36 protein-coding genes (1 of these 36 only partly in view) are annotated in these 40,607 nt (G+C 66.6%); 27 read left to right on the forward strand and 9 right to left on the reverse strand.

Translation table 11 applies throughout. The features are described from left to right. The 7 genes from TSB10GB4_RS07230 to TSB10GB4_RS07260 form a co-directional block, all read left to right on the forward strand. Positions 1-704: the 3' portion of a pyruvate dehydrogenase complex dihydrolipoamide acetyltransferase gene (locus TSB10GB4_RS07230; protein WP_186395174.1), read on the forward strand. Its footprint begins 670 nt before the window's first position; only the last 704 of its 1,374 coding nucleotides appear in the window; its start codon lies off the left edge, out of view; it ends in the stop codon at positions 702-704. A gap of 106 nt (positions 705-810) precedes the next feature. Further along, on the forward strand, positions 811-2,259 hold the full coding sequence (gene lpdA / locus TSB10GB4_RS07235; protein WP_186395175.1) for a dihydrolipoyl dehydrogenase: 1,449 nt from the start codon (positions 811-813) through the stop codon (positions 2,257-2,259). A gap of 94 nt (positions 2,260-2,353) precedes the next feature. Then, positions 2,354-2,602: a GlsB/YeaQ/YmgE family stress response membrane protein gene (locus TSB10GB4_RS07240; protein WP_186388006.1), complete on the forward strand. Its 249-nt coding sequence runs from the start codon at positions 2,354-2,356 to the stop codon at positions 2,600-2,602. 58 nt (positions 2,603-2,660) lie between these two features. Then, positions 2,661-2,900: a GlsB/YeaQ/YmgE family stress response membrane protein gene (locus TSB10GB4_RS07245; RefSeq protein WP_186395176.1), complete on the forward strand. Its 240-nt coding sequence runs from the start codon at positions 2,661-2,663 to the stop codon at positions 2,898-2,900. Then, on the forward strand, positions 2,893-3,363 hold the full coding sequence (locus TSB10GB4_RS07250; RefSeq protein WP_186395177.1) for a thioesterase family protein: 471 nt from the start codon (positions 2,893-2,895) through the stop codon (positions 3,361-3,363). The genes TSB10GB4_RS07245 and TSB10GB4_RS07250 overlap by 8 nt, the downstream gene beginning before the upstream one ends. A 54-nt stretch (positions 3,364-3,417) precedes the next feature. After that, on the forward strand, positions 3,418-4,401 hold the full coding sequence (lipA, locus tag TSB10GB4_RS07255; protein WP_186388009.1) for a lipoyl synthase: 984 nt from the start codon (positions 3,418-3,420) through the stop codon (positions 4,399-4,401). Between the two features lie 24 nt (positions 4,402-4,425). After that, a complete protein-coding gene (locus TSB10GB4_RS07260; protein WP_186388010.1) occupies positions 4,426-4,881 on the forward strand; it encodes a type II toxin-antitoxin system RatA family toxin in 456 nt (151 codons plus the stop codon). A 142-nt stretch (positions 4,882-5,023) separates the two neighbouring features. On the opposite strand, the gene TSB10GB4_RS07265 is transcribed toward TSB10GB4_RS07260, so the two are convergent. From TSB10GB4_RS07265 to TSB10GB4_RS07275, 3 genes are all read right to left on the reverse strand, one after another. After that, a complete protein-coding gene (locus TSB10GB4_RS07265; protein WP_186388011.1) occupies positions 5,024-5,476 on the reverse strand; it encodes a hypothetical protein in 453 nt (150 codons plus the stop codon). A gap of 82 nt (positions 5,477-5,558) precedes the next feature. After that, positions 5,559-6,083, reverse strand: coding sequence for a CinA family protein (locus TSB10GB4_RS07270; protein WP_186395178.1), 525 nt, complete (start codon positions 6,081-6,083; stop codon positions 5,559-5,561). Next, positions 6,080-7,342, reverse strand: coding sequence for a bifunctional 2-C-methyl-D-erythritol 4-phosphate cytidylyltransferase/2-C-methyl-D-erythritol 2,4-cyclodiphosphate synthase (locus TSB10GB4_RS07275; RefSeq protein ID WP_244570842.1), 1,263 nt, complete (start codon positions 7,340-7,342; stop codon positions 6,080-6,082). The genes TSB10GB4_RS07270 and TSB10GB4_RS07275 overlap by 4 nt, the downstream gene beginning before the upstream one ends. Before the next feature lie 156 nt (positions 7,343-7,498). Between TSB10GB4_RS07275 and dusB the strand changes: the two genes are divergently transcribed. The 9 genes from dusB (at position 7,499) to hflX (ending at position 19,152) form a co-directional block, all read left to right on the forward strand. Further along, positions 7,499-8,533, forward strand: a complete 1,035-nt coding sequence (gene dusB, locus TSB10GB4_RS07280) for a tRNA dihydrouridine synthase DusB (protein ID WP_186395179.1) — start codon at positions 7,499-7,501, stop codon at positions 8,531-8,533. Next, positions 8,530-9,645 (forward strand): nitrogen regulation protein NR(II), encoded by a 1,116-nt coding sequence (locus TSB10GB4_RS07285; RefSeq protein ID WP_186395180.1) that lies wholly within the window; start codon positions 8,530-8,532, stop codon positions 9,643-9,645. The genes dusB and TSB10GB4_RS07285 overlap by 4 nt, the downstream gene beginning before the upstream one ends. Before the next feature lie 17 nt (positions 9,646-9,662). Beyond that, the gene (ntrC, locus tag TSB10GB4_RS07290) at positions 9,663-11,099 is read left to right on the forward strand and encodes a nitrogen regulation protein NR(I) (protein ID WP_186395181.1); all 1,437 of its coding nucleotides are present in this window, start codon (positions 9,663-9,665) and stop codon (positions 11,097-11,099) included. Between the two features lie 193 nt (positions 11,100-11,292). Beyond that, positions 11,293-13,512, forward strand: coding sequence for a PAS domain-containing sensor histidine kinase (locus TSB10GB4_RS07295; RefSeq protein WP_244293080.1), 2,220 nt, complete (start codon positions 11,293-11,295; stop codon positions 13,510-13,512). Continuing rightward, entirely contained in the window at positions 13,502-14,869 is a 1,368-nt protein-coding gene (locus tag TSB10GB4_RS07300; protein WP_186395182.1) for a sigma-54 dependent transcriptional regulator, read from the forward strand. The genes TSB10GB4_RS07295 and TSB10GB4_RS07300 overlap by 11 nt, the downstream gene beginning before the upstream one ends. A gap of 130 nt (positions 14,870-14,999) precedes the next feature. Beyond that, complete coding sequence (trkA, locus tag TSB10GB4_RS07305; protein ID WP_186388017.1) at positions 15,000-16,376, forward strand: Trk system potassium transporter TrkA; 1,377 nt, start codon at positions 15,000-15,002, stop codon at positions 16,374-16,376. A 43-nt stretch (positions 16,377-16,419) separates the two neighbouring features. After that, entirely contained in the window at positions 16,420-17,283 is an 864-nt protein-coding gene (locus tag TSB10GB4_RS07310) for a D-amino-acid transaminase (RefSeq protein WP_186395183.1), read from the forward strand. Between the two features lie 207 nt (positions 17,284-17,490). After that, positions 17,491-17,748, forward strand: a complete 258-nt coding sequence (gene hfq / locus TSB10GB4_RS07315; RefSeq protein WP_186388019.1) for an RNA chaperone Hfq — start codon at positions 17,491-17,493, stop codon at positions 17,746-17,748. Next, positions 17,749-19,152 carry a GTPase HflX gene (gene hflX, locus TSB10GB4_RS07320; protein ID WP_186395184.1) on the forward strand — a complete coding sequence of 468 codons (1,404 nt, stop codon included), beginning with the start codon at positions 17,749-17,751 and terminating at the stop codon, positions 19,150-19,152. Between the two features lie 18 nt (positions 19,153-19,170). On the opposite strand, the gene mazG is transcribed toward hflX, so the two are convergent. Beyond that, positions 19,171-20,004, reverse strand: coding sequence for a nucleoside triphosphate pyrophosphohydrolase (gene mazG, locus TSB10GB4_RS07325; RefSeq protein WP_186395185.1), 834 nt, complete (start codon positions 20,002-20,004; stop codon positions 19,171-19,173). 118 nt (positions 20,005-20,122) lie between these two features. Here mazG and arfB point away from each other — a divergent pair, with 118 nt between their 5' ends. Further along, positions 20,123-20,542, forward strand: a complete 420-nt coding sequence (gene arfB / locus TSB10GB4_RS07330; protein WP_186395199.1) for an alternative ribosome rescue aminoacyl-tRNA hydrolase ArfB — start codon at positions 20,123-20,125, stop codon at positions 20,540-20,542. On the opposite strand, the gene TSB10GB4_RS07335 is transcribed toward arfB, so the two are convergent. After that, positions 20,543-21,502, reverse strand: coding sequence for a helix-turn-helix domain-containing protein (locus TSB10GB4_RS07335; RefSeq protein ID WP_371328871.1), 960 nt, complete (start codon positions 21,500-21,502; stop codon positions 20,543-20,545). Between TSB10GB4_RS07335 and TSB10GB4_RS07340 the strand changes: the two genes are divergently transcribed. The 3 genes from TSB10GB4_RS07340 (at position 21,501) to xylA (ending at position 24,820) form a co-directional block, all read left to right on the forward strand. Beyond that, positions 21,501-21,905 (forward strand): hypothetical protein, encoded by a 405-nt coding sequence (locus TSB10GB4_RS07340; RefSeq protein ID WP_186395186.1) that lies wholly within the window; start codon positions 21,501-21,503, stop codon positions 21,903-21,905. The genes TSB10GB4_RS07335 and TSB10GB4_RS07340 overlap by 2 nt on opposite strands. A gap of 147 nt (positions 21,906-22,052) precedes the next feature. Continuing rightward, a complete protein-coding gene (xylB, locus tag TSB10GB4_RS07345; protein WP_186395187.1) occupies positions 22,053-23,516 on the forward strand; it encodes a xylulokinase in 1,464 nt (487 codons plus the stop codon). Then, complete coding sequence (gene xylA, locus TSB10GB4_RS07350; RefSeq protein ID WP_186395188.1) at positions 23,513-24,820, forward strand: xylose isomerase; 1,308 nt, start codon at positions 23,513-23,515, stop codon at positions 24,818-24,820. Before xylB ends, xylA begins: the two co-directional genes overlap by 4 nt. 106 nt (positions 24,821-24,926) lie before the next feature. Here the strand turns inward: xylA and TSB10GB4_RS07355 are convergent, their stop codons facing one another. Next, complete coding sequence (locus TSB10GB4_RS07355; RefSeq protein WP_186395189.1) at positions 24,927-25,130, reverse strand: hypothetical protein; 204 nt, start codon at positions 25,128-25,130, stop codon at positions 24,927-24,929. Positions 25,131-25,303: 173 nt separating this feature from the next. On the opposite strand from TSB10GB4_RS07355, the gene TSB10GB4_RS07360 reads away from it, so the two are divergent. Then, positions 25,304-26,200 carry a LysR substrate-binding domain-containing protein gene (locus TSB10GB4_RS07360; protein WP_186388026.1) on the forward strand — a complete coding sequence of 299 codons (897 nt, stop codon included), beginning with the start codon at positions 25,304-25,306 and terminating at the stop codon, positions 26,198-26,200. 12 nt (positions 26,201-26,212) lie between these two features. Here TSB10GB4_RS07360 and TSB10GB4_RS07365 read toward each other — a convergent pair whose 3' ends face one another. Together TSB10GB4_RS07365 and TSB10GB4_RS07370 are read right to left on the reverse strand one after the other, a co-directional pair. Next, the gene (locus TSB10GB4_RS07365; protein ID WP_186395190.1) at positions 26,213-28,648 is read right to left on the reverse strand and encodes an FAD-dependent oxidoreductase; all 2,436 of its coding nucleotides are present in this window, start codon (positions 28,646-28,648) and stop codon (positions 26,213-26,215) included. A 62-nt stretch (positions 28,649-28,710) separates the two neighbouring features. Further along, positions 28,711-30,291, reverse strand: coding sequence for a trimethylamine methyltransferase family protein (locus tag TSB10GB4_RS07370; protein WP_186395201.1), 1,581 nt, complete (start codon positions 30,289-30,291; stop codon positions 28,711-28,713). Positions 30,292-30,832: 541 nt separating this feature from the next. Here TSB10GB4_RS07370 and TSB10GB4_RS07375 point away from each other — a divergent pair. The 5 genes from TSB10GB4_RS07375 to TSB10GB4_RS07395 all read left to right on the forward strand — a co-directional run bounded on the left by TSB10GB4_RS07375 (position 30,833) and on the right by TSB10GB4_RS07395 (position 37,636). Further along, entirely contained in the window at positions 30,833-32,524 is a 1,692-nt protein-coding gene (locus tag TSB10GB4_RS07375) for an ABC transporter substrate-binding protein (RefSeq protein WP_186395191.1), read from the forward strand. A gap of 122 nt (positions 32,525-32,646) precedes the next feature. Continuing rightward, positions 32,647-33,597, forward strand: coding sequence for an ABC transporter permease (locus TSB10GB4_RS07380; protein WP_186388029.1), 951 nt, complete (start codon positions 32,647-32,649; stop codon positions 33,595-33,597). 18 nt (positions 33,598-33,615) lie between these two features. Beyond that, positions 33,616-34,635 carry an ABC transporter permease gene (locus TSB10GB4_RS07385; RefSeq protein WP_208984540.1) on the forward strand — a complete coding sequence of 340 codons (1,020 nt, stop codon included), beginning with the start codon at positions 33,616-33,618 and terminating at the stop codon, positions 34,633-34,635. 13 nt (positions 34,636-34,648) lie between these two features. Further along, complete coding sequence (locus tag TSB10GB4_RS07390) at positions 34,649-36,745, forward strand: dipeptide ABC transporter ATP-binding protein (protein ID WP_186395192.1); 2,097 nt, start codon at positions 34,649-34,651, stop codon at positions 36,743-36,745. Between the two features lie 279 nt (positions 36,746-37,024). Continuing rightward, positions 37,025-37,636 carry a pyridoxamine 5'-phosphate oxidase family protein gene (locus tag TSB10GB4_RS07395; protein ID WP_186395193.1) on the forward strand — a complete coding sequence of 204 codons (612 nt, stop codon included), beginning with the start codon at positions 37,025-37,027 and terminating at the stop codon, positions 37,634-37,636. Between the two features lie 24 nt (positions 37,637-37,660). Here TSB10GB4_RS07395 and TSB10GB4_RS07400 read toward each other — a convergent pair whose 3' ends face one another. After that, on the reverse strand, positions 37,661-38,656 hold the full coding sequence (locus TSB10GB4_RS07400; protein WP_244570843.1) for an SLAC1 anion channel family protein: 996 nt from the start codon (positions 38,654-38,656) through the stop codon (positions 37,661-37,663). 191 nt (positions 38,657-38,847) lie between these two features. On the opposite strand from TSB10GB4_RS07400, the gene glmU reads away from it, so the two are divergent. Further along, on the forward strand, positions 38,848-40,206 hold the full coding sequence (gene glmU, locus TSB10GB4_RS07405; RefSeq protein WP_186395194.1) for a bifunctional UDP-N-acetylglucosamine diphosphorylase/glucosamine-1-phosphate N-acetyltransferase GlmU: 1,359 nt from the start codon (positions 38,848-38,850) through the stop codon (positions 40,204-40,206). Positions 40,207-40,607 lie beyond the last annotated feature (401 nt).

A 40,607-nucleotide genomic window follows, 5' to 3' on the forward strand; every position in this document is an offset into this window, starting at 1 on the left:
GCAGCTACGAGGTCGTGCCGCATGACAACATGCGCAAGACCATCGCCAAGCGGCTGACGGAGTCCAAGCAGACCGTGCCGCATTTCTACCTGACGGTGGATTGCGAACTCGACGCGCTGCTGGCCCTTCGCGCCCAGCTCAACAGTGCTGCGCCGAAGGACAAGGACGGCAAGCCGGCTTACAAGCTCTCGGTCAACGACATGGTCATCAAGGCCCATGCGCTGGCGCTGAAGGCGGTGCCGGCAGCCAATGCGAGCTGGACCGACGGCGGCATGCTGGTCCACAAGCACGCCGATGTCGGCGTTGCGGTGGCCATCGAGGGCGGCCTGATCACGCCGATCATCCGGCGGGCCGAGGAGAAGACCCTGTCCGCGATCTCCAACGAGATGAAGGACCTGGCCGCCCGCGCCCGCAGCCGCAAGCTGCAGCCGCAGGAATACCAGGGCGGCACCACCTCTGTCTCCAATCTCGGCATGTTCGGGATCAAGGACTTCGCCGCCGTGATCAACCCGCCGCATGCGACCATTCTCGCGGTCGGCGCGGGCGAACAGCGCGCGGTGGTCAAGAACGGCGCGCTGGCGATCGCCACCGTCATGTCGGTGACCCTGTCGACCGACCACCGTGCGGTCGACGGCGCCCTCGGCGCGGAACTGATGGCTGCGTTCCGGCAGTTCATCGAAAACCCGATGAGCATGCTGGTGTGATCCGACGGCCGGCGCCGCATTGCGGCGCCGGCCGTCTCGCCATCAATTCCGTTTCCGCCGGGTGCAGCCTTGCGGCGCGCCCGCCGTCCGATCTGGAGGACATTTCATGAGTGGCACGTCCTACGACGTCATCATCATCGGTTCGGGTCCGGGAGGCTATGTCACGGCCATCCGCGCGGCGCAGCTCGGGTTCAAGACCGCGATCGTCGAGCGCGAGCATCTTGGCGGCATCTGCCTCAACTGGGGCTGCATTCCGACCAAGGCGCTGCTCCGGTCGGCGGAGATCCTCGATCACGCCAACCACGCCAAGAGCTACGGCCTCACGCTCGAGGGCAAGATGACCGCCGACGTCAAGGACGTGGTCGCCCGCTCGCGCGGCGTCTCGGCCCGTCTCAACGGCGGCGTCGCCTTCCTGATGAAGAAGAACAAGATCGACGTGATCTGGGGCGAGGCGAAGCTGACCAAGCCCGGCGAGATCAGCGTCGGCAAGTCGACGAAGCCGGTGGTCGAGCCGCAGAACCCGGTGCCGAAGGGCGTCAAGGGCGAGGGCACCTACACCGCCAAGCACATCATCGTCGCGACCGGCGCGCGTCCCCGCGCGCTGCCGGGCATCGAGCCGGACGGCAAGCTGATCTGGACCTATTTCGAGGCGATGAAGCCGGACGTCATGCCGAAGTCGCTGGTGGTGATGGGATCGGGCGCCATCGGCATCGAGTTCGCGTCCTTCTATCGCTCGATGGGCGCCGAGGTGACTGTCGTCGAGGTGATGCCGCAGGTGATGCCGGTGGAAGACGCCGAGATCTCCGCCTTCGCCCGCAAGCAGCTTGAAAAGCGAGGGTTGAAGATCCTCACCGAGGCCAAGGTGGCGAAGGTCGAGAAGGGGGCGAACTCGGTCACCGCGCATGTGGAGACCAAGGACGGCAAGGTGGAGAAGATCACCGCCGACCGTCTGATCTCCGCCGTCGGCGTCCAGGGCAATATCGAGGGCCTCGGCCTTGAGGCGCTCGGCGTCAAGACCGAGCGCGGCTGCATCGTCATCGACGGCTACGGCCGGACCAACGTGCCGGGCGTCTATGCCATCGGCGATGTCGCCGGCCCGCCGATGCTGGCGCACAAGGCCGAGCATGAGGGCGTCATCTGCATCGAGAAGATCGCCGGCGTGCCGGGCGTCCATCCGATGGAGAAGGGCCGCATTCCGGGCTGCACCTATTGCAACCCACAGGTCGCCTCCGTCGGTCTGACCGAGGCCAAGGCCAAGGAGCAGGGCCGGGATATCCGCGTCGGACGCTACAGCTTCGCGGCCAACGGCAAGGCGATCGCGCTCGGCGAGGACCAGGGCATGATCAAGACGATCTTCGACAAGAAGACCGGCGAGCTGATCGGTGCGCATATGGTCGGAGCGGAAGTGACCGAACTGATCCAGGGCTTCGTGGTCGCCATGAACCTGGAGACCACCGAGGAAGAGCTGATGCACACGATCTTCCCGCATCCGACCCTGTCGGAAATGATGAAGGAAAGCGTGCTCGACGCCTACGGCCGGGTGCTGAACGCCTGAGGCAGGTCGACGAGCGGGGCTTTGAGTTGTCCTGCGAAACGTCTACCCTTGAACGGGGCTCTCGGGCACCTTTACGCAAACGGGGACTTTCGGCATGGACGTCAAGAACATCCTCATCTGGTGCGCCATCGGTCTCATCGCCGGCTGGCTCGCCAGCCTGGTGATCGGCGGCGGCGGGCTTGTCCGCTATCTCATCACGGGCCTGGTCGGCGCCTTTGTCGGCGGCTTCCTGTTCAATCTTGCCGGCATCAACATCAATGTCGGCAACGCCTTCGTGAACCAGGTCATCGTCGCGGCGATCGGCGCGATTGTCGTGGTGCTGATCGCGCGGGTGATCGCCTGATCCTTCACAACGGTTCCGGCGGCCGGGGCGACCCGGCCGCTCAGCCGGCGGAGACATCATGGGTATCTTCCTCTGGATCGTTATCGGTCTGATCGCGGGCGCGGTCGCGCACCGGGTGCTCAACAGCCGCGGCGGCTTCTTCGGCAGCCTCGTCGTCGGCCTGATCGGGGCGCTGGTCGGCGGCAAGCTCGCGGAAATCCTGAATCTCAACGTGACGGGCGGGTTCATCGACCAGCTCCTGCTTGCGACGGTCGGCGCGATCCTGCTGCTCTTCATCTGGCGGAAGATCCGTGGCTGACGACCTCCGCGGGCAAGGACAGCGGCGGGGGAGCGACCTTCCTGCTCTCGCGGCGTTCCCGCTGCGGGCGACCGACAAGCTGCGATACGGCGACACGGACCGGCAGGGGCATGTCAACAACGCCGTCTATTCGACGTTTCTCGAGACCGGCCGGGTCGAGCTTCTGAGCAGCGTCGCCGGCGGCCTTGCCGAGCCGGGAGCTGCCTTCGTGATCGCCCGGCTCGAGCTCGATTTTCTTGCCGAGGGCCTGTGGCCCGGCGTGGTCGAGATCGGAACGGCGGTCGAGACGGTCGGGCGCAGTTCCTTCACGCTGGAGCAGGTGATCTGTCAGGACGGGCGGGTGCTGGCGCGGGCGCGCAGCGTCGTCGTGCAGATGAACGAGCAGACCCGGCGATCCCAGCCGCTTGGCGAGGATGCCGTGGCGCGGCTGAAGAGCTATATCAGACCTGCTGCGACGGAATAGCAGACCGGCGCGGAACCGCTTGACCTTTCACACCAACAGCGACACTTAGGGGCCATGGTTACACTCCTCGACACGGTCACCAAGGGCAATGCGCAGGCCGAGCGGCCCCGCCACCCGGAAAAGGCCCACCGGCCGGACAATCCGATCCAGCGCAAGCCCGCCTGGATCCGGGTGAAGGCGCCGACGTCCCCGGTCTACCGGGAGACGCAGCAGGTGGTGCGCTCCAACAATCTGGTGACCGTCTGCGAGGAAGCAGGCTGCCCGAACATCGGCGAATGCTGGTCGAAGAAGCATGCCAGCTTCATGATCCTCGGCGACACCTGCACCCGCGCCTGTGCCTTCTGCAATGTGCGCACCGGCATGCCGGGGCCGGTCGACCCGAACGAGCCGACCGGCGTTGCCGAGGCCGTGGCGACCATGGGCCTTGAGCATGTCGTCATCACGTCGGTCGACCGCGACGACCTCGCCGATGGCGGCGCCGGTCACTTCGCCGAGGTGATCCAGGCGATCCGGGAGCGGGCACCCGCGACCACCATCGAGGTGCTGACGCCGGATTTCCTGCGCAAGCCCGGCGCCCTGGAGACGGTGGTTCGCGCGCGGCCCGACGTCTTCAACCACAATCTGGAGACGGTGCCGTCGAAGTATCTGACCGTGCGCCCCGGCGCCCGCTATTTCCACTCCATCCGTCTGCTGCAGCAGGTCAAGGAGATCGACCCCGGCATGTTCACCAAGTCGGGCATCATGGTCGGCCTCGGCGAGGAGCGGAACGAGGTCCTGCAGCTCATGGACGACCTGCGCACCGCCGATGTCGACTTCCTGACCATCGGCCAGTACCTGCAGCCGAGTTCCAAGCATCATGCGGTTGCCCGTTTCGTGACGCCGGACGAGTTCAAGGCCTTCGAGAAGATCGCCTATGCCAAGGGCTTCCTGAAGGTTTCCGCCAGCCCGCTGACCCGTTCGTCGCATCATGCGGGCGAGGATTTCGCCGACCTGAAGCGCGCCCGCGCCGCCAGGCTGGGCCAGATCGCTTCCGCCTGATCGCCAGGTTCAGGACAGCCCGAGATGCCGTCATTTCAGACCGTCCACAAGGTGGGGCACAGCAGCAGCGACATGTTCGCGCTGGTCGCCGACGTGGAGAAATATCCCGAGTTCGTGCCGCTTTGCGAGAAGCTGAAGGTGAGGGGGCGCAAGGACCTCGGTGACGGCCGCGAGGTGCTGGTTGCCGACATGACGGTCGCCTACAAGCTGTTTCGCGAGACCTTCACCAGCCGTGTGACGCTCAATCCGGGCGAGCAGCGCATCCTGGTCGAATATCTCGATGGCCCGTTCCGGCATCTGGAGAACGAGTGGACCTTCAAGCCGCTCAGTGAGGGCCAGTGCGAGGTGGGGTTCTTCATCACTTACGAGTTCAAGAGCCGCACGCTGAGCGCGCTGATGTCGGCGATGTTCGACCGGGCCTTCCGCAAGTTTTCCGATGCCTTCGAAGCGCGAGCCGACGTCGTCTATGGCGCCGGCTAGAGCATATTCTCGTCGTTCAGATCGAACCGATCTGAACGACGAGAATATGCTCCAGGTATTGAATCTGGAGCGATTTCTTATCGATCAGGTGAGTCCACCTGATCGGAAATCGCTCTAGCGAGGCGTGCTTCCCGGCCCCGCGTCAGCGCGCGTGATAGGAAGAGGTCGGCGTTCCGGAATTGCCGTAGCCCGAGAACATCTGGCGAATGAAGATGAAGCGCATGCGGCGGTTCACGGCTTCCTCACTGGCACGCATCACCTCGACATTCGAACCGGTCACGCCGATGTCGGCAAGCTTGACCTGCTGGTCCGGGTTCTCGCAGATCCGATACCAGCCCTTGCCCTGGTTGAATTCCAGACCAACGTCGCGACCTTCCTCGGCCTCGTAATTCATCCAGGCAACCGTGGCGGCGCGGGCAAAATACGGACGCCCGCACAGCGAGATCGGATAGAGATTCTCGGCGGTGCGGGTGAAGACCTTGTGGCTGGCGCGGAAGGAGCCGTCGTGGTGCCGCGAGATCATGTGATAGTCGCCGGCTAGCGCCCCGCATGGCAGGGCAACGAGGATCGCGACGGCGAGGCAGGTCTTACGCATGTACCATGTCCCTGTTTGCACGGGACTTTGGGCGTTTTCCCTAGAAAAAACAATTAACCGGGGAAAGACTCTGGTCGACTGGTCATCGGCCGGTTGCCCGTTTCGATAAAACTCTATCGATTGTCTCGGCCAGGGCCGCCAGCGCCCGCTCGACGGTGGCGAGCCGGATCTGGCTGCGGCCGGCCTCGCCGAGGCGCAGTTCCTCATGGTGGGTCGGCAGTCCCCTGGCGGCCAGCGCCATGTGCACGAGACCGACCGGCTTGTCCGCCGAGCCGCCGCCCGGACCGGCAATGCCGGTGACCGCGACGGCCACGTCGGCACGCGAGGCGGCGAGGGCGCCTTCCGCCATGGCAACGGCGACGTCGCGGCTGACCGCGCCGACGCGGGTGATCAGTTCTGCCGGCACACCCAGCATGTCGGTTTTCGCCTCGTTGGAATAGGTGACGAAGCCCCGGTCGACCGCCGCCGACGAACCGGCGATCTCGGTTAGGGCGCCGGCGATCAGACCGCCGGTGCAGGATTCCGCCGTGGCCAGCAACAGGCCGGCGTCGCTCGCCTTGCGGATTACCTGAGCCGCGGCAGCTTCGAGGCTGGCGAGATCGGTCATGGGCAGCCTCCTTCCGCATCCAGGTCATCGCCGACGGCCGGCAGAAGGACCGTCGCTGTCGCCAGGGCGGCAATGCCTTCCTCGCGACCGGTAAAGCCGAGCCGCTCCGAGGTGGTGGCCTTCACCGATATCCGGTGCAGCGGCGTGCCGCAAATGCCGGCGATGCGCGCGCGCATCGCCTCGCGATGCGGCCCGATCTTCGGCCGTTCGCAGACGATGGTTACGTCGAGATGCGAGATCCGGCCGCCGCGCTGCCGCAACCGCGCCACCGCATAGGCCAGGAACTGATCGGATGCCGCGCCGCGCCACTGCGGATCGCTCGGCGGAAAGTGATGGCCGATATCGCCGTCGCAGATGGTTGCCAGCACCGCGTCGGTGAGGGCGTGCAGGACCACGTCGGCGTCGGAATGGCCCTTGAGCGCGCGGTCGTGCGGGAGGGTGATGCCGCCGAGGATGACGCCGCTGCCTGCCTCGAACGCATGCACGTCATAGGCGGTGGCGACCCGTGTTTCCATCTCCATGCGCTGCTCCCTGACGGCGTGTTCCGAGGTGAAGCGGCGGAAATCCTCCGCCGTCGTGATCTTGATGTTGCCCGTCTCGCCTGGCGTCAGGACGACGGCGAGGCCCGCCCATTCGGCGACGGCCGCGTCATCGGTAAAGGACGCAAGACCCTCGGCCGCTGCGCGTTCGTGGGCCGCCAGGATGTCGCTATAGCGGAAGGCCTGCGGCGTCTGCGCGGCAAAAAGTCCGTTGCGGTCGACGGTTTCCATAATGGCGCCAGTCGCAGGATCTGCCCGCTTGAGCGTGTCGGAAACCGGGATGGCGGCGACGGCCGCCCGGTTGCCGGTCGCGATCGCGTCGATGGAAGCACTGATAACCCCGCGCGAGACGAAGGGGCGGGCGCCGTCATGGACGAGAACAATATCCGGCGCCAGATCTGCCAGGGCGCGCAGACCGTTCAGCACCGTCGCCTGCCGCGTGTCGCCCCCCCGTGCCGGCGCGGTCAGCCGGGGGTCGTCGAGGCCCTTGAGGCTGTCGGCATAAAGGGCGTCGTCACCCTCGCCGATCACGACGGTGATATTGGACAGGCGGTCGCAAGCAAGGGCGGCCTCGATGGTGCGGCGCAGCACGGACGTGCCGCCGATCCGCCGGTATTGCTTCGGGATGCCTCCGCCCGCCCGGATCCCGCGGCCGGCGGCGACGATCAGCATCGCTGCCTGGCCGGCGGAACAAGGCGAGGAAGGAGCGGTCGGGGTCATCGTCATGTCCGGGGCATGTCAGGTGGTCAATGCAGATGCGGCGGTTTTGACCGTTTCGCCGCGTGTCCACAAGGCTTATGTCGGGCGGGCGAATTTCGCACTTGCGGTGAAACTGACAATGTCTATTCTGTAGGCAAAACAGAAAGTGCACATCATATGAGCATGAGCGAAGGCGGCACTGGCCGCCGCGGCATCAGGATCGGGACGGTGGACAGCGCGAACCGCGTTTTTCTGGCTCCCATGTCCGGCGTGACCGATGTGGCTTTCCGGCGCCTGGCGCATCGCTTCGGCGCAGGCCTCGTCGTCTCCGAGATGGTGGCGTGCGAGCAGCTTGCCGAAGGGCATCCCGAAACCCGTCTGCGCAGCGAGGGAATCGCCGGCGCGTCGCATGTGGTGCAACTGGCCGGTCGGGAAGCCCGCTGGATGGCGGAGGGTGCGCGTATCGCAGAGGCCGCGGGCGCCGATGTCATCGATATCAACATGGGATGCCCGGCCAAAAAGGTCACCTCCGGCTATTCCGGCTCAGCCCTGATGCGAGATCTGGATCATGCGTTGACGCTGGTCGAGGCGACCGTCGGTGCCGTCAGCGTGCCGGTGACGTTGAAGATGCGCCTTGGCTGGGACCACGAGTCGATGAACGCGCCGGAGCTTGCCGCCCGCGCCGAGGCCGCGGGCGTCGCCATGATCACCGTGCACGGCCGCACCCGCTGCCAGTTCTACAAGGGCGAGGCGGATTGGGATGCGATCCGCGCGGTGCGCGAGCGCGTCACCGTGCCTCTGGTCGCCAATGGCGACTGCGCCTCGGCGCAGGATGCCCGCGACATGATGCGTCGTTCCGGCGCCGACGCGGTCATGGTCGGACGCGCAGCCTATGGCCGGCCATGGCTGCCGGGATCGATCGCTGCCGAGCTCGACGGCCTACCGCAGCCGGCGGTGCCGAGCGGTGCCGAACTCGGCGAGCTGGTCTGCGAGCATATCGAGATGATGCGCGAGCTTTACGGCCCGCTGAAGGGGCTGCGGCTCGCCCGCAAGCATATCGCCTGGTATCTGGATGCCGGAGCGCCGCAAGTGCCGGGTGCCCTGCGCCAGAAGATCCTGACGTCGGAGGATACCGGATTCGTGACCGCCAGCCTGAGGGCCTGCTTCGCGGATGCTTCGCAGACCGGCTCGAGCCTGGAGGCCGCCGCATGAGAGGTGCACGCGACGCTGCAGCCGGTTCCGTCCCCGGCACCAACGGTCAGATCCTTGATGCCCTGCCGCATCCGCTGATCCTGGTCGATCCGCAAGGGCGCATCATCGAGGCGAACATGGCGGCGGAGAGCTTCTTCCGCGCCAGCGCGCAGGTGCTGCGCCGCCATCCGGTCTCCCACTTCGTGCCGTTCGGCAGCCCGCTGCTGATGCTGATCTCGCAGGTGAGGGAGCGCGGCGCGCCGGTCAACGAATACAAGGTCGACATCGGGTCCCCCCGGATCGGGGCCGAAAAGATCGTCGACATCATCGCCGCTCCCGTCGCCGACCGCCCCGGCGCCGTCGTCCTGATGCTGCAGGAGCGCGGCATGGCGGAGAAGATCGACCGCCAGCTTACCTCGCGCGGGGCCGCGCGCACCGTCTCCGGCCTTGCCACGATGCTGGCCCACGAGATCAAGAACCCGCTGTCCGGCATTCGCGGCGCGGCGCAACTGCTGGAAGCCTCCGCCGCCGAGGACGACCGGCCGCTGACCCGTCTGATCATGGACGAGACCGACCGGATCGTGAAGCTGGTCGACCGCATGGAGGTCTTCTCCGACGAGCGGCCGGTCGAGCGCGAGCCGGTCAACATTCATGTGGTTCTCGACCATGTGCAGCGCCTCGCCAATTCCGGCTTTGCCCGCAACATTCCGATCAACGTCGAATACGACCCGTCGCTGCCGCTGGTTCTGGCCAATCGCGACCAGCTTGTGCAGGTGTTCCTCAACCTGGTGAAGAATGCCAGCGAGGCGCTCGCGGGCGAGCCGACCGGGGAGATCACCCTGACCACCGCCTACCGGCCCGGCATTCGCCTGTCGGTGCCCGGCTCGCGGGAGCGGGTGAGCCTGCCGCTCGAATTCTGCGTGCGCGACAATGGTCCCGGGGTGCCCGAGGATCTGCTGCCGCATCTCTTCGACCCGTTCGTGACGACCAAGGCCAACGGCTCCGGCCTGGGGCTGGCCCTGGTCGCCAAGATCATCGGCGACCATGGCGGTGTCATCGAGTGTGACAGCCAGCCGGGCCGTACCGTTTTCCGCATCCTGATGCCCGCCTATGCGACGCAGGATGAGACCTGATATCTGGGACACTGACCATGCCGACCGGGACAATCCTTGTTGCCGACGACGATGCCGCAATCCGTACGGTGCTGAACCAGGCGCTGTCGAGGGCCGGCTACACCGTGCGGCTGACCTCCAATGCGACGACCCTGTGGCGCTGGGTCAGTTCCGGCGACGGCGATCTCGTCGTCACCGACGTGATGATGCCGGACGAGAACGCCTTCGACGTTCTGCCGCGCATTAAGAAGCTGCGCCCCGACCTGCCGGTCATCGTGATGAGCGCGCAGAACACGTTCATGACGGCGATCCGGGCCTCCGAAAAGGGCGCCTACGAATATCTGCCGAAGCCCTTCGACCTGAAGGAGCTGACCAGCATCGTCGGGCGCGCCTTGTCGGAGCCGCGCCGCGTCAAGGTCGAGCCGCCGGAGGAGGCGGGTGAGAACATCCCGCTCGTCGGCCGCTCGCCGGCGATGCAGGAGATCTACCGGGTGCTTGCCAGGCTGATGCAGACCGACCTGTCGGTGATGATCAACGGCGAGTCCGGAACGGGCAAGGAACTGGTCGCTCGCGCGCTGCACGACTATGGCAAGCGCCGCAACGGTCCTTTCGTCGCGATCAACATGGCGGCGATCCCGCGGGACCTGATCGAGGCGGAACTGTTCGGCCATGAGAAGGGCGCGTTCACCGGGGCGCAGCAGCGCTCGGCCGGTCGCTTCGAGCAGGCGGACGGCGGCACGCTGTTCCTCGATGAGATCGGCGACATGCCGATGGAGGCGCAGACGCGGCTGCTGCGTGTGCTGCAGCAGGGCGAATACACCACCGTGGGCGGGCGCGTGCCGATCCGCACCGACGTGCGCATCGTTGCGGCCACCAACAAGGATCTGCGCCAGCTCATCAATCAGGGGCTTTTTCGCGAGGACCTGTACTATCGGCTGAACGTCGTGCCGATCCGGCTGCCGCCGCTGCGCGAGCGCATCGAGGACATTCCCGACCTGGTGCGGCATTTCTTCATGCTGGCGGAAAAGGAAGGGCTGCCGGCCAAGCAGATCGAGGCGGCGGCGATCGACCGGCTGCGCCGCTATCGCTGGCCGGGCAACGTGCGCGAGCTCGAAAATCTCGTTCGCCGCCTGTCGGCGCTCTATCCGCAGGATGTGATCTCCGCCGCGCTGATCGACCAGGAACTGAGCCAGCCCGTGCCCAGCGTCGAGGAGGAGGAGAACAGCCAGGTCGATCTTTCGGGGTCGGTCGAGCGCTACCTCAACACCTATTTCCAGGCCTTCGGCGACGCGCTGCCGCCCCCCGGGCTCTATCACCGGATCCTGCGCGAGGTGGAGTATCCGTTGATCGGCGCTGCCCTGGCCGCGACCCGTGGCAACCAGATCAAGGCGGCGGAACTGCTCGGCGTCAATCGCAACACCCTGCGCAAGAAGATCCGGGACCTCGACGTGCAGGTGATCCGCTCCAACCGCTGAGGCGATCAGGGCGATCGCTGGGCGGGTCCGGCGGGTCATCTCTGTCGTAATTTAGCAACATTGTGTGATAAGGGTGCCGCATTCCCTGCAACGGTCCCGATTGGGCCGATTCTAGCGACGGTTGCCACGAGTGCTTGCCGAGAGATCCAGCGGAGCAGGTTCCCCCTCCGACCAGAGCCGGAGCGGATTGCGCGTGCGCCGGATCGGCCTCGTGCTGGTCATCGTTTCGCTGATCTCCATCACGCTGACCTTCTTCGTGCTGATGGGCGTGACGCCGATTGCGCCGGACGGTCCCGTCGCCCAGGCGGCAATGGTGATCAACGGCGTGCTGGTTGCGGTCCTGCTGCTGTTGATCGGCCTGGAATTCGCGGCCCTGCTGCAGGCACGCAGGCGAGGGCGGGCGGCCGCGCGCCTGCATGGGCGCATCGTCACCCTGTTCAGCGTCGTTGCGGCGGTTCCGGCGGTTCTGGTTGCGATTCTCGCGACGATCACGCTGGATCGCGGGCTCGACCGCTGGTTCGAGGACCGCACGCGGCTGATCATCGACAACGCCCTGACGGTGGCGCAGGCCTATCTGCAGGAGCATGCCCGGGTGCTGCGCGGCGATCTCATCGCCATGGCCAGCGATATCGACCGGGCCAAGGCGGTCTACGACTTCGAGCCGACGCGGTTCGACAGCTTCTTCCAGACGCAGACGACGCTGCGCGCGCTTGGCGGCGCCTTCCTGATGAAGCCGGACGGCACCGTGATCACCCGCGTCGTGATCAGTCCGGACGTCGAGGTGCTGCTGCCGCCGGTGGAGGCGTTCGAGCAGGCCAAGGGCGGCGAGCCGGTTCTGATCGCGCCGGGTGTTTCCAATCTCGTCGGCGGCGTCATGAGGCTCTCCGCCTATGAGGACATGTATCTCTATGTCACCCGCCCGATGGACAAGCGCGTGGTCGACTACATGCGGCTCGCCGAGGACGGCGCCAGCCAGTACACGCGCATGGAGCAGAGCCGCTTCGGCGTCCAGGTTGCCTTCGCGCTGGTCTATACCGGCGTCACCCTGGTGCTGCTGCTGTCCTCGATCTGGATCGGCTTCGGCTTCGCCAACATGCTGGTGGCACCGATCCGCCGGCTCATCGGCGCCGCCGATCAGGTCTCGAAGGGCAATCTCTACGTCCAGGTGGAAACCGACAAGTCGGCGGGCGACCTTGCCAATCTCGGCGCCACCTTCAACAACATGACGGCGCAGCTTCGCGGCCAGCGCGACGCGCTGCTGGCGGCGAACGACCAGATCGACCGCCGCCGCCGGTTCACCGAGGCGGTGTTGTCCGGCGTTACCGCCGGCGTCATCGGCATCGACGACACCGGCCGGATCACGCTGGTCAACCGCTCGGCGCTGTCCTTGCTGGATGTCAGCGAGAGCGCGCTGCTCGACGAACCGCTCGGCCGTGCCGTGCCGGAACTCGCCTCCATCGTCGAGGATGTGCTGGGCCGTGCCGACGACCGGATGACCGAGACCCAGGTGTCGCTGCACCGGCACGGGCGCGAACGCACCGTCAATGTGCGCGCGACCAGCGAGCAGTCGACGCGCCGCGAACACGGCTTCGTGGTGACGCTGGACGACATCACCGATCTGGTGACGGCCCAGCGCACCTCCGCCTGGGCCGACGTCGCCCGCCGCATCGCTCACGAGATCAAGAACCCGCTGACGCCGATCCAGCTCTCGGCGGAGCGCATCCGTCGGCGCTACGGCAAGACGATCACCGATGACGACCGCACGGTCTTCGACCAGTGCATCGACACGATCATCCGCCAGGTCGGGGACATCGGCCGCATGGTCGACGAGTTCTCGTCCTTTGCGCGCATGCCGAAGCCGACCATGAGCACGAGCGATTTGCGCACGACCGTGCGCGAGGCCGCATTCCTGCAGAGCGTGGCGAATCCCGACATTTCGATCCGGACCAACCTGCCGGAAGTGGCGGTGAAGGCGCGGTTCGACCAGCGGCTCGTCGGCCAGGCGCTGACCAACGTCATCAAGAATGCGACGGAATCGGTGACGGCCTTGCCGGCCGGAACCGCCGGCAAGGGCCGCATCGACGTGACGATCACCCAGAGCGACGATCGCATCACCGTCGAGGTGGTGGACAACGGCATCGGCCTGCCGGTGGAGAACCGGCAGCGGCTGCTGGAGCCTTACATGACGACCCGCGAGAAGGGGACCGGTCTCGGCCTCGCGATCGTCAAGAAGATCATGGAAGAGCATGGCGGCGGCATCGAGCTTCTCGATGCGCCGGAGCGAGAGGATTCCATCGGAGGCGGGCGAGGGGCCATGGTCCGCCTGACGATGGCCCGAAACACGGCGGATCTTCCGTCAGACACAGGCGAGGCGTCCGTGACCCCGGAGACGGTTGCTACAGATGGCGTATGATATCCTGATCGTCGACGATGAGGCCGATATTCGCGACCTCATCGCCGGCATCCTCGATGACGAGGGCTACAAGACACGCACGGCCGGCGACAGCGACAGTGCGCTTGCTGCGATCAAGGAGCGGCGGCCCTCCATGGTCGTGCTGGACATCTGGCTCCAGGGCAGCCGCCTTGACGGGCTGGAACTGCTGGACGCGATCAAGGCCCAGGACCCGGACCTGCCGGTGGTGATCATCTCCGGCCATGGCAACATCGAGACGGCGGTGTCGGCGATCAAACGCGGCGCCTACGACTATATCGAGAAGCCGTTCAAGGCCGACCGGCTGGTGCTGATCACCGAGCGGGCGCTGGAGGCTTCCTCGCTGAAGCGCGAGATCAAGCAGTTGCGCCAGCGCAGCGGCGACGCGCCGGAACTGCTCGGCGCCAGCAGCGCTATGAACAACCTGCGTCACACGATCGAGCGCGTCGCGCCGACCAACAGCCGTGTGCTGATCATCGGCCCGTCGGGTGCGGGCAAGGAACTGGCCGCGCGAACCATCCACGCCATGTCGCAGCGCGCGCGCAATCCCTTCGTGGTGATCAACGCGGCGACGATCACCCCCGAGCGGATGGAGGAGGAGCTGTTCGGCATTGAGGATGCCGACGGTCGCATCCGCAAGGTCGGCGCGATGGAGGAGGCCCACGGCGGCACGCTCTATATCGACGAAGTCGCCGACATGCCCTACGAGACCCAGGGCAAGATCCTGCGGGTGCTGGTCGACCAGACCTTCACCCGCGTCGGCGGCGTCGGCAAGGTGAGCGTCGACATCCGCATCCTGTCCTCGAGCGCGCGCAACCTGGAGAGCGAGATCTCCGAGGCGCGGTTCCGCGAGGACCTGTTTCACCGGCTCGGCGTGGTGCCGCTTCAGGTGCCGCCGCTGGCGGATAGGCGCGACGACATTCCCGACCTGGTCCGCTTCTTCATGGAGCAGATCTCGGTGGCGTCCGGCCTGCCGATCCGCAAGATCGGCGAGGATGCGATGGCGGTGCTGCAGGCGCATGACTGGCCCGGCAACGTGCGGCAGTTGCGCAACAATGTCGAGCGGCTGATGATCCTCACCCGCGGCGATCCGGAGGCGGTGATCACCGCCGACCTGCTGCCCGGTGAGATCGGCGCGGATGTGCCGAGCCTGCCGACCAATGGCGGCGGCGAGCACCTGATGGCCCTGCCGCTGCGGGATGCGCGCGAGATGTTCGAGCGGGACTATCTTCAGGCCCAGATCAAGCGGTTCGGCGGCAACGTGTCGCGGACGGCCGAGTTTGTGGGCATGGAACGGTCCGCCCTGCATCGGAAACTGAAGTCGCTCGGCTTGTCCTAGCGGAGCGGATTTGACATGTGAGTCTCGCTGGCAGGCCGGACGCGCGCTCAAATGCCAGACGCGAACTGCCGGGTTCGACGACGTGACGGGTCGCCGGCTGGCCAGACTTCCTTGAAGGGACCTGGATCCGATGAGAGTGGTGATTTGCGGGGCCGGCCAGGTTGGGTACGGCATTGCCGAAAAGCTCGCGGCCGAGCAGAACGACGTCTCGGTCATCGATTCCTCGCCGCGCCTGATCAACGCGATCCGCGACACGCTCGACGTGCGCGGCTTCGTCGGCCATGGCGCGCATCCGGACGTGCTGGCGCAGGCTGGCGCCGACCAGGCCGACATGCTGATCGCCGTCACGCTTTATGACGAAGTCAACATGGTCGCCTGCCAGGTCGCCCATTCCCTGTTCAAGGTGCCGACCAAGGTGGCGCGGGTGCGCGCGCAGAGCTATCTGAAGCCGCATTGGAGCGACCTGTTCTCCCGCGACAACATGCCCATCGATGTGATCATCTCGCCGGAAATCGAGGTCGGCGAGATGGTGTTGCGGCGCCTCGCGCTGCCCGGCGCCGTGGAGACCGTACGCTTCGCCGACGATCAGGTCGTGGTGGTCGGCGTGATCTGCCGGGAGGACTGTCCGGTGGTGAACACGCCGCTGCGGCAGCTCACCGAGCTTTTTCCCGATCTCGGGGCCGTGGTCAGCGGCGTCTTTCGCGGCAACCATCTGTTCGTTCCGAAGAGCTCCGATTCCCTGCTGGTTGACGATCTCGTCTATGTGGTCGCGCGCCGCGACCAGGTGCGCCGGACGCTGGCGATCTTCGGCCACGAGGAGCCCGAGGCAAGCCGCGTCGTCATCGCCGGCGGCGGCAATATCGGCCATTACGTGGCGCGCATGCTGGAGCAGCGCCAGTCGGCGGCCAAGGTCAAGATCATCGAGAACTCGCGCGAGCGCGCCCTCAGCATCGCCGATACGTTGAAGCGCGCGGTGATCCTGCATGGCAGCGCGCTCGACCAGTCGATCCTCAAGGAAGCCGATATCCAGGACGCGGACACCTTGATCGCGCTGACCAATGAGGACGAGGTCAATATCCTCTCCTGCGTCATGGCCAAGAAGCTCGGCTGCAAGCGCAACCTGTCGCTGCTCAACAATCCGAGCTATCCGACCTTTGCCCATGCGCTCGGCATTGACGCCTTCGTCAATCCGAGGCAAGTGACGATCTCCAAGATCCTGCAGCATGTGCGGCGCGGTCGTATCCGCGGCGTGCATGCCCTGCAGAACGGGGCGGCCGAGGTGATCGAGGCCGAGGCCCTGGAAACCTCGCCGCTCGTCGGCAAGCCCTTGCGGGAGGTCGAACTGCCCGACGGCATTCGAGTCGGCGCGATCTTCCGGGACGGCACCGTCATCACGCCGGACGGCTCGACCATCATCCGCGCCCATGACCGCTGTGTGCTGTTCGCCATCGCGGAGCGGGTGCGGCAGGTCGAGCAGATGTTCCGCGTCAGCCTGGAATTCTTCTGACACGCGGCAGGGCCGCCGCGTTCCGCAATCGACTGGAGGAAGCATGAGCCGTATCGCATATGTGAACGGGCGTTACGTTCGCCACGCGGAGGCTGCCGTTCACATCGAGGACCGGGGCTACCAGTTCGCCGATGGCGTCTATGAGGTCTGCGAGATCTGGCAGGGCCATCTCGTCGACGAGCGGCGCCATCTCGACCGGCTGGAGCGGTCCCTCGGCGAATTGTCTATCCGCATGCCGATGGGCCGCGCCGCGCTGTCGCAGGTGCTGCACGAGGTGGTCCGTCGCAACAAGGTGCGTGACGGGCTCGTCTACATGCAGGTGACGCGCGGTGTCTCGCGACGCGACCATGTCTTCCCGCCGGCGTCCGTCGCGCCCGCGCTGGTGGTGACGGCGCGGTCGTCGCAGCCGGCGGCGGCCGCTGCCCTGGCGGAAAAGGGCGTTTCGGTGATCTCCGTGCCGGAGAACCGCTGGGAGCGCGTCGACATCAAGACCGTCGGCCTGCTGCCCAACGTGCTGGCCAAGCAGAAGGCGAAGGAGGCGGGCGCCCGCGAGGCCTGGTTCGTCGACCGCGACGGCATGGTCACCGAAGGTGGTTCGACCAATGCCTGGATCGTCACCAAGGACAACTGCCTGGTGACGCGGCCGGCCACGAGCGGCATTCTCAAGGGGATCACCCGGCAGGTGGTGCTCGACATGATCGAGCGCAACGGCCTCACCTTCGAGGAACGCGCCTTCAGCCTCGACGAGGCGAAAGGCGCCAAGGAAGCCTTCATGACGGCCGCAACGACGGTGGTCATGCCGGTGGTGCGGATCGACGACCAGTCGATCGGCAATGGTCATCCGGGCGAGATCACCCGGGAGCTGCGCCGGATGTTCCACGAAACCGCCGAAACGAGTGCGGTGTGACTTGAGGCAGTCCGTGACATATAAACGAGCAGAAATGGCACTCAGGATACGTTAGAGTGCCAGGGTGCGCCCAAGGGCCTTCCTCCGGGCTCTTGACGCTGGGGCTGCCGGGCGCAATGCTGCGGGCAGCATGGCTGCATGGCGGCAGTTTTTGTTTCGGCTGGGCGCACCAATAAACGACAAGACGAATGCAGGAAAAAATAAAACATGGCTGACCGCGCTCAAAACCTTCAGGACACTTTCCTCAACCATGTACGCAAACAGAAGACACCGCTGACGATCTTCCTGATCAACGGCGTTAAGTTGCAAGGTGTCGTGACCTGGTTCGACAACTTCTGCGTTCTTCTGCGCCGCGACGGACACTCGCAACTTGTTTACAAGCACGCGATCTCGACCGTAATGCCGAATGCTCCGGTGCAACTGTTCGAACCGGCCGACGAGGCTGGCGACAAGGCGGCGGGCTGATTGAAGAACCAAGCCCGCTCGAATCGCAAGGACAAGCCCGCGCAGGAACCGGACAACCCGTTCGAGGGCCCGCGCGGGGCAGCCGGTGCGCGTGCTGCCGTCATCGTCCCCGTACTGACCGGGCGGCTGCGCGGGGAGAGCGCCCCGCAACTGCGGCGCACGCCGGAGGCGCGGCTGGAGGAGGCGATCGGCCTTGCCGCCGCCATCGACCTTGAGATCGTCTCCAGCGGCATCGTCACCGTTGCCACTCCCAAGCCCGGCACGCTGTTCGGCAGCGGCAAGGTCGAGGAGCTCGCCGCCATCGTCAAGGCGGAGGAGATCGAACTCGTCGTCGTCGATCATCCGCTGACGCCGATCCAGCAGCGCAACCTGGAAAAGGCGCTCTACTGCAAGGTGCTCGACCGCACCGGCCTGATCCTCGAGATCTTCGGCGATCGCGCCAGCACGGCGGAGGGCACGCTGCAGGTGGAACTCGCCCACCTCAAGTGGCAGAAGAGCCGGCTGGTGCGCTCCTGGACCCATCTGGAGCGGCAGCGCGGCGGCCTCGGCTTCGTCGGCGGACCCGGCGAAACCCAGATCGAGGCCGACCGGCGGCTGATCCAGGAGCGGATCAACCGGCTGGAAAAGGATCTCGAGCAGGTCACCCGCACCCGCGAGTTGCACCGGGCCAAGCGCAAGAAGGTGCCGCAGCCGGTGGTGGCGCTGGTCGGCTACACCAATGCCGGCAAGTCGACGCTGTTCAACCGGCTGACCCGGGCCGATGTCTTCGCCAAGGACCTCCTGTTCGCGACGCTCGATCCGACGCTGCGGCGCGTGACGCTGCCGCATGGGCGCGAGGTGATCTTGTCCGACACGGTGGGCTTCATCTCCGACCTGCCGACCCATCTCATCGCCGCCTTCCGCGCGACGCTGGAGGAGGTGACCGAGGCGGACCTGATCCTGCACGTGCGCGACATCTCGCATGAGGACACCGAGGCGCAGGCCGCCGACGTTGCCACGACGCTCGACGCGCTGGGGCTGGAACAGGCGCAAAACAGTCGCCTGATCGAGGTGTGGAACAAGGTCGACAAGCTCTCCGACGAGCACCGGCAGACCTTGCTCGCCGCCAACCGCATCGATGAGGGGCCCGTTGCCGTCTCTGCCGTGACCGGCGAGGGGGTCGAGGATCTTTTGGCGCGGGTGGAACTGCGGCTTGCCGAAGACAGTCTCGTCTATGACATGCGGCTGGCGCCGGAGGACGGCGAGGGGCTCGCCTGGCTTTATCGCAACACCGACGTGCTGCGGCGGATCGAGGGCGAGAACGGCATCGCGCTTCGCGTACGTGTCGGAGAGCGGCGCAAGGGCGAGTTCACCACCCGCTATCGCGGTGCCTTCACCGAGATCGACGAGGACGGGGCGGACTGAGGGGCGCTTGGACGGGCGTCACGCGTCTTGCGACTTCGCTGCCTGCCAGACCGCTTCCATCTCGTCGAGGCTCATGTCGGCCAAGGTGCGGCCGTCTGCTTCCGCGGCGTCCTCGATGGCCGCAAAGCGGCGGCGGAACTTGCGGTTGGTGCGCTTCAAGGCCTCTTCCGGATCGATGTCGAGATGCCGGGCGAGGTTCGTCACGGCGAAGATCAGGTCGCCGATCTCGCCGGCGATGCGCTCGCGGTCGGGCATTTCGCCATCGGCCGTAATTTCGCTCGCCAGTTCCTCGGTCTCCTCGCGGATCTTGTCGAGAACGGGTCCCGCGCTGCCCCAATCGAAGCCGACGCGCGCCGCGCGCCGCTGCAGCTTCTCGGCCTCGGTCAGGGCAGGGAAGATCGCCGGAACGTCGTCGAGGAAGCGTCGGCGCTCCTCGCCCAGCCCGGCGGCGGCGCGGGCGCTGGCCCGCTCCAGCTTTTCCTGCTGCTTGATCTTCTCCCACATGCCCTTGGCGATGCCGGCGGAGCGGGCATTGTCGTCGCCGAAGACATGCGGATGTCGGCGGATCATCTTGGTGGTGATCGCCTCGACGACATCGGGAAAGGCGAAAGCCCCCTGTTCCTCGGAAAGGCGGGCGTGATAGACCACCTGCAGGAGCAGGTCGCCAAGTTCCTCGCGCAGGTCGACCATGTCGCCGCGCTGGATCGCGTCGGCGACCTCGTAGGCTTCCTCGATCGTGTAAGGCGCGATCGTGGCGAAGTCCTGCTCCAGATCCCAGGGGCAGCCGGTTCCGGGCGTGCGCAGGGCGGCCATGATCTCGATCAGTCGCTTGATGTCGCGGTCCGGTGTCACGGTGGCGCCCCTCATATCTGGTCGTGGCGACCGACATAGCATTGCACCGGAGGCGTTCCAAGCGGCCCTCCGAAAGCGTGAACAACGGAACAGGACGGCGATGGCGTCGGTGGCGGACATGGATCTGGAGGTGGCGCCGGGGGTAAGCATCCCGGCCGGCGACCTGTCGGAGAGCTTCATTCGCGCTTCGGGACCTGGCGGGCAGAACGTCAACAAGGTCGCGACCGCCGTGCAACTCCGGTTCGACCTTTCGGGCAACCGGACGCTCGCGGAGGACGTCAAGGAGCGGCTCGGTCGCCTTGCCGGCAACCGGCTGACGCTGGCGGGCGAGATTCTCATCCAGGCCGACCGGTTCCGCACCCAGGAGCGCAACCGCCAGGATGCGCTGGAGCGTCTCGCCGCGCTGGTGCGCAAGGCGCTGGAGCGGCCCAAGCCGCGCAAGGCGACGCGGCCGACAAAGGCCTCCAAGGAGCGGAGGCTCGCTGCCAAGAAGCAGCGCTCGGCGATCAAGCGGATGCGCTCGGGCCCCGACGACTGATCACCCGGCCGGGGCCTCGTCGGCAAGGCTGGCGCTGAGCGCCGTCATCGCCGCTGCCGTCGCCGCGTCGGCGGGGAAGAAGCTCTCGATCACCAGTTCCGACAGGAAAATATCGAGCGCGGTGCCGAACACCGTCGTCGTGCTGAGAAAGGACAGGACCGTCTCGCCGGCGAGCAATTCCAGCGGCACGGCAATGCCGGCATGCCGGTGGCGGGCCGCGACCGGCTGTGCCTTCGCGCCCGTCGGCACCGGATAGGCCCCCAGTTCCTCGACCAGCGCGGCAATCTCGGCATCGCCGGACATGTCGGCCTGTTGCCCCAGTCGCTCCAGCAGATGGGCGCGCCATTCGCGGTAGTTGCGGATGCGCGGGGCAAGGCCGTCCGGGTGGAGACTGACCCTCAAGACGTTGACCGGGGGCACGAGCAGGTGCGGCGCGATGCCTTCGAGCAGGGCCAGCGCCGGCGCATTGGCGCGTATCAGGTTCCAGTTGCGGTCGACGGCAAGAGCCGGGTGAGGGGCGTGGCCATCGAGGATGCGTCCGACCACCTCCATCGCGGCGGCAAGGTCCGGATGGTCCGCCGCGCGCTCCTGCGTCTGCGGCGAAAACCCCGCGGCTGCCAGCAGCGCGTTGTGTTCGCGCGGCGGCAGGGCGAGTTGGTCGGCCAGCCGCAGGGCCATCTCGCGGCTTGGCTGGGCCTTGCCGCATTCGAGGAAACTGAGGTGGCGTTGCGACAGGCCGGCCTCCGCGGCAAGCGCAAGCTGGCTGAGGCGGCGGCGACTGCGCCATTGGCGCAGCAGATCGGGAAAGGTCGAGCGGATGGTCATCATGCCGGCATGGTGCCCGGCATTTTTTCTGGCTTCAATGACCTGTGAGGTAATCGCCTTGATGACCTGGCGATGGTTCTCTCTCGGCATCCAGCCCGGCATGAGGCCGGCCTGCCAGCCAAGGAGAGTCCCCATGTTGCAGATCTTCGACCGCCTGTCCCTGCGCGGCCTTCTCGGTCTCGACGCCGTCACCTGCTTCGTCATGGGCGGCCTGCTGCTTGCCGCGGGCAGCCTGCTCGCCGCGCCGCTCGGCCTTCCCGAGGGCCTGCTGTTCTATGCCGGGCTGGTGCTGCTGCCGGTCGCGGTCTTCATGCTGGCGGTCGCGGCGCCGTCGTCTCCCCCGGCGGCGGGCGTTTTCGTGGTCGTCGCCGGCAACTGGCTTTGGGTGGCGGCGAGCGTCGCCCTGCCGCTCCTCGGTCTCGTCTCGCCGACGGGGCTCGGCTACGCCTTTCTCGGCGTGCAGGCGGTCGCGGTGGCGGTTCTGGCCTTCGCGGAGCAGCGGGCTCTGGCGCGTGCCGCAGCGCCGGTTCTTGCCTGATCGTTGGCCTTGCAGGACCCGATATCGTGGCGGCGCGAGCAATCGCGCCGCCTGTTTTCATCGAGCCTCTTTATTTCCCCGCGTCATGGTATATTTTGGTATCGAAAATAATATGAACAGCCGCCACGACGCGGCGCGGGAGGAAACGTGTATCTGGGAATCGACATCGGCACGTCCGGGGTCAAGGCGGTGCTCATGGACGAGGCGGACGCGATCCTTGCCTCCGCGTCCAGTTCTCTGACCGTCTCACGGCCACATCCCGGCTGGTCGGAGCAGGACCCGCATGCCTGGTGGGATGCGGTGGTCGCAGCGCTCGACGAACTCGCCCGCAGCCATCCGTCCGAAATGGCGGCCGTCACCGGCCTCGGCCTGTCCGGTCAGATGCATGGCGCGACCTTGCTGGATGCCGCGCATCAGGTGCTGCGTCCTGCGATTCTGTGGAACGACGGGCGCTCGGAAGCCGAGTGCGGGGCGCTGGACGCGCGGGCCGATTTTCGCGGCATCGGCGGCAATCTTGTCATGCCCGGCTTCACCGCGCCGAAGCTCGAATGGGTCGCGCGTCACGAACCCGACATCTTTGCGAAAACCGCCTTGGTGCTGCTGCCGAAGGACTATGTCCGGCTGCGCCTGACCGGGGCGGCCGTCTCCGACATGTCGGACGCCGCCGGCACCCTCTGGCTTGATGTCGCCCGCCGCGACTGGTCGGACGAGCTGCTTGCCGCAACCGGCCTTTCGCGCGCCAACATGCCGACCCTCGCCGAGGGCACCGATGCGACCGGCACGATCCTGCCGGAACTGGCCGCGCGCTGGGGTTTTGCCCGGCCGCCGGTGGTGGCGGGCGGGGCCGGCGACAATGCCGCCAGTGCCTGCGGCATCGGCGCCGTGCGTCCGGGCGAGGCCTTTCTGTCGCTCGGCACGTCCGGCGTTCTGTTCGTTGCGACCGACCGCTTCCGGCCCAACACCGCCGGCGCGGTTCATGCGTTCTGCCATGCGCTGCCGGACACCTGGCACCAGATGGGGGTGATCCTGTCGGCGACCGACAGCCTCAACTGGCTGGCACGGATTTCGGGCTGCGATGTCGCGACGCTCGAGCGCGAGGCAGCCACCCGCCGGCAACAGCCTCGGGACGGGCAGCCGGTGCTGTTCCTGCCTTATCTGTCCGGCGAGCGCACGCCGCACAACGACGCCTCGGCGCGCGGCAGCTTCGTCGGCCTGTCGCAGGCGCACGACCGGGCCGATCTCGCGCTCGCCGTGCTGGAAGGCGTTGCCTATGCCTTTCGCGACTGCCTCGACGTGCTGTCGGCCGCCGGGACCCGCGTCGAGCGGGCCACCGCCATCGGTGGCGGCGCCCGTTCGCACGACTGGCTGGAGATCCTGGCGAGTGTGCTGGGCATCGAAATCGCCGTGCCCGGCAACGGCGATTTCGGCGCGGCCTTTGGCGCGGCGCGGCTCGGCCGGGCGGCGGCCACCGGCGCTTGCGGTGCGGATCGCTTCGCCCCGCCGCCGACAGCCTTTTCCATCGGCCCAGACGGGGCCTTGCGTTCCTTCCACGAAGAGGGGCTCGCCCGCTACCGGGCCCTCTATCCGGCACTGAAAGAGGTTCTGCGATGACTGCGTTTTTCGACGGCATTCCCGCCATCCGCTACGAAGGGCCGGAGAGCGAAAATCCCTTTGCCTATCGCTGGTACGACGCCGACAGGCTCGTGCTGGGCAAGCGGATGGAGGAACATCTGCGCTTTGCCGTCGCCTATTGGCACAGCTTCTGCTGGCCGGGCGGCGATCCGTTCGGCGGCCAGACCTTCGAACGGCCGTGGTTCGGCGAGACGATGGAGATGGCGCGCCTGAAGGCCGACGTCGCCTTCGAGATGTTCGACCTGCTTGGCGTGCCGTTCTTCTGTTTCCACGACCGGGATGCGGTGCCGGAGGGCGCGACGCTCGCCGAGAGCAACCGCAATCTGCAGGAGATCGCGGAGGTCTTCGCCCGCAAGATGGAGAGCTCGAAGACGCGCCTCCTGTGGGGCACGGCCAACCTCTTCTCGCATCGTCGCTACATGGCGGGCGCGGCGACCAATCCGGACCCGGACGTCTTCGCTTACGCAGCCGGGCAGGTGAAGGCCTGCATGGACGTGACGCACCAGCTCGGCGGCCAGAACTACGTGCTGTGGGGCGGGCGTGAGGGCTACGAGACGCTGCTCAACACGGATCTCAGGCACGAACTCGACCAGATGGGCCGCTTCCTGTCGATGGTCGTCGACTACAAGCACAAGATCGGCTTTCCGGGCGCGATCCTGATCGAGCCGAAGCCGCAGGAGCCGACCAAGCACCAGTACGATTTCGACGTCGCCACCGTCTACGGCTTCCTCAAGGCCTATGGCCTGGAGAGGGAGGTGAAGGTGAACATCGAAGTCGGCCATGCGGTGCTCGCCGGCCATTCCTTCGAGCACGAGGTGGCGCTCGCCTCCGCGCTTGGGATCTTCGGGTCCATCGACATGAACCGCAACGACTACCAGTCCGGCTGGGACACCGACCAGTTCCCGATGAACGTACCGGAAGTGGCGCTGGCGCTCTACTACATCCTCAAGGCGGGCGGCTTCACCACCGGCGGCCTCAACTTCGATGCCAAGCTCCGCCGCCAGTCGCTGGATGCGGCCGACCTGATCCATGGCCATATCGGCGGCATGGACACCTGCGCCCGCGGGCTTCTCGCCGCCGCCGAGCTCATGGAAAAGGGCGACCTGTCGGATGCGGTGGCCAAGCGCTATGCCGGATGGCAGGCGCCGGAGGCCGCCGCCATGCTGAAGGGCGAGCGCACGCTGGAGGAGATCGCCGCGCGCGTCGAGCGCGAGGGGATCGATCCGCGCCCGGTCTCGGGCCGCCAGGAATATCTGGAGAACCTGGTCAACCGCCGCCTCTGAGCTTGGCTTCAACGCCTTCTGCGCAAACGAAAACCGCCGAAGCGTGAGCTTCGGCGGTTTGTCGTTTCAGGTGACGATGCGGTCGAAAGCCGGCGGGGAGGCGTGCTCAGCGACCGTTCAGTCCGAGGCGGGCAGCGTTCGAGGCACCGGGCTCGCCGGCGCGGAACGACTGGAAACGGGCCTGCTTCGCCGCGTCGCCCGACATGCCGAGATCGGCGAGGGTGCGCGGGTCGGTGTCGGCGACCGACAGCGCATGGACGCGCGCCGTGGCGCCGAAGGCCGTGCCGAGAAGCTTGGTCAGATAGGACATGGCGCTCTCCATGCGCTCAAGTTGCGATGCCGTGGCGGCCGGACAGTTCGCACGCGGGCGAACTGTCATACCGCTCTGACCGGGGATATGGTGGTATTCGCGCTATCAGGCAAACCAAAAGGACTCATGTATATGATCAATTTCATTGATCTGAACGACAGGGAGGCCACACCATGGACCTGGTGCCGGGAAAAGGCACGCCGCTGATCGAGACGGACCTCTATCGGACCTTCCTCGTCATCGCCGAAACCGGAAGTTTTTCAAAGGCTTCCGAGGTGATCGGGCGCACGCCGTCGGCCGTCTCCATGCAGGTGAAGAAGCTGGAGACGCTGCTCGGCACTGCGGTTTTCGCAAGGGAGGGACGCAGTGTCCGCATGACTGCGGAGGGCGAGGCGCTGCTCGGGTATGCGCGGCGCATCCTGCTGCTCAACGAGGAGGCGGTGGCGATGTTCCGCTCGCCCTCCATCGAGGGCGAGGTGCGCTTCGGGGCTCCGTCCGATTTCGGCACGCGATTCCTGCCCAACATCCTGACGCGCTTCGCGCGCTCGCATCCGGCGGTCAATGTCGACGTGCATCTCGACGGCAGTCCGCCGCTGCTGCAAAAGCTGAAGGAGGGCCAACTCGACCTGATCCTCTACACGGCCCGGCCCGACAGCGATCTCGCCCGCGGCGGGGAGATCGTCTACACCGAGCCGCTCGCCTGGGCGGGACTGGAAGGGGGCGTTGCCTATAGCCGCAACCCGCTGCCGCTGGCGCTGTCGGTGTCCGGCTGCCCGTGGCGCAAGGCCGCGCGCATCGCCCTCGACAAGGCCGAGCATCCCTACCGGATCGCCTATCAGAGCTTTCACAGCGCGGGACAGGAAGCGGCTCTTCTGGCGGATCTCGCCATTGCCCCATTTCCGACCAGCGTCATCACGCCGCCGCTGCAGAAGCTCGACGCGCGCCACGGCCTGCCGGAAATCGGCGACTACCACCTGATCCTCAAGGAGGCGGGCAATGCCGGCAAGGCGAGCGACGCCTTCGCCAGCCATGTGATCGCCTGCTTCCGGGAGATGAATCCCGGAAGCTGAGCGCCGCGCCGGCTACATGCGCATCCGCTCGGCGCGCGGGTCGAACAGCGGCTGCGTGATGATGCGGGCCTTGACCCGCTCGCCGATGATCTCGATCTCGAAGGCGCCGTCCGGGCCGAGCGCCGCCAGGTCCTTCGGCAGGTAGCCTTGCGCCAGCGAGGCGTCGACGAAATGGCCGTAGCCGCCGGAGGTGATCCAGCCGACGACCTTTCCGTCATGCCAGATCGGCTCGTCGCCGATCACGTCGGCATCGCCCGCCTCGACGACGAAGCTCACCCGGCGCAGCGTGCCGCCGCTCTCCTTCTCCCGAATGGCGGCCTCGCGGCCGATGAAGTCGCCCTTGTTCAGCGCGACGAAGCGGCCGAGATCGGCCTCAAAGGGTCCGTAGATCGGGCGGAACTCGCGGAACCAGGTGCCGAAGTTCTTTTCCAGCCGCAGGCAGAGCAGGGCGCGCATGCCGAAGTCGCGCAGGCCGAGATCGACGCCGGCCTCCTTCAGCGCGTCATAGACCCGCCGTTCGTAGTGCGGCGCCATCCAGATCTCGTAGCCGAGGTCGCCGGTATAGCTGATGCGGCTGACATGGCAGGGGGCGGAGGCGACGTCCATCCCCCGGCTGGCCATGAAGGGGAAGGCGTCGTTCGACACGTCGTCGCCGGTGACGCGCGCCAGCAGGTCGCGCGCCTTGGGCCCGGCGATCGACAGGCCGACCCAGCCGAGATTGATCGGCGTCACCCGTACCGAGCCGTCCTGCGGCAGATGCCGCTCGAACCAGCGCATGTGGTAGATCTCGGCTTGGGATGAGCCCCACATCAGGAAGCGGTCGTCGGCGATGCGGGCGATGGTGAAGTCGCCGATCAGCTTGCCGGTCTCGTTCAGCATCGGCGTCAGCACCATGCGGCCGAGTGCCGGCATGCGGTTGGTCATCATCCGGTCGAGGAAGGCCTCGGCACCGCTGCCTGCGATCTCGTACTTGGCGAAATTGGCGATCTCGGTGATGCCGACGCCGCTCCGCAGCGCCTGGCACTCGGCCTTGACGTGCTCGAAGTCGTTGGACCGGCGGAAGGAAACGATGTCGCGCGCCTCCGTGCCTTCGGGCGCGAACCAGAGCGGGGTCTCCAGCGCCCAACTGTCGCCCATCACCGCGCCTTGCGCGCGCATGCGGTCGTAGAGCGGCGTCGTCTGGTGCGGACGGGCGGCGGGCAGTTCCTCGTTGGGATAGCGGATGCGGAAGCGGCGGGAATAGTTCTCGCGCACCTTGGCATTGGTATAGGCAAGGGTCGCCCAGGGACCGAAGCGGGCAACGTCCATGCCCCAGATGTCGAAGCCGGGGTCGCCGTCGACCATCCAGTTGGAGAGGGCAAGGCCGACGCCGCCGCCCTGGCTGAAGCCGGCCATGACCGCGCAGGCGCACCAGAAATTGGTGAGGCCGCGCACCGGGCCGACCAGCGGATTGCCGTCCGGGGAGAAGGTGAAGGGGCCGTTTACGAACTGCTTGATGCCGGTGTGCTTGAGCGCGGGGAAGTGCTCGAAACCGATCTCCAGCGAGGGGGCGATGCGCTCCAGATTCGGCGCCAGCAGTTCCTGGCCGAAGTCCCAGGGCGTCTGGCGCGGGCTCCAGGGCGTTGCCGCGCGCTCATAGGTGCCGAGCAGCATGCCGCCGCGCTCCTGGCGGGTATAGATCTCGCCGGAGAAGTCGATGGCGTGAACCATCTCCTTGCCGGTCGAGGCGACGATCTCGGCGATCTCCGGCATGTCTTCGGTCAGCAGATAGTGGTGCTCCATGGCAAGGACGGGGAGTTCCAGCCCGACCATGCGGCCGACCTCGCGCGCCCACAGGCCGCCGGCATTGACCACATGCTCGGCCTCCACCGTGCCCTGTTCGGTGACGACCAGCCAGGTGCCATCCGGCTTCTGGGCGAGCTCCACCACGCGGTTGCGCAGCGAGATCTCGGCGCCGGCCTTGCGCGCCGCCTTGGCATAGGCATGGGTGGTGCCGGAGGGGTCGAGATGGCCCTCGATCGGGTCCCACATGGCGCCGACGAAATGCCGCTCGTCGATCAGCGGCAGGACTTCCTTGGCCTCTTTCGCCGAGATGATCTCCGTTTCCATGCCGAGATAGCGGCCGCGCGCATGGGCCATCTTCAGCCAGTCGAGCCGCTCGCGCGTGTCGGCGAGCTGCAGGCCGCCGGTCAGGTGCAACCCGCAGGACTGGCCGGAAATCTCCTCGATCTCCTTGTAGAGCGAGACGGTGTAGGCCTGCAGCTTGGCGACGTTCGGGTCGCCGTTCAGCGTGTGGAAGCCGCCGGCCGCATGCCAGGTCGAGCCGGAGGTGAGCTCCGAGCGCTCGATCAGCAGCACGTCGGTCCAGCCCCTCCGGGTCAGGTGATAAAGGACGCTGCAGCCGACGACGCCGCCGCCGATCACCACCACGCGAGCCTGGGATTTCATTCGTCTGGGTCCCCGTTGTCTGGAAGGGAGGGATGGGAGCGCCGACGGCCCGCCGGCCGTCGTCAGAAGTCGGTGGGCGCGCCGCCTTCGGCCTTTCGCCGGGCAACGAATGCCGCCAGTTCCTCGGCAATCGCCGGATCGAGGGGCGGGGCCTCGTATTCGGCGAGCGCCTTCTTGTAGACCACCTGCGCCTTGTCATAGGCGGTCGGCGAGCCCGCATCGCGCCAGGTCTCGAAGTTCCGCCAGTCGGAGATGATAGGCGGATAGAACGCGGTCTTGTAGCGGGCTTGCGTGTGGGCGGTGCCGAAGAAGTGGCCGCCGGGCCCGACATCGCGGATCGCCTCGACGGCGAGCGCCTCCGGCGAGGTGTCGAGCGGTTGCAGGAAGGCGTCCATCATCTGCAAGAGGTCGATGTCGATGACGAATTTCTCGAAGCCGGCGGTCAGCCCGCCTTCCAGCCAGCCGGCGGCGTGCTTGACGTAGTTGGCGCCGCCCATCAAGGCGCCCCAGAGCGAGAACACCGTCTCCCAGGCCGCCTGGGCATCGGGCGAGTTGGCCGCGCAGACGGCCGAGGAGCGGTAGGGCAGATTGTAGCGGCGCGCGAGCTGGCCGCCGACAAGGGCCGCCTGCATGTATTCCGGCGTGCCGAAGGCGGGGGCACCCGACTTCATGTCGACATTGGAGGTGAAGCCGCCATACACGACCGGGGCGCCGGGGCGCACGATCTGGGCGAAGGCGAGCCCGGCCAGCGCCTCGGCGTTCTGCTGCACCAGCGCGCCGGCGACCGTGACCGGCGCCATCGCCCCGGCCAGCGTGAAGGGGGTGAGCACGATCGGCTGCCCGCGGCGCGACATCTCGATGATACCCTGGAGCATCGGCGTGTCGAGGCGCAGCGGCGACGACGAGTTGATGATCGAGATAACGCAAGGGGTTCTGTCGAATTCTTCATCCGTCAATCCAAGCGCGATCCGGGCGATCTCCATGCCGTCGAGATTGCGCTCGCGGCCGAGCGAATAGATGTGAAACGCCTTGTCGGTCAGCGTCACAAAGTCGGAGACGCAGTCGAGATGGCGCACGGACGGGTGGATGTCGACCGGCTCGACCGGATAGCCGCCATTGAGGTCGATGACGTTGAAGACCTGGCTGAGGCGGACGAAGTCGCGATAGTCCTGCTGGCTGCCGGGACGCCGGCCGCGCTGCGCATCGGCGCAGTTGGGGGCGCTGGCGACGCCGCTCCAGATGACGCTGTCGCCGCCTACCTTTAGATTGCGCTCAGGGTTGCGCGCATGGAGGATAAATTCCGCCGGCGCGCTGGCGAGCGCCTCCAGCACCAAGCCGCGGTCCAGCCTGATTCGGTCGGAAGAGGCCGAAACATCGGCGCCGGCGGCCTTCAGCAGCGCCTTCGCCTCGCTGTTGATAAAATCGATGCCGATATTTTCCAGCACATCCAGCGAGGCGGAATGGATCGCCTCAAGTTGATCGTCGGAGACCGCCTGGACGGGCGCGAAAGGGTTGCGGCGGGCACGGAACGGCTTCTGCTCGATCGCGTCGGAATGCCCCTGAACCTCCCGGCGGCCCCTGCGTCCGCGGCGGCGACCGGCGGCTTCCTCGTCACCGGCGGCGATGTCCTCAGTTCCGTGCATCTGGGCCATGAGAACCGGGCTCCCTGTCGCGATCGCGAACGTCCAGTTTCGTATCCGTCTCAGTAAAATCCACCCGTCTCCGAAAACGGCAAGCAGTTTGCCTGTTGTTTCGGAAGCGTCTGCGTTTCAATACGCGCGATGTGACAGAAGCCTAGCGCCGTCAGCGAGGGAAAGGCGATATCGATTATGCGACGAGCTTTTGTCGGATACCGACACCAGCCGGCCGGACCTGAAAAAAAGGATTCGAAGGCTTTGCCAAGCCACCATGATTGCATGTTAGGTTGATCCTGCTCGATCCGTGCTGACCGCGTTGCCGGCCGGCACGGCACCAGAACACCACATCGGTTCGTGTCTTCGCCATGTCGAAGGCGCGGCCGGGCGGAGGGAGGATCGCAAGGTCAGGTCCTGAGGTCACCCGCGGCGACGAGTTGCGCGGGCAGCAAGGGTGGGGCCGGAAAGCAAGCCGCGCAGCGGGCACAAGACCCGCAGCGCACAGGAACAGACAGCGAATTCAACAAACGGTTGGAGGGGAGACAGGGCAATGTCGACCAACGAGACGTCAAACAAGATGCATCCGAAAGTCAGGGAAGCGCAGGAACAGATGGACAGCGGCCGGCTGAGCCGGCGCGAGTTCGTCCGCTACGCGGCGCTGCTGGGCGTGGGCGCCGGCGCGGCCTATGCGATGGCCGGCCTGCCGAGCCCGGCGGTCGCCCAGGACGCGGCCAACCTGCCGTTCCCGGCGGACGATCCGAACGCCAAGGCCGGCGGCATCCTGAAGGTGGCGATGCAGGTGCAGAAGATCGACGATCCGGCGACCTTCTCCTGGACCCAGGCCTCCAACCAGACCCGTCACATGCTGGAATATCTGGCGATGACCGGCCCGGACAACGTCACCCGGCCGATGCTGGCCGAGCGTTGGGAAGCTTCCGAGGATTTGAAGACCTGGACCTTCCACCTGCGCAAGGGCGTGAAGTGGCACAATGGCGACGACTTCACCGCCGAGGACGTGAAGTTCAACTTCGAGCGCTGGACCGACCCGGACCTCGGCTCGTCCAATATCGGCCTCTCGTCGGTTTCGGCGATGGTCGAGGAGGTCGACGGCAAGAAGCGGCTGATCGACGGGTCGATCGAGGTGATCGACGAGCACACGATCCGCTTCAACCTGACCAAGCCGGTGCTGTCCTTCCCCGAGGATATGTACAATTACCCGACCGCCATCGTGCATCGCGGCTTCAAGCCGCCGCTCGACAACGTGATCAACGGCACGGGCGCCTACACGATCGCGGAGAACGTCGTCGGCGACCGCTGCATCCTCAAGAAGGTGACCGAGGCCGGCGGCCAGCCGTTCGAATATTGGGGCGGCACGGTGTTTCTCGACGAGATCCACTACTACAATTTCGACGCGGACAACCAGCTCACCGCCTTCGCCGGCGAGAGCGTCGATGCCATCTACGACTTCGGCGTCGAGCAGATGGAACTGGCCAAGGCGCTCGACGGGGAGATCATCGCCGCGCGCACCGCGCAGACCCTGTGCTGCCGCATGCGGGTCGATGCCGCTCCGTTCAATGACGAGCGCGTGCGCAAGGCCGTGACCATGGCCATCGACAATGCCGCGATCAAGCCGCTGGTCTATCCGGAAGGCGGCGATGTCGGCGAGAACCACCATGTCGCGCCGGTGCATCCGGACTATGAGGCGCTGCCGCCACTGACCCGCGACGTGGAGGGCGCCAAGGCGCTGCTCGCCGAGGCCGGGCACCCCAACGGCATCACCATCACCATCGATGTCGGCAACACCGACGGGCCGTGGCACCAGACGGCCGCCGAGGCGATGCGCGATCAGCTCAAGGACGCTGGAATCACGCTCAATATCAATGTGATGCCGGCCTCCAAGTACTGGGAGATCTGGACCAAGACGCCGTTCGGCGCCACTGCCTGGACCCACCGGCCGCTCGGCACCATGGTGATGTCGCTCGGCTACCGCTCCGGCGTGCCGTGGAACGAGTCCGGCTTTGCCTCGCCGGAGTTCGATGCCGCGCTCGACGAGGCGGAAGCGACGCTCGACGTCGAGGCCAGAAAGGCGTCGCTCGCCAAGGCCTCGAAGATCCTGCAGGACGCCTCGATCATGGTGCTGCCGATCTGGCGGCCGGTCTACACGATGGCGTCCAAGTCGGTGCACGGCTATCCGGCCCATCCGACCCAGTACCACCAGTTCAACAAGGTCTGGATGAGCTGACGCCAATAACGGATTGCCGCGCCGGGGATTTCTCCGGCGCGGCGGTCTCTTTGCCGAGGTCAGGGGAGGGCCCGCATGCCGCGCTTGAGGCATGATCGAGGGGCCGACACGGTGGGCGCCATATGCTGAAACTGATCCTGAGACGCCTGGTTCAGATGGTTCTGATCATGGCGGTCTCATCGCTGTTGCTGTTCGCGATCTTCGACACGCCCGAGTTCAAGAAACGGCTGGCGGTGCAAGAGCTTGGCGGCTTCGCCGTCTCGGCCCTGACCGAGGAGAGCTACAAGAGCTGGCTCGCCGGGCGCGGCCTCGACGTGCCCTTCCACCAGCGCTATCTCAACTGGGTCGGCAATATCCTGAGCGGGGATTTCGGCTTCTCCTACGAGAAGAACCGGCCGGTCGGACCGCTGCTGGCGGACCGGCTGGCCAATACCGGAATCCTGGCGTTTTTCGTCTTCGCCTTGATGATCCCGCTATCGCTGATCCTGGGCATTCTGGCGGGGATGAAGGAAGGGTCGCTGCAGGACCGGAGCATCTCCTTCATCTCGGTGTTCACGACCAGCATCCCGGAGATCGCCAGCGCCATCCTGCTGACGGTGATCTTCGCCCTCGGCCTCGGCTGGCTGCCGGTGAAATCGGCGATGATCGGCGGCTTCAGCTTCCGCGAGCTGGTCCTGCCGGTGCTGACGCTGGTGATCTACGACTTCGGCTATGTGGCGCGGATGACCCGCGCCTCGATGGCCGAGGTGATGACCTCGCAATATATCCGGACCGCCATTCTCAAGGGCCTGCCGTACCGCCGGGTGGTGATGCGGCACGCGCTGCGCAACGCCCTGATCGCGCCCTTCACGCTGATCGTGCTGCAGCTCAACTGGCTGCTGTCGGGCGTCGTCGTGGTCGAAGTCTTCTTTGAATACAATGGCTTCGGCAAGCTCTTGCTAGAAGCCGCGCTGTTTCCCGACGTCGAGGTGGTGCAGGCCTGCACCCTCGTCGCCGTCGCCGTCGCCGTTCTGTCGCAGATCATCTCCGACATCGGCTACACCTTCCTGAACCCGCGCATCCGTTTTGCGTAAGGACCGGAGACGCCCGCCATGGCAGTGACCGAGATCCAGTCCGGCCCGTCGCTCCTCGACCGCCTGTCGCGGCCCAAGCCCCTCATCGCGCTGGCGCTGCTGCTGTGGCTGCCGCTGACGGCCTATGTGATGTTCGGGCACCGGCTCGGATCGGGGGCGCATAACGTGTTGCTGCCGGCGATTCCGGCGACCGTGCTGCTCTATGTGCTGGGCGTGCGCGCCTTCCGAGAGAGCCGGGTCGCGGTGATCGGATTGACGCTGGTGTTCTTCTGGCTGCTGATGGCGGTGAGCGCGCCGTACCTGCCCCTGATGGACCCGAACAAGCCGATCGCGCCGTTCACGCCGCCGCTCACCGAGCGGGGAGATCTGTTCTTCTGGCTGGGCACCGACTTCAAGGGCCGGGACATGCTGTCGCGGATGATATGGGGCTGCCAGCGGGTGCTGGTCTGGGGCGTCACGGCGACCATGGTCGCCTATGTGGTCGGCGCCATGTTCGGCCTGATCTCCGGCTATCTCGCAGGCTGGTGGGACGAGATTATTTCCTTTGTCGCCAATGTGTTGCTGTCGTTTCCGGTGATGGTGCTGTTCATCGTCATCCTGAACTATCTCGGCCCCTCGGGCTTCAACATCGTGGTGGCGGTGACCTTCGCCTCGGCCCCGGCGATCATGCGCATCGTCCGGGGATTGGCGCTCGACATCAAGACGCGCGACTATGTCTACGCGGCGCAGACCCGGGGCGAACATCCGCTCTACATCATGATCTTCGAGCTGCTGCCGAACGTGCGCGGGCCGATCATCGTCGATGCCTGCCTGCGGCTCGGCTACACGACGGTGGCGATCACCACGCTGACCTTCCTGGGGCTCGGGCTGCAGCCGCCGGACCCGGACTGGGGGCTGATGATCCGCGAGAGCGCCAGGACGGCGATGCTGTGGAAATTCTCCTACATGCTTTTGGTGCCGGCGCTCGCCGTGTCGAGCCTGATCCTGGGCTTCAACCTGCTGGCCGACGGCCTGCGGGAAATGAGCCTGCGTGACTGAGGAGGGGGACAAGATGAGCGCCGAGGCCGCCGAACAGGTTCCCGTTCTGGAATGCCGGAACCTTTGCATCTCCTATTACACGCGCGCCGGCGAGATCCCGGCGGTGGTGGATTTCAATCTCAAGCTGATGCCGGGCGAGGCGCATGGCATCGTCGGCGAGAGCGGCTGCGGCAAGTCGACCGTGGCGCTGGCGATCATGCAGTACATGGGCCGCAACGGCGCCATCGTCGGCGGGGAAATCCTGTTCGAGGGCCGCGACATGCGGCAGATGAGCGAGGAGGAATTGCGCCGGATCCGCGGCTCGCGCATCGCCATGGTCTACCAGGAGCCGATGGCCTCGCTGAACCCGTCGATGACCATCGGCGACCAACTCGTCGAGGTACCGATCTACCATGACGGCCTCAGCGAGCGGGAGGCGCTGGCGCGGGCCGAGGAGATGCTGGCCAAGGTCCGCCTGCCGGACCCGAGGCGCATCCTCGCCTCCTATCCGCACCAGATTTCCGGCGGCCAGCAGCAGCGCGTGGTGATCGCCATGGCGCTGCTGTCGAACCCCAAGCTCTTGCTGCTCGACGAGCCGACGACGGCGCTCGACGTGACGGTGGAGGCGGGCATCGTCGAGCTGATCAACGAGATCGCCGAGGAGTTCGGCACCTCGATGATCTACATCTCGCACAATCTCGGGCTGATCCTGGAGACCTGCGACCGGCTGACCGTGATGTATTCCGGCGAGGCGGTCGAGGTCGGGGACATCCACGACGTCTTCGACGAGATGCGCCACCCTTACACGCGGGGACTGTTCGGCTCGATCCCGTTGCCGGGCGCAGACAAGAACGCCCATCCGCTGGTGGCAATTCCGGGCCAGTTGCCGCTGCCGCACGAGCGGCCTCGCGGGTGCAACTTCGGCCCGCGCTGCACCTTCTTCCGCACCGGCGTGTGCGATGCCGGCCCGCTGCCGATGCATGCGGTGCCGGGCGATGCCGATCACCGGGTGCGCTGCGAGCGGTTCGAGGAGATCGACTGGAACCGCGACCTGCCGAAGGGCGAGGCGAAGCCGCCGGTCGAGCCGGGCGATGTGGTGCTCTCCGTCGAGGACATGACCAAGCACTACCTGATCGAGGAGGGCGGGCTTTTCGTCGTCGGCGGCAGCGAGCGGGTGGTCAAGGCCAACGAGAAGCTGAGCTTCACCGCGCGCGAGGCCGAGACGGTCGCCATTGTCGGCGAGAGCGGCTGCGGCAAGTCGACCTTCGCCAAGGTGTTGATGGGACTGGAGGATGCGACCGACGGCAAGGTGATGCTGGGCAATGTCGAGCTTGGCGGCCTGCCGGTGCAGCGGCGCAACGCCGAGACGATCTCGAAGCTGCAGATGGTGTTCCAGAACCCGTTCGACACGCTTAACCCGTCGCACTCGGTCGGCAGCCAGATCGCCAGGGTGATCCGCAAGTTCGGGGTCGCCAGCAAGGACGAGGAGGTGGAGGAAATCGTCTTCCGGCTGCTCGACACGGTGAAGCTGCCGCGCGATTTCGCAAGGCGCAAGCCGCGCCAGCTCTCCGGCGGACAGAAGCAGCGGGTGGGCATCGCCCGCGCCTTTGCCGGCAATCCGAAGGTGGTGATCGCCGACGAACCGGTGTCGGCGCTGGACGTTTCCGTGCAGGCGGCGGTGACCGAGCTGTTGATGGATATCCAGCGCCAGAACCGCACGACGATGCTGTTCATCAGCCACGACCTGTCGGTGGTGCGCTACCTCGCCGACCGGGTGGTGGTGATGTATCTCGGCAGGATCATGGAGCAGGGCACGACCGAGGATATCTTCGCGCCGCCCTACCATCCCTATACGGAGGCGCTGCTGGCGGCGGTGCCGATCGCCGACACGCGGATCGAGAAGCGGCACATCGTGCTCAAGGGGGAAATCCCGTCGCCGACCAACCCGCCGAAGGGCTGCCCGTTCTCCACCCGCTGCCCCTATATGATGCCGGGCACCTGCGACGCCGAGTTGCCGCCGCTGCGCGACTTCGGCGAGGGACATCGGATCCTGTGCCATCTCGATCCGGCGGAGCTGAAGGCGATGGAACCGGTGATAAAGCCGAAGAGCGAGGCGGCCGAACGGCTTTGAAAATTTCGAGACGGATTTTGCAAAATTCCGTCTCAAAATCGCGAAATTTTGATGTTGGCCGTCTCAATTTCCCAAAATCGCGGGTCGCGGCCCGAAAGCTGCCCCGATGGCGCGTGCCGGCGGCACTTATCCCCGGCGGGCGGCGGCCGGGGCTCGCCGACTTGTCCCCGTGCGCCGGAGTTCGGTTATAGTTCGAGCCAGATCGCGGATCGGAAGCGGCCGGGCTGCGAGGAGAGGACGGGCGCCGGGACGGTGCGCAAGAGGAGCGAGAGAGGCGGCATGACGACGATCACCACGGTGGACCAGTTGGAGGCGCTCTACGGCACGCCGGGGGCGGCCTCCAGGGTCAAGGAGATCGACTGGATCAGCGACGAGTATGCGGCCTTGATCAAGGCCTCGCCCTTCGTGGCGCTGGCGACCGCCGGGCCGGAGGGGCTCGACTGCTCGCCGCGCGGCGACCGGGGCGAGGTGGTGCGCATCCTGGATGCAAGGCACGTGGCGCTGCCGGACCGGCGCGGCAACGACCGGATCGATTCGCTGCGCAACATCGTCCGCGATCCGCGCGTGGCGCTGCTGTTCCTCATTCCCGGCAGCGGCACGACGCTGCGCCTCAACGGAAGGGCGACGATCAGCGCCGATCCGCACCTGCTGGAGTCGTTCGCCGTCGACGGCAAGGCGCCGCGCAGCGTGATCCTGATCGACGTGGAGACGGTCTATTTCCAATGCGCGCGGGCGATCGTGCGCGCGCGGCTGTGGGACGCCGAGACGCAGGAGGCGGCGCGCGGGGTGCCGACGCCAGGGGCGATCCTTTCGGCCTTGAGCAAGGCGACGGTCGGCGGCGAGGCCTATGACCGCGACTGGCCGGAGCGGGCGCGCAAGTCGCTGTGGTGAGGCGCGAGCCTTACCCGCGCTCTCTTATTCTGGGCGGAAGATCTCGTTGCGGCGGATCGCGGCGACAGTCTTGACGACCAGCAGGACGATCACCGCCCAGAGCACGCCATAGGCGAGGAAGGAGAGGGCGCGGGGCAGGGCGGCGCCGGTCGACCCCGCGAACAGCGCCGAGGCGATGGTGAAGGCGGCTACGGGGAAGGAATAGGCCCACCAGGCCATCGAGAAGGGCAGTCGCAGGAGGCGGCCGACCTGGGTCAGCGTCACCAGCACGAACATCAGCGCGCTGTAATAGAGGATGCGACCAACCGCATCGACCGTGCCGCCGTTCAGCAACTCCCAGGAGACGAAGCCGACCGAGGGCGGCGCGATCAGGATGACCAGCGTCGGCAGCAGCCGCTCGGCGATCGGGTTATGGAAGATCAGCCGGTTGAACACCAGAGTCAGGAAGATCAGCCAGAACAGCATGCCGACCGAGAAGAAGAACCACGAGGTCTCGAGATAGCCGAGCTCGACGCCGGCAACCGGCACCAGGACGTTGCCGACGGCGGGAATGAACCAGGCCGGCGTCAGATGCGCCTGTTCGAAGGTGCGGTGGCTGATCCAGGCGGCGACGACGCCGAGGATCAGCAGCAGATGGGCGGCCGTCGCCGCCAGCCAGACGATCTCGACAGGGGCGTGCGCGCGCGGCAGCACGCCGGAGCACAGCAGCAGCACGCCGATGGTGATCGCCGGGAAGAAGGCGATGCGCACGGGATGATTCCACTCCGCCTTCACCGCGCCGGGGTGGCGCAGCGCCTTGGCGAGATAGATCGCGGCGATGGCGCAGAAGGCGGCAGCAGTGACCAGCGTCAGCGCGAAGCTGGCGGTGCCGGGCGCGCCGGACAGCGCGATCTCGATGCGGCGGGTCGCCAGCGACAGGCCGGCAAGGCCCATCACCACGGCGAAGAAGGTGATCGGAAAATGCTTCAGCCACGGCTCGTGTGCCATCTCCGTCGTCGCACCCGCTGTTGCCGCGCTCATTGTCCGCCCCGTTTCCGTTCCGAGAACCCCGTCGCCCCCTGAATATCCGTCCGCAGCGGCTTTCGCCAAGCTCCGTTCTCGTGTTTCCTGCGACAAAGTTGCGGGGCGGCCGCCGGCGCGTCTTGACGCCGGTGCGCCGGCTGCCGATGACAGCGGTTGCCGGCCGTCCCGGCCCGAAAGAGAGGTTTGCCATGCCGTCCACATCCCGCCTTGCCATCGTGCTCGCCGCAGGCCTCGGCACCAGGATGAAGTCGGACCTGCCGAAGGTGATGCATCAGGTCGCCGGCCTGTCGCTGGTCGGCCATGTGCTGAAGGCGGTCGATGCGGCCGGCATCGGCCGCGTAGCCGTCGTGGTGGGGCCGAACATGCCGGAACTGGTCGCCGAGGTCGCCCGCCGGGCGCCGGGGGCGCAGTGCCACGTGCAGGGCGAGCGGCTCGGCACCGCCCATGCGGCGCGCGCCGCCGAGCCGGCCTGGCGCGATGCGCCGGACCAGGTGCTGGTGCTGTTCGGCGACACGCCGCTGGTCTTGCCGCAGACGCTGGAGCGGGTCTGCGCCCGGCTGGAGGCGGGCGCCGATGTGGCGGTGCTGGGCTTCGAGGCCGAGGATCCGACCGGCTACGGCCGGCTGCTGACGGAGGGCGGCAAGCTGCTGGCGATCCGCGAGGAGCGCGACGCCAGCGCGGCGGAACGGGCGGTGCGCTTCTGCAATTCCGGCATCATGGGCTTTCGCGGCGCGCGCCTCGCCGCGATCCTGGACCGGATCGGCAATGACAATGCCAATCGCGAGTTCTATCTGACCGACGCGGCGGAGATCGCCCACCGGCTCGGCCTTTCGGTCGTCACCGAACGGGCCGAGGAATGGGAGGTGCAGGGCATCAACACGCGGGCGCAGCTCGCCCGCGTCGAGGCCGACTACCAGCGCCGGGCGCGCCTTGCCGCGATGGAGGGCGGGGCGACGCTGGTGGCGCCGGAGACGGTGCACTTTGCCCATGACACGCGGCTCGGGTGCGACGTGGTGGTGGAGCCGAACGTGGTGTTCGGCCCCGGCGTCGAGATCGGCGACCGGGTGACGATCCGCGCCTTCTCGCATCTGGAGGATGCGCGGGTGGCGGACGGGGCGACGCTCGGCCCTTACGCGCGGCTGCGGCCCGGCGCGGAGATCGGCGCGGGCGCGCATATCGGCAATTTCGTCGAGATCAAGAACGCCCGGGTCGAGACCGGGGCGAAGGTCAACCACCTCACCTATATCGGCGATGCGCGGGTCGGGGCGGGCGCCAATATCGGCGCCGGCACCATCACCTGCAACTATGACGGCTTCCTGAAGCACCACACGGATATCGGCGCGGGCGCCTTTGTCGGGTCGAACTCGACGCTGGTCGCCCCGCTCAGCATCGGCGACGGGGCGTATCTGGCCGCCGGCGGTGTCGTCACCGAGGACGTGCCGGCCGACGCGCTGTCGCTCGGCCGCGCCCGGCAGGTGGTGAAGGAGGGGCGCGGGGCGCAGCTCAAGGAACGCTTCGCCCGCGCCAAGGCGGAAAAGAGCGTGTAGGGGGCTTTTCGGGAAGCGCGGGCACGGGTCCGCGTTTCGTCCTCCTGGACGGCGCGCGCTCCCGGACGCACCCGCAACCGCCGTGGCTCGCCGATCCCGGATCTTCGGCCTGCGGCCTCGTCCGGGAAGACGCTAAGGAGAGGCTGGAGCGCATGAGCCAGGCTGCCCCGTCGGCTCGCCTCGCGCCTGCTGAGGGCGCCAATGGTTCCCGGTTCTGCGCTGCGCTGGACCGGGATGACGTCCGAGAGGGGGAACGGCCTTGCATCCCCTCGACCGTCATCAACTCATATCGTTGAGGTGGTCTCTCGTTCTGGCGTTGAGGATGACGACGATCTTTCGCATGAGGGCTGTGAGGGCGACGATTGGCTTCTTTCCGTTTGCGATCAGCCTGTGGAAGACGG

Origin of the sequence: Stappia sp. TSB10GB4 (assembly GCF_900185745.1) — a bacterium.
Lineage (GTDB): Bacteria > Pseudomonadota > Alphaproteobacteria > Rhizobiales > Stappiaceae > Stappia.

Coding starts and splice junctions, on each gene's coding strand:
- lpdA (WP_186395175.1), top strand. CDS start 811: ATGAGTGGCACGTCCTACGACGTCATCATCATCGGTTCGGGTCCGGGA.
- TSB10GB4_RS07240 (WP_186388006.1), top strand. CDS start 2,354: ATGGACGTCAAGAACATCCTCATCTGGTGCGCCATCGGTCTCATCGCC.
- TSB10GB4_RS07245 (WP_186395176.1), top strand. CDS start 2,661: ATGGGTATCTTCCTCTGGATCGTTATCGGTCTGATCGCGGGCGCGGTC.
- lipA (WP_186388009.1), top strand. CDS start 3,418: ATGGTTACACTCCTCGACACGGTCACCAAGGGCAATGCGCAGGCCGAG.
- TSB10GB4_RS07260 (WP_186388010.1), top strand. CDS start 4,426: ATGCCGTCATTTCAGACCGTCCACAAGGTGGGGCACAGCAGCAGCGAC.
- TSB10GB4_RS07265 (WP_186388011.1), bottom strand. CDS start 5,476: ATGCGTAAGACCTGCCTCGCCGTCGCGATCCTCGTTGCCCTGCCATGC.
- TSB10GB4_RS07270 (WP_186395178.1), bottom strand. CDS start 6,083: ATGACCGATCTCGCCAGCCTCGAAGCTGCCGCGGCTCAGGTAATCCGC.
- TSB10GB4_RS07275 (WP_244570842.1), bottom strand. CDS start 7,342: ATGACCCCGACCGCTCCTTCCTCGCCTTGTTCCGCCGGCCAGGCAGCG.
- dusB (WP_186395179.1), top strand. CDS start 7,499: ATGAGCATGAGCGAAGGCGGCACTGGCCGCCGCGGCATCAGGATCGGG.
- TSB10GB4_RS07285 (WP_186395180.1), top strand. CDS start 8,530: ATGAGAGGTGCACGCGACGCTGCAGCCGGTTCCGTCCCCGGCACCAAC.
- ntrC (WP_186395181.1), top strand. CDS start 9,663: ATGCCGACCGGGACAATCCTTGTTGCCGACGACGATGCCGCAATCCGT.
- TSB10GB4_RS07300 (WP_186395182.1), top strand. CDS start 13,502: ATGGCGTATGATATCCTGATCGTCGACGATGAGGCCGATATTCGCGAC.
- trkA (WP_186388017.1), top strand. CDS start 15,000: ATGAGAGTGGTGATTTGCGGGGCCGGCCAGGTTGGGTACGGCATTGCC.
- TSB10GB4_RS07310 (WP_186395183.1), top strand. CDS start 16,420: ATGAGCCGTATCGCATATGTGAACGGGCGTTACGTTCGCCACGCGGAG.
- hfq (WP_186388019.1), top strand. CDS start 17,491: ATGGCTGACCGCGCTCAAAACCTTCAGGACACTTTCCTCAACCATGTA.
- arfB (WP_186395199.1), top strand. CDS start 20,123: ATGGATCTGGAGGTGGCGCCGGGGGTAAGCATCCCGGCCGGCGACCTG.
- TSB10GB4_RS07340 (WP_186395186.1), top strand. CDS start 21,501: ATGTTGCAGATCTTCGACCGCCTGTCCCTGCGCGGCCTTCTCGGTCTC.
- TSB10GB4_RS07335 (WP_371328871.1), bottom strand. CDS start 21,502: ATGGGGACTCTCCTTGGCTGGCAGGCCGGCCTCATGCCGGGCTGGATG.
- xylA (WP_186395188.1), top strand. CDS start 23,513: ATGACTGCGTTTTTCGACGGCATTCCCGCCATCCGCTACGAAGGGCCG.
- TSB10GB4_RS07355 (WP_186395189.1), bottom strand. CDS start 25,130: ATGTCCTATCTGACCAAGCTTCTCGGCACGGCCTTCGGCGCCACGGCG.
- TSB10GB4_RS07360 (WP_186388026.1), top strand. CDS start 25,304: ATGGACCTGGTGCCGGGAAAAGGCACGCCGCTGATCGAGACGGACCTC.
- TSB10GB4_RS07365 (WP_186395190.1), bottom strand. CDS start 28,648: ATGAAATCCCAGGCTCGCGTGGTGGTGATCGGCGGCGGCGTCGTCGGC.
- TSB10GB4_RS07370 (WP_186395201.1), bottom strand. CDS start 30,291: ATGCACGGAACTGAGGACATCGCCGCCGGTGACGAGGAAGCCGCCGGT.
- TSB10GB4_RS07375 (WP_186395191.1), top strand. CDS start 30,833: ATGTCGACCAACGAGACGTCAAACAAGATGCATCCGAAAGTCAGGGAA.
- TSB10GB4_RS07380 (WP_186388029.1), top strand. CDS start 32,647: ATGCTGAAACTGATCCTGAGACGCCTGGTTCAGATGGTTCTGATCATG.
- TSB10GB4_RS07385 (WP_208984540.1), top strand. CDS start 33,616: ATGGCAGTGACCGAGATCCAGTCCGGCCCGTCGCTCCTCGACCGCCTG.
- TSB10GB4_RS07390 (WP_186395192.1), top strand. CDS start 34,649: ATGAGCGCCGAGGCCGCCGAACAGGTTCCCGTTCTGGAATGCCGGAAC.
- TSB10GB4_RS07395 (WP_186395193.1), top strand. CDS start 37,025: ATGACGACGATCACCACGGTGGACCAGTTGGAGGCGCTCTACGGCACG.
- TSB10GB4_RS07400 (WP_244570843.1), bottom strand. CDS start 38,656: ATGAGCGCGGCAACAGCGGGTGCGACGACGGAGATGGCACACGAGCCG.
- glmU (WP_186395194.1), top strand. CDS start 38,848: ATGCCGTCCACATCCCGCCTTGCCATCGTGCTCGCCGCAGGCCTCGGC.